The sequence below is a fragment of the Photobacterium aquae genome, from assembly GCF_001029445.1.
Lineage (GTDB): Bacteria > Pseudomonadota > Gammaproteobacteria > Enterobacterales > Vibrionaceae > Photobacterium > Photobacterium aquae.
In genome coordinates this window covers 57,672-113,578 of sequence record NZ_LDOT01000034.1, presented here as the reverse complement: position 1 = coordinate 113,578, position 55,907 = coordinate 57,672, and the positions used below count along the sequence as shown (strand labels likewise).

Sequence of the window (55,907 nt, the reverse complement as noted above, 5' to 3'; positions counted from 1 at the left end):
GTTCTCTTTTATATCATTGATGATTTTATGGTTGGGCGCTGCTTCCATCGAGAGTGTCAGGCCGGGAGCGTGCCGTTGTCGCTCGAGAAAATGCGGGTAGAGGTACATGGCCATTGAGCCCGAACAGGCAAAGCGGCATTCCCCTTGGTGGGCATCATCTTCTTGCAGTGACGAGAGTACGGAATTCTCTTCTTCTAGGCGTTTTAGCCCATATCGGTACAAGGTCTCGCCAGCAGCCGTGAGCTCGAAACGCTTGCCGATTCGGATCAGCAACGGTGTACCGACCTGCGCTTCTAGTTTTTTAATATGTTGGCTCACGCCCGGCTGTGTCATGTACAGCTTTTCGGCGGTTTGAGTAAAATGCCCAATATCGACAAGAGTCAGGAATGTATTGAGCCACTGGCTGTTTAGCATCATTGTGATTATCGAGGGAAGAAGTAACGGATGGTGTGAGTTTATACCTAAGCAGCTTCAATATGCAGGCTTTGGGGTGATTTAATGTCGGTATTATTTTGCTAGAGACTGATTGGCGAAAGTTGGCACAGCCAGCAAGAGAGTGCTGGCTGTGCTTTAACAAGACAGAGAAGCGATCAACTATCAGATACGCTGTTGTCCCATTTGGAAAACGCCACAAATAGCGGTGTTTTGATCCAAGATGGTGATATTGGCTTTGTATCCCGGGGCCAGTTTGCCGTATTGGTCGTCAATACCGATCGCTTTGGCCGGGTACAGGCTTGCCATGCGCAGGGCTTCTTCAAGGCTGATCCCGACATGGTTAACCAGATTACGAACGCCTTCTATCATGGTGATGGCAGCCCCGGCAATGGTGCCGTCTTCGTAATGGCATTTGCCGTTGGTTACATAGGCCTTGGTGCCTGCCATGTCGTATTCGGTCACATCAGTACCTGCCGGGGTAACGGCATCTGTCACCATGAACAGTTTGTCTTGCATGATCTGGTGGGCAATGCGTACTGAGGCGTAGTCGGAGTGAATACCATCGACAATAATGCCGGCGTAGGGCTTTTTATCGAAGATATAGCCGACAGTACCCGGCTCGCGCGAACCTAGCGGTGTCATGGCGTTGTATAGGTGGGTCGCCATTTTCAGGTTGTCTTTGGCGATCAAATCTTGGTAGTTGGCATTGGTATGGCCCAGAGAAACCGTGATGCCAGCATCGTTTAATATATTGATAACGTCCTGCGAGGTTTCTTCCGGGGCCAGTGTTACCACAGCAACGTGCTCTTTGTTATCGGCAATATAGTGAGCGGTTAGCTCATCGAGAATACGGATGTGGTTCTCGTTGTGAGCGCCTTTCTTGTGCTTGCTGATAAAGGGCCCTTCAAGGTGCAGGCCCAATATGCCTTCGGCCGTTTTGTTTTTGATGTTGGATACCACGTCAATGGCTTTGCTCATTGTATCGTGGTCGCTGGTAATAAAGGTTGGAAGATACTGGGTTGTACCATGAGCAAGATTGGTTTTGTTCATGGTGTCGAGAGCTTGGGCATTGGTGTCGATATTGAAAAGAACACCGCCACAGCCGTTAATCTGAAGATCGATAAATCCGGCCGTTGCGGTTTTGCCGTGATAGTCGAAAACAGTCTCTGGCAACTCAGCCTCTATCATCGGCACAATGGCCGTGATCGTATCGCCCTCAACGAAAATGGCCTGATTGAGGTGGGTAGTTGTACCGTCAAAAACATGGATATTGGTAATCGCGTACATAATGGTTCCTATTGTGCGTCGTTGAAGAGGCGCGAATCTGGAATCTGTCCCTGAATCTCATTACTGGCAACCAAAAAAAGTGGTTAATGAGGCATAACGCTGATCTTCAAATACTTATTTATCGTTAAGAATTAAGTTATGTGATCTTGCTTGGTTTGTCAAATTTGGATATGAGCAGTATGCGCATTGTTGGGTTTTTCAAGCAAGGGGCGGGCTTGTTATTGAAGTGCTCAAAAAAAGAAAATCCAGTCAATATAAAAGATTAGGGGCAGCTACTGAGGGAAATGTTTATCGATTTTGAATGATCCATTATTCTATACGGTCAAGCTGTTCGTTTTGCTGGCAATTCAGGGCGTTGAATTGCCAGCTGTTAGGAGTAACTATGTCCCCAAAGATTATTTTTTCCAGCGTCGCGCTGGTTATTGCGTTGGGCTCGCTGGAAAAAAGTATTGTGACAACCCCCTTGCCGATTATCGGTGCTGATCTGGGGGCGGGGCAGTCTCTTACCTGGGTGGTCACCGCCTACTTGCTGGCAGCCACCGCTGTGCTGCCGGTTTATGGCAAGCTGAGTGATATTTTCGGTCGTGTGAAAATGCTCAATACCAGCGTTGTATTGTTTATCCTCGGCTCGATCGCGTGTGCGATGTCACAAGATATTACGATGCTGATCGGTTCGCGTGTGTTGCAGGGTATCGGTGGCGGGGGACTGATTGCCCTCGCTTTCACCGTGATTGCCGATACTATCCCGGCGCGGGAGGTCGGCAAGTATCAGGGTTATATCTCCGCAGTTTATGCAGTATCGAGCATAGCGGGGCCATTGCTTGGTGGCTTTTTTGCCGAGCACTTGAGCTGGCGCTGGGTGTTTTGGATAAATCTCCCGCTTGGCGGGTTGGCGCTTTTGTTGATCAATACCCATCTCAAACATCTTAATCATGGCCGTAATAGTCGCTTCGATTGGTTTGGCGCTTTATTGTTGATGATCTCGACGACTTTGCTGTTGTTGTTGCTATCACCGGAAACCGCGCTGGATTCCTTGCTTGTTGCTGCGGCGCTTGTGGTTTCACTGATCCTTTTCACCCTGGTGGAGCGCAACGTTCGCGATCCTATTCTGCCGGGGCGTATTTTCGTGTTGCCGGGCTATATGGTGAGTGTCGGGTTGATTCTGTGCTCACAGCTATTGATGTTTGCGGTTCTGGTTTACTTGCCGCTTCAATTGCAGTGGCAGTACGGGATGACGGCATCGGCGGCAGGGGTGATCATGGTGGTATTCATGATGAGCATTACCACTGGTGCTTATTTTGGAGGTAAGCGTATAGCCCGCACCGGCTTGTATAAATCCTTGGTGGTGATTGGTTTTGCGATGGCGGCTGTGGCGCTGGCCATGCTCTATGCCGGGGTGATGACCAAGGTAGCACTAGCTGTCGCAGGGCTGGGTTTGGGGCTGACCCTGCCGTCACTCAACGTGGTGGTGCAGAATGTGTTGCCGCCGACAGATCGGGGTATCGGTCTTTCGATGTTTGGCTATGGCCGTGAGCTGGGCGGCGCTGTCGGCGTAGCCGTGTGCTCTGCACTGTTTCATATCAAAGTGCCGGTACTTGTTGGCGAGGGGGGCAGTGATGGCTTGTCTGCCTATCATCCCTTGCAGCTCGGTGAGGGATTCACCCTGACCTACGCCGGTATGGGTATCATTGCTGTCTTTGCGTTTGTCTGTGCGGTTATTCTGCTGAAAGTACAAGATTTATCCGGCGCTGTCGGTACGCAAAAACCCTAATTGCTTTTCGGGCAAGGTAGGGCACAATACGCCTCCTTGCAGAATAATGCGGCATTGAGCCGTAATAGAGGTAGAGATCATGGCTTGGTATGAATGGCCGTTAATTCTTTCTAGTGTATTTTCCCAGCTTGCCATTGGCGCATTTCTTGTTTTGGCCGGGGTGATTTTCAGCGGTAAGCTGTGTTTTGGCCAGTCAGACCGACTTCATCGAACAATGCCTGCATTGTGGTTGATGCTGTTTTCGGCTCTATTCCTGCGTGAAGTGACTCTGATCCTTGCCGCCGTAGGATACAAGCCAAGCACTGAGGCCTTGATGGTCATTGGCTTTTTTGCCTTGGCGCTAGTGTATTGGTTTGCAGAAAAATCACTCGTTGGCAGCGATAAGTTTCGTAAGTTGCTGCTAGCGGCGGCGTTCGTAGCCGGAGTGGCGTATCTTGTTCATGGCCTATTGCTGCGTAATGCCGACTGGCTGGTGGCTTCACACTTTATTGCCACGACACTGTGTGGCGGCACGTTGTTGGCTCATGCCTCGTTGGTAAGGGCCGAGCATAAGGTTGAAGAGGCGAATAAGTATTTGCCATTGTTGGGCTGCTTCATTGGTATCGTATGTTTGATTACCGGAGTACCACAGCTGGGTGATCTTGCCGCGCGTTATGAAAGTGCCGGGGAGCTGGGGCCGTTTGTTTCACAGGTGGTCAGCCTTGGGTTGATGATTGCCGCTATCGGGGTATGGTGGATGCCTGCACTGACCAAGAGCAAGCCGGCACTCAATGTGATGACTTTTGCCTTGGTGCTGATGTTCGCATCCTCTTATTTTGCGGCGGTGGGTTACTAATACCAACCAGCATTAGCTGTAACAAGTGAACCAATAGAGAAAGCCGCGATTCATTCGCGGCTTTTTTGTGCGCAGGCGAGGGGGAGCTAAGGTGGAATGCCTACAATGGGAGTATCATTTGTACGGTGACGAAAAGAGTCAATTGGAATTGCCCCAAAGTGAGTTTGCTGATAGTTAAATCTCAGTTTCCCCAGTTAACGTTTTGCTACTTTCAAAAATCATAAAAAGCATAGTGATATGCTAGATACCTTAGTCTATTCAGCATTAGTGAGTGCAAAGCACCAAGATGAAGGACAGTATAAACCGCAGTATATCTTTTCTAGGTTTGTTGCAGATTGTGCAAAATATGCTGGTTTCGATGCCATTAAGTACCCATCGACTAGAACTGTACAGGGTTGTTTTAACATCGTGTTTCTTAAATCAGAATTTAGGCTAGGTAGCGGTTTCGAGCTTGTAAATGTGCATAGATATCCGTCTGAAGAATTAACCTAATACATATAAACTCTTCTTACAGTCAATAAGCATTAGCACTCTAATACCCTAAAACAACAAAATCGTCTACTTCAGGTTACCCAAACTTTTCTAACCTGTCAGGAACGGTTTAGTGCCATTTTGTCTTTTTTTGGAGGGGGTTAGATGTGATGAGTCTAACCTAATCTAACCATTTCTATCAATTTGCATTTAAAGTACTGATCAATTAGTTCAAAATTAGATTGAATATAATTGATTCATCACTTGATGACATCTGAATACGAAAGGGTTTTCATGAAACAGTTACTAAAAAATGCATTCATCTTATCCGGTATCATCCTCTTGTCAGGTTGCTCTATAAAGCCATACCATGAAACAGTTGCAAACGATGCGGTTCAGTTCAGTGATCAACAACTTGATCAGGATGAAGGTTATAGCCAATCGCTTCAACGGATGTACCTACTAAGTCAGGCCAACCCAGTTAAAGACAACAACCTTGATTCTTTTTATCTCGGTGTGAACTATAACACTGCTAATAACGCATCATTGGCAACAGCGAGTGCATTCGCAGTTATGGGCAAAATCAATGTATTTCAGCTAGCGACTCACTCTTTACTCAACTTGACCTATAGATCTAGCTTGCACCCATTTTATGAGGACAATATTCTTGTTGTTATTGAGCCAGTAATCGGTGGTAACGTCAAAGACGCTCTATATCAAGCAAAAAAACGCAGCCTAAAGATCGTGAGCGATGCTTATAAGAAAGATGGATATAATACAAAAGTGTTTTCAAGTGGCGAAGTTGGCTTCGTTAGAAACTATGATACTAACTTTGTTGTACCCTTTGACGATAATAACGATGTTCCTTATTGTATCGTTCCAGGCGGTTACAAATAATTGAAAAAACAGCCAAACTTAAAGGCACAAATGTAGGCTGTTTTGGTATGGTTATTGGACTTGGACAGTTATACCTAAACAACACTAATGACAGTAAATTTCCATTAGGAGACTTTATCGCTGTTCACTCTGCATTACCGTCCATTTTTCCTATTGAGAATCTGGCATCAACCTCAAAATACGACTGGATTTACCAACCTAGTTACACCTTTTTCAGTGGGGAACGTAGGAAGAATTTAGGTATACTCAACGAAGAAACATTTGAAGATGCCTATGGAAAGGGACGTTTCGATCTGAATCCCAAGGTCACGTTGCTAAAATCTGGCGAGACACAGTATTTCAATCCTAAGATCAGATAAATTGGCATTTAAGGCAGTGTCATTTTCATTATTTTTAATAGTGGCTCTGTTCTTACTTATCAATACTAGTTCTAAGGCGAAAATTTATGATTAAAAGAAGTCCAGCATTCGGCTGGACTTCTTTGTTTATAGCTAAACCCAAAGGACGTATATTTTACTGGGTGCTAAACAAACCAGTAGAGCCATACATCTAAATCGTTTTTGTCCACCTTTGAGTCAGCCTATTGTCGGCGGGCATCTGCTGCTTATTTCTATACGTATAATATTTAGTAGTCACACAATTGCTCATGGATACTGACTTAAATGTTCTGGATAATCATATTACTCATAATCGCGGTATGCGTCTTCCTGCCGGGCCTGTGGGTCAAGCATGTGATGGAAAAGTACAGACAGCCGGCTGATCGCTACCGTAAGCAGGGAAGTGGTGGGGAACTTGCCCGCCACCTGCTGGACAGCTTCGGCTTGGGTAACGTTGAGGTAGAGGAGACCTCTGCCGGTGATCACTATGATCCGGTCGCTAAGGCTGTGCGTCTGACGCCGGACAACTATTCAGGATATTCGCTGACGGCAGTGACTGTGGCTGCCCATGAAGTGGGGCATGCAATTCAGGATTCACGTGGCGAGTTCCTGTTTTTGGCGCGGCAGAAACTCGTAAAGACTGCCATGGTCGGCGAGCGTATTGCAGGAATGATGCTAGTGGCTGCTCCGCTTGTCCTAATGTTAACTCGCCTGCCGCAAGCGGGAGTGATAACAATCATGATTGGCATTGTTTCAATGGCACTAAGTACCATGGTGCACCTGCTGACACTTCCGGTTGAGTTCGATGCAAGTTATGGCAAAGCTCTGCCGATTCTGCAGAAAGGCGGCTATCTGCATGATGGTGATCTGGAGCATGCGGAGAAAATTCTCAAGGCGGCGGCGCTGACCTATGTCGCTGCCTCGCTGACCAGCTTGCTAAATTTGGGGCGATGGATAGCGGTGCTCCGTCGGTAATGGCGGTTACACGGATGATTGATGATTGACGTAATCGACAGTTTAATATCTGTTGGTTTATGCGCTTACTCAAAGTAATGCAATGTTCATGAAACCGTGAATGTTGTAAGTCGTGGCGTATTATGATGAGCGTGATACTAAAGAAATAATTTCTACGTTAGTTACCTTATCAGTATCACATGTTCAATTTGCTATAGGTAGGTTGATGGAGACTATACTTGTTCCATTAAACGTACATGTGGAGGTCTTTATGAGAATCGTATCTTTTACTGAAGCTAGAAATAGTCTCAAAGCTGTTCTAGACGGTGTAGTTAATGATGCTGATACAACAGTTATTACACGCCGTGATTCTGAAGATGCCGTGGTTATGTCTCTAGACTACTACAATAGCCTTATGGAGACAGTTCACTTACTACGCTCTCCTAAAAACGCTGAACATCTAAACCGTTCGATAGCACAGTACCGTGCTGGTAAAACAACAGCACGAGAGTTAATTGATGAGTAGTAGTCAACGTTTACTGTCGTGGACTGATGACGCTTGCGATGACTACCTGTATTGGCAAACTCAGGACAAGAAAACACTCAAGCGCATCAACAAACTCATCAATGATGTTAAGCGCTCCCCATTTGAAGGCATAGGTAAACCAGAGTCGTTAAAAGAGAACTTATCTGTTTTTTGGTCTCGTCGTATTGATGATACTAACAGGTTTGTTTACGCAGTCGATGATCAAGCGATAACGATAATTTCGTGTCGTTACCACTACTAAATCAGGTTTAGATCTCATTAAGCCGTTCTTTTTCATGGCCCCGCAGTAACTCGTAATCCCGCACCCGTCTTAATTCCTTGGGTAAAACATGCCATTCTTTATTCAGGCAGGTTGTTTTCAACCAGCCATCTTTAAGATCCAATATGCTGTTTTTAAAGCAATGCTACGCTCGGTTAATCTGCGTGACATTGTCACTTAATGATTTTGAGTAACTCTTTGAAGCGCTCGCCTTCGGCGATGTGTTGAAGCTCGAACAGCACCATTTCTGTTCCTGTAATATGCGCCCCAGCTTGCTGCATTTTGGCAATGGCGAGGGCTTTATTATCCGCAGAACGTGATGAAATGGCATCAGTAACCACTTCGACGTGGTAACCGGCATTAAGTAGTTGCTTCACCGTTTGGTATACACATATGTGCGCTTCTATCCCCATGACCAGCAGGTTCTTGCAGGGGATGGCGTTTAGGGTCTCGACAAAATCGGCGTTTTCGTAGCAGCTAAATGTGCTTTTGGCGATGGGCTCTTGTCCAACAAGGTGTTGGCTTATCTCAGGGATAGTTGCGCCCAGTTTGTCTGGCAGTTGTTCAACCCAGATGATGGGCAAGCCGAGTAGTTTAGCGCCTTTGACCATCGCTTCGAGATGATAGAAAAGCGTTTCTCGCTCATCCATGATTTGAGCCAGCTTGCCCTGAACATCAACAATGACGAGTGCAGTATCGTTAACGGTTAGCATATTCTTTTCCTTGTTAAGGCACTTGGTAACGGCGCTATTTTTGTAGTTGCTGTGATGGGTATAACAGAGCCTAAGGGCTTTTCAATCAATGAGATCAAATGCGTATTGTGATCGGGAATACGCATTTATTGTTTCTGTACCGTAATGTGTAACCGTCCTTGTCTCTTGAGTAGGTTATTCGCGCTGTTTGAAGCCCGAGAATTCAATGCCGGCAAGGCGAGCCATGTCATGGTGCCAGGTGGCTAGGTTGTCTTTGCTGAATTGGTTTAGGTGGCGGTGCCCACAGGCTCGGGCCATGACTTGCATGAGCGCGGTGGATGCTTGGAGGAAATTTGCCAGTTGGCGGGCGCTCTTTTCGGGGTTGAGCTTTTGCCGGAGATCTTTGTTCTGGGTGGCAATACCTGCAGGGCAGAGGTTGGTATTGCATATTCGGGCGGCCACACAGCCTATGGCCTGCATCGCACTGTTGGCAAGGGCTATCCCATCGGCTCCTAGCGCCAGTGCTTTGATGAAATCGACCGGGGTACGTAAGCCCCCTGTAATGATCAAGGTTACGTCATTGCTTACACCTTGCCTGTCGAGGAAATAGCGAGCGCGGGCGAGGGCAGGAATAGTCGGCACGCTGATATGGTCACGGAACATCTGCGGGGCTGCCCCTGTGCCCCCGCCACGGCCATCAAGAATGATGTAGTCGGCACCCGCCTCAAGGGCAAACCCTATGTCTCTTTCTATATGGTTGGCGCTCAGTTTGAAGCCGATGGGAATACCGCCGGTAATGGCCCTGACATTTTCGGCAAATGCGGCAAAGTCACTGACGGTTCGAAGATCAGTAAAGGTTGGTGGTGAAATGGCCTCTGTTCCTTCTTCAAGGCAGCGGGTCTTGGCGATTTTTTCTATATTCTTGGCTGCGGGCAGGTGGCCTCCGGTGCCGGTTTTCGCCCCTTGGCCGCCCTTGAAGTGAAATGCCTGAATTTTGTTGAGCAGCCCCTCGTGGTAACCGAATTTGGCACTGGCGAGCTCATACAGGTAACGGGAGTTGGCTTGCTGTTCTTCGGCCAGCATGCCGCCTTCGCCGGAGCAAATGCCCGTACCGGCCAGTTCGGCCCCCATCGCCAGTGCAATTTTGGCCTCTTCAGAGAGAGCCCCAAAGCTCATATCGGAAATAAACAGCGGGGTATCTAAGACCAATGGTTTTTTAGCCCGCGGCCCGATGACTAGCTCCGTGCCAACGTTGGCATCATCCTGCAACGGCTTGGTTGCCATCTGGGCGACCATAATCTGGATATCGTCCCAGTCGGGTAGTTGGTAGCGGGGGACGCCCATTGCCGTCATCGGGCCATGGTGGCCGAGTTGGCTCAGTCCTTCTCTGGCCAACTGGTGAATAAACTCAACGGTGGGCTCTTCGCGGGTTGCCTTGGCCGAGAGCATATCTTCAGCGGGAGAGGGCGTGACGCCGGGGCCTTCTTTGCCGACCATGCCGGAGTCGAACTGTTGATGAGAGCCATCGCAGAACGGGGAATTGGCCGTATGTTTACAGCCGCAGAGAAATGCTTCTTGGGGTTTGTCTACGCGAAAGGCCTTGGGGGTGAAGCCTGTGCCCTGGTGGGAGCCATCACAGAAAGGTTGCTTGCTGGAGCGGCCGCAGGTACAAAAATAGTAATCTTTGTCTTTTTCCAATTGAACTTTGAGTGGCTGGATTTTTGCGATTACCGGGTTGGACATGCAACCTCCTTCTCTACAACCAATGTGGGCAAGTTTGTGAAAAGTATGGATGAGAGGGCAATTTTTTCCACTATAGTAAAGGAGAGAAAGGGGATGCAAAAAGCTGCTGGGTCGAACCTATCCCTCCTTTTTAACCTTTTGTAACCGTCCACCTCTTTACAGCAGCGGCAAATCACGAAACAATGCGGACGTTTGCAGTTGGATAAATTTGTAAAAGATTATGACAGAAAAGAAACAAAGCCCGCTTAATGATTTGATTTTTAATGTGGTCGTGCCTTCAGTCATCCTGATGAAACTCAGTGGTGATGAGTATCTTGGCTCAGTCGGGGCCTTACTGGCTGCATTGGCCTTTCCTGTGGGGTTTGGTGGTTATGAGCTAATCAAGTACAAAAAGTTTAACTTTATCTCTTTGCTCGGCTTTGTCAGCGTATTGCTAACCGGCGGTATTGGTTTGTTGCAGCTGGATGCAAAATGGCTGGCTGTTAAGGAAGCCTTGATCCCGGGATTGATTGGTATTGGTGTGTTTGCCTCGACGTTCACCAAGTATCCTGTTGTCAGCAAGATGCTGTTCAATGATACCGTGCTGAACCTGCCGCTGATCAATGAAAAGCTGAATGAGTTTGGCAAGAAACCGGCTTTCGACCGTCAATTGCTTGTGTCGAATTATTTGTTTGCTGCTACTTTCGCTTTCTCTTCGGTGATGAATTACGTGCTGGCGAAGATGATTGTCACCAGTCCATCAGGCACTCAGGCATTCAACGAGGAATTAGGTCGTCTAACGCTAGTTAGCTACCCAGCCATTGCGATCCCTTCGATGATCATGATGATGGGTATCTTCTTTTATATGTGGCGTCAAATCCGTCGGATGACTCAGCTTGAAACAGCGCAGATCCTGAAAACAGAGTAAGGTTCGGCAGGATAGACAGAAAAGACCGCCTACATAGGCGGTTTTTTATTGCCTCGCAAGCATCTTGTCATCGCTGGGCGATAGTGTGTTTGGTGTGATTTTCAGCGGTAGCCTGTTGAACAATCTACACTTGAGGTCACTTGGCTATCGTGTAAAATGCGCGGCATTGATAGTGAAAGAGACAACAATTATGGCCAGTAAAGCGCATGCATTGCATATCCTTGTGAAGCACAAGGAGCAAGCCGATGATATTCTTAAACAGTTGAAGCAGGGTGCCAAATTCCAAACACTGGCCACCAAGTATTCAACGTGCCCATCAGGCAAAAAAGGTGGGGATCTGGGCGAGTTCCGCAAAGGCGCGATGGTACCGCAATTCGACAAGGCTGTTTTTTCAGGCAAAGCGATCAGCACCAGTGAAGCGCTGAAGATGAAAAACAATCACATGCGCGGTTTGATCCCAGAGCCAGTTAAGACCAAATTCGGCTGGCATATTATCAAGGTTTTGTACGTGGTATAAGCTGCAGTCATAACGCCTTGCTGAATCAGGCAAAGCGGATGAATGTCTATTGAAAAAGCACCCTTGGGTGCTTTTTTCGTTTTTACCTTCTGTGGTGGGGATGCAACGTGACGACACAAGACGGCTGGTGGCGTTGGTCACACCAGCTTAGCAGCACTGGATAAACGAACCGGATGGCAGCAAGCCAAAAGGCACCGCATAGGCTTCCCACGCCAACATAGCTGGCAGCATTGTAGTAGGCATCAAACCAAAGTACGCCAGCAATGCCCATTCCAATGACCGAGAGCCCAAGCAATGGTTTGTAGGTAAGGTTAAAAAAATACCGATAGTGAAAGAGTAGGGTAAACATCCCTTGTTTGATCTGTGCAGCTATCGCCATACCGCCTCCCTTTATTCGATGTTTACATTATTGTAACACCTCAATGCGTGGGGGAGACGGTCGTGTTGAGATAGCCTTACGGCCTGAGTTCGGTACTTGTTATTGTCTGCGAGGATTTTGGATTCGCTGTGTCTTTGGGTTTTTGTGGGCTAGATAAAGGGTTGGGGCATTTATCATCGGTCATTTTCATGACGGTATCTTGAGCGGCAATGCTTTGCCCTATTTCGGGATAGCGCTCACGAATATCTTCCATACACAGTCGTGCAGTGTTGAGCACCACCATCATTTCATCTTGTGAGTTGACCAGGGCTGACAGGTTACCGCTTTTTTGGGCGGCTGCGAGCATTTCCATTGCTTTGTCAGCTTCTTGGTAAGGGGCCTTTAGGCAGTCGCAAATTTTATCGCTGATCGTATCGTAATCCTGCGCGGCGAAGGCGGTGGTGCTTGTCAGGAGCACGATGAGTGGCAGTACTTTCATGAAGGCCTTGTTTCTATATTACGGACGGCGTACTCGAAAATAGCGAGGCGTGATGCTGATGCGCTCATTGCCATTGTTTTTGTTTCGTTTGTCACCGTCGAGATGTGAACAATGATATTTGGACAAAGCATCTTACGTTAAGTTCCCAACGACTGATTATTCCAGTTGTGCTTGTGTTCATGAGGGAAGTATCGGGTTGTTATGATTTTTATGAACGTTTCATTATTGCGACAAAATGGGGAATACCGCCTTTCTATACTTATCAAGAATAACTATTAGTGTGATGCAGTTCTCTTTATGTATGGATAAACAGCCCGAATTTTTGACGCTAATACTCAAGGATCTTCTGTTCGGTTGAACATGAAAGAAAGCTGCTGATAGCACAGTAATGACGTTTTTTGGGGGCGTTATGTTGTTGTCTAAGCAAGCTACCAGTCGGTGCCTGCCTGTCACTCTGCTTGTGGTAATTTGGGGAGCAGATGCCAAGCAAGAAAGCGAGAGCTCCACGTTGGGGGAGTACATTCCAGATGATATGTATGCTGCTGTTTCGAGTATGATATCAATGGCAGACAGTGTACGAGGGGATAGGGTCGACAAAAAAGTAAGAACAAACTTGAGACGTTCTTCGCCGGGATTGCGTACTGCTGGTATGGCAGAGAGAGCAAGCTCAACAAGGAATGCCACACATTTTGGTAATTCAAATCTTGGCTCTATGATGTCACCATCAGGTTCATCACCTACTATTCCTTCGATTCACGATCTCCCTAGCCAAAAAAGTGCTCAGTTTGGTGGATATGTACGGTTGGAAAACCGTTTATTAGGCGGTGATCCTAATCGGCCGAATCAAACCAATGAACAAGAGTATTCCGGCTATTCGTTGACCTTGGGTGGTGATTACTTGTTCCGTGAGCATTACCTTTTCGGTATGACACTCGGTCTACCGTTCTACAAGCCCATGAGCGAAACCAACGATACGGAAGTAGATGGCCTTATTGCATCGGGTTACTTCAGTTACCTGCAAGATTCATGGTATTTGGATTTTAATGCCAGTTATGCGGTTATGGATACCGACATAGAGCGACAGGTGACCTTGTATACCGACACCGTGGTGAATAATACCAATGAGGCTGACTCTGATATTTGGCTATTTTCGGTTGGCGGTGGGTACATATTTGAGTACAACTACCTGAATATCGCGTTGGAAAGTAGCCTGCAATATACCCTATCAGATTCAGACCGCTATCAAGAGCGTTCGGCTTTAACTAGCAGTAACTACTTGTTTTCCCAAATTGATGATGTGGATGCCTTGCAATCAACCATGTTGATTTCTGGTATAAGTTTGTCGCATCCGTTCCGCACCTCGGTAGGTATCTTCCAGCCTTATGCCAAGGGATATGTACACTACGACATTGCCCCGGGTAAGCAAAGTATCATCTCGCAGCTGAAGTCTAACCATTCTGGGAGTATTTTGCCGATTGTGGTTGAAACGGATGATCAGCTATATGGAAGGATGCACTTGGGGATATCGGGTGCATTTAATGAAGATTGGTTCGGGTATATAGAGGCCAGCAGCTTGCTTTGGCATGATGACATATCAGCGCACACGGTGTCATTTGGTGTCAGCATGTCACTCGATTAATGCTCGCGATACGTTCTGTTTGCTTTGAATGAGGCAAACTCGAATACAAACCGGCAGATTGCCGGTTTTTTTGTGGGCGTTGCAACGTGTTAGATGTGATTTACGGGCAAAAAAAGCCTGCACAAAGGGTGATTTAGAACTGGTATTTGTAATTATCTGAAACAAAAAAGAAATATGCTGATTCTTGTCACAGAATGTGAGGAAGGCTCTCAATAGACTCACCCGAAAATATAAAAAACAATCCCACTTCCCCCCCATAGCTTCAAATATATTAATACAGGGACTTTTCGTGAAATTTACATTATCTGCGGTTGCAAAGGCCGTGATTCCTCTGTGCTCGGCAATGCTTGTTGTCGGTTGTAACAACAGTGCTGAAAATAATGATAACTCGGGGACAGGAAGTAAATTTGTAACCTTGGCGGACAACCAAGCCGCGATCTATTTTCAGGCTCAAGACGGTGTGAAATCAACGGCTAATAACTACGACGGTTATAGCTTGTTTGTATGGAACAATGAGCAGTGTGCCAGTTACGCAGGGGAATTACCTAGTTGGGATAAAGGCCTGCCAGTGACAGGCGTAGACGAAGAGCTAGGGGCGTACTGGGTGGTCGAGCTGAATGCCGACCAAAGTCAGTGTGTTAATTTCATTCCAAGGGATTCAAGCAATAACAAGCCGCTAGGGGAGTTTGACGCGAAGTTGGATCTCAAGCAGGTTCATGCCCAGGGTAAATATGTATTTACCAAAGAAGGGATCGCCGCTGTGTTCCCAGAGCATATTCCGGCCTTGCCTGAAAATACGGCGCGGATCTACCTCAATATGGAAGATAAGGATATCGATGATCTGACACTGCACGTATGGAATGACGCGCAATGTGACAGTTTCGCTGGGGCTGATACCGCATGGGATGCAGGTTTGCCACTAACGGGTAATAGCGAGACTTACGGCGCGTATTGGGATGTAGCCGTAAAAGCGGGTAGCAAACCGTGTATTAATATCATTCCCCACCGTGGTGATGAGAAACCGTTAATCGAAAACGCCCAGTTTGATCTTTCTGCGGCGCAGCCTATCGGTATGGTTGCTTTCTCGTTTGAGGGCAGCTCGACGGTTCACTATACCCCGATGGCAGCGATGCCTAATGCGGTAATGAAAGGCGCTACTGCCCACTGGCTAGATCGTAATTTACTGGCAATGCCTGCTGGTGCCAGTTCGGTAGAGCTGCTGTATTCACAGAAAGCCGCAATCGCATTTGATGACCGTACAAATACTTTTACCGGTGTTGATAAAACAGTATCGGCAAAACCTTCCCAAGAGCAGGGCTGGAAAAGCCGTTTCCCTCAGCTGAGCCAGTTAGAAAGCTGGGCTCTGGATTTTGATACTGCGAAGGTTGATCCTAAATTATTGCTGAAAGGCCAGTTGATTGCTGTTGCCTATGATGCGGCAGGCAAGCCGATTGAAATTACCCAAGTTCAACCAGCGGAAGTACTTGATGCCATTTATACCGGCCAGCAAGGCGGGGCATTGTCACAGTCTTATGGTGCGATTCTATCGGGTGAGCAGGTTAACTTTGCCTTATGGGCACCAACAGCCCAAGCCGTTGAGTTGGTGAAGTACGACGCCAGCAAGCAGGAAACGGCCCGTTACCCTATGGTTGCTGATCAGGTCAGCGGCGCATGGTCACTGAGCTCGTCTGATTTTGCGTTTGGTGATTACTATCGTTACCGTGTCACGGTGTACCATCCAGTCAGCCAAAAAATTGAGACCTATGAAGTCACTGACCCGTATTCATTAAGCCTGTCGATGAATTCCGAGTTCAGTCAGGTCGTTGATTTGAACAACGAGGCGCTAAAGCCCGCTGACTGGGACGCGGTCACTCGGCCCGTTGCTCAGGCTAACCCGGCTAAATTCGTTATTTATGAGGCGCATGTCCGTGACTTTTCTGCCGTGGATGTATCGACCTTGCCTGAGAACCGCGGAAAGTTCACGGCCTTTACCCAAGCTGAGAGTGTGCCGGTTAACCATTTGAAAGAGCTGGGTGATAGCGGTGTCACGCACTTGCACCTGTTGCCAATTTTCGACATCGCCACAATTAATGAAGATCCGGCCAAAGTGGCCAATATTGATGAGCCGTTCAGTAAGCTGTGCAAGGTGAATCCTGCAGTACAGGAGTCATCGTTCAGCGGCTACTGCAACAGCGGCAAAACAATCAGTGATGTTTTTGCCGAGCTGAAGAAGGATGAATCCTCGGTGAAACCTATGGTTCAGGAATTGAACCAATTGGTCGCCCAGACTGATAGCTTCAACTGGGGCTACGATCCGTTCCATTACACGGTGCCGGAAGGCTCTTATGCCAGCAATGCCGAGGGTTACCAGCGAATTATCGAGTTGCGTCAGGCTATTATGGCTATCAAGAACAATATCGGTATGAATGTTGTTATGGATGTGGTGTACAACCATACTAACTCGGCAGGCCCAGTCGCTCGGACATCGGTGCTGGATAAGATAGTCCCTTGGTACTACCAGCGTCTGAATCCGATCACTGGCGGTGTCGAGAACTCAACATGTTGTTCTAATACTGCGCCGGAAAGGGCGATGTTCGAAAAGTTGATTTCCGACTCTTTGGTTGTTTGGTCACGTGATTACAAGATTGATGCATTCCGGTTTGACTTGATGGGGCATCACCCGTTGGATCAGATGCAGCGTTCGCTGGACGCGGTAAAAGCTGTTGATCCGGGGACCTACTTCTACGGTGAAGGGTGGAATTTTGGCGAAGTGGCCAATGACGCGATGTTCGTACAGGCAACCCAACCGCATTTGGGCGGCACCGGAATCGGTAGTTTTTCCGATCGCCTCCGTGATGCCGTACGTGGCGGTGGCCCGTTCGACGGCGGTGACGGTTTGCGCCGCACCCAAGGTTTCGGTAACGGGGCCTATGTACAGCCAAACGAGATGGATGGTGTTACCAAGGAAACCGCGCTGCATTTGGCGGATCTTACCCGTCTTGGTATGGCCGGCAACCTGAAAGACTACACCTTCGTTGATGCCAAAGGCCGTACTATCACCGGTGCTGAGTTGGACTACAATGGTGCCCCGGCGGGCTATGCCGTTGATCCGACTGAAATTCAGAACTACGTTTCCAAGCACGACAACCAAACGCTATGGGACAATAACCAGTATAAGATTGATTACAGTGTGACATCTGCCGACCGAGTCAGAATGCAGGCTGTATCATTGGCAACGGCCATGCTGGGGCAGGGCGTACCGTTTACCCATATGGGGTCTGAGTTGCTGCGTTCCAAATCAATGCAGCGTGATTCCTATGACTCTGGGGATTGGTACAACGTCGTTGATTTTTCGATGGCAGATAACAATTGGAACAAGGGACTGCCAAGAAAGGACAAGGATGGGGATAACTATGCCATTATCGAAAAGGTTATCGCTTCCGCTGGGAGTTTTGCGCAGCCATCTTCGAAAGATATCGCTACGATGGCTGAGTATTACAAAGAGTTGGCGGCGTTGCGTCAGCACTATCCGTTGATAACTTTGGGATCAGGCAAGGAAGTCAACAAGCGAGTTGCGTTCCATAACACGGGTAAAGATCAGATCCCGGGTTTGATCGTGATGTCCATCGATAACGGTACGGCAACTGGTCTGGATGTTGATCCGGCCGTTGACGGTATCGTTGTTGTGATTAACGCCTCGCCTACGGCACAGTCTGTCTCATGGCCGACACCTGTAATACGAAGTGCCCGCCATGTTACGGATCTTGCCGAGAGTGCCGTCTATGCCGATGGTAAGATCACTGTGCCAGCATGGACACCGGTTGTTTTTGAATTGCCTCGGGGGGATCAGCGAGGCGCAGGAATACGCGCCGCGCAATAAGTGCTTTAACTCTTTATTATTGATATAAGCCCTCGCAAGAGGGCTTTTTCATTGTAAGATAGCAGCTGTACGATGATAAACGGCTCGTTCATGTTTCATTCATTTTGGTTGCGATAAACTGCAGCCATACAGTAAGAGAGAAATAGTTGAGAGAAGGTTGGTTATGAAAAACTTTATTACTAGTGTTGCTGCGCTTGTCATCGGTTTTTTCACTGTTACGTTCGCAGCGGTAATGGGTCTGTTCATTGGCATTGCGGCACTGATTGCCAAGCCTTTCATTAAGCGCAAAGTAGAGAAAGCCTACGAAGAGGCACTGCAGCAGCAAGGCTATGCTAGCCACAGTCATTCGAGCCAGACGGGCTCGACCATCGATGGTGAGTTTGAAGATATTACTCACAAACCGGCCCCACAAGCTTCATAACAAAAACGCCAGCAATATTATTGCTGGCGTTTTTGTCTGTATCTATTCGGATTCCCATCCTTTCATTTACATGCCATTGATACACTCATTGAGAATGTTGTTCTGAGAGGCCATCGCCATATTTTTTTGGGGGGTTACTCGGAAAAATGCTGTCTAACGCAGTGAATGAAGTCTTCGATAGCTTGTTGGCTAATATTAAAACGGTATTTTTGGTTATTTTCTAATAATTCGAAATGCCCTTTGTCTTGGTAAATGCGGCTTAGAAAAACATCAAAAGCTTGTTGGCTACTGTTTCCTCCTAACATGACAACCCGCCCTACGGTATGCCTGTTGCCATTATGCCGCCAGTTGATGCTGAATACGTCGACAGGGGAGCCATATTGCATATAAGTGATATTGGTATAGCCTGCGGGGTGGGAGATATCTGCTTTCAGAGCAATATAACGGTTATCGGATTGATTATCTGAAATGAAGGCGATTTGTAAATTTTGCTGGAACTCATGCTTGTCATTTTTGATTAGGTGAAACAGATCCAACCGGCACCGATCTGAGCTCAAATCTGTTTCGCTAGTGGGTTTTATGGCTGCTTGGGATGACCACCCTACCAGTGCCGCATACAGCGTAATAGCACAAAGAACCGATATGTGACCCAACTGCATAGTACAACCTACTCTATGAGTATACGTAGGGAAAAGTATAGTGAGGGGGGGAGTATACAGAGTGTCTTAGAACAGACACCGGAAATGATTAAGCGCTCATTTTGAGCGCTTATTCCACCAGTTGGTTATTTTAATACTTGCATAGCAAATAATCCCAGAAGCTATGATAAGCCAAACAGCTTGTTCGGTGACGTCCATTTCAGCCATATTGAAATACTTATATTACCAGTCGGTAAAAGTATTATAGCGCAGTGTTTAGAAGCACAAATGTTAACTAAAGCACGTAAATTGATAATTTTATTTATGACCCTGTTTGCATACTGTTTATTTTAGGCATTATAGATTTTGGCCTTAACGACTCTGCGGTATTGGGTAGGTGTCATTTGGAAATGTTGCTGGAAGCGCGTTGAAAAATGGTGTGGGTCTTGATAGCCGACTTGTTCCGCGACATCTTGAATTGACATGCCGACGTCGCGCAGTAGTTGCTGTGCAGTTTCCATTCGTAACCTCTGTAGGTATTTATGCGGGGTTTCTCCGACCTGATCTTTGAATTTACGGTTGAAGGTACGCAAAGGGAGTTGGCAGTGTTCTGCTGTGCTTTGTGCCGTAATGTTCTGTGAAAGATTGCGTTTCATCCAGTCTTGGGCGAGGGCGATGGATTCGTCGAATTGAATTTGCCCGCCGATTTGATAAAACGGCTGGTGGTTTGTCTTTGAAATTTCATGGCCGAAATGGGTCTCTATCGTCACTGCGATTTTCTGACCGTAGGCTTGGGCGATAAAGTAGAGGATCAGCTCTGACTGTGAGTTGATACTGGTTGTGCAATATAAGCCATTGGCTTCTGTAATAGAGGCTTTGCGGTTGAGGATAACTTTGGGGTAACGCTGGCTGAAGTTGTCGTAATAATACCAGTGCGTTGTTGCAACGAGATGATTTAACAGCCCTGTTTCAGCCAGCCAGACAACCCCGGTCCCCGTTGCCACTAGATTTGCCCCTTTTTGATATTGCTGCTGTAGCCAGCGGATGATTTCTGGGTGTCGCCGAACCGACTGGAGTGGATTTCCCCACATTGGTGGCAATATCACCGTGTCGAACGATTGTTCATTATCATAGGTCGTGTCGGGTTGGAGTCGAAGTCCCGCGCTTGCTGCCATTGGCTCAAGGCTGGGGCCGACAACGGTGATATTCAGTGGTTTTTGCTTTTGTTGGGAGCGTGTACGAAGCCTTGAAGCACTACTGAGCATTTCCGCAGCAAGGGATACTCCGGTAATCAAGGCTCGGTCGTAGAGAAGGAAAGCGACATTTTTCATTTGCTAACTCGTCTTAATGGCATGCTTGGCATTTATGTCAGTGATAATGGCATAAATGCCAGATGAATGAACAGTGTAAATTGGTAATCTAATTGCAATTGAAATTGATGCAGTAGGTTTGGGATGTCTAAATTACCTTTGATTGTTGGCTTTGGTGGGATGAATGCTGCAGGGCGTAGCTCTGGATTCCATAGTTATAAGCGGATGGTTGCCGAGGTTTTGCCAGAAGATGAAATGGCAGCAACTTGGCAGGATCTCGCACTGCGGATGGGGTTGATAACTGATACCTCTCAGCAGGTTGATGCTGAGATCATAGAGGCAATAAAGGCGGGGACTCTGATTCGTCGAATTGATTCTTTCGATCCTGATAACTTGCTGTATCAATACAAAACGACATTGAGCAGCCAAAGTGACGAGCTGACCTTTAGTTTGCGTAAGTCCAAACTGCCGACTCGTATTCCCGATAATTGGGTTGTCGAAGAGCAGGGCAGCAAAGTCATGATCACGGTAAAAGGTGAATTGGACGCATTGCTAGAGGATCGCGTGAGTTATCCTGTAACGAGTGGCGGTAATATCCCAGCCGGATTTGATCCGGGCAAACTCTATAATTCACGTTTTCATCCACGGGGTTTGAAATTGGCCCTGTATGGGGCCTCAGATGCGTTGAACTCGCTCGGAATGGACTGGGAAACGGTTCTGTCGCATATCGATCCTGATCAAGTGTCGGTATATGCAGGAAGTGCTTTAGGGCAAATGGATGACGCATCATTGTCAGGGATGCTGGCCGCACCGCTGACTGGGGGCCGTGTCAGCTCAAAAATGATGGCTCTTTCTTTGGCTGAGATGCCCGCTGATTTTATCAATGGTTACGTTATCAACAGTATTGGTAGCACTGGCACCAATATGGGAGCCTGTGCGACGTTCTTGTACAACCTGCGTCAGGGAATGAATGATATCCAGCGTGGTACGGCAAGGGTGGCGATTGTTGGTAACGCAGAGGCACCAGTCGTTGCTGAGCTGATGGAAGGCTTTCGGGTCATGGGGGCTTTGGCGGAAGACGCACAGTTAATGGCATTGGATGGTACTGAAGACGTTGATAACCGCCGTGCTTGTCGACCATTTTCGGCCAATGCCGGTTTCACAATGGCTGAAGCCGCTCAGTTTGTCGTGTTGATGGACGATGAGCTGGCGCTTGAGCTAGGTGCCAATATTTATGGTTCGGTGGCTGATGTGTTCGTCAATGCTGATGCGAACAAGAAATCCATTTCGGCACCGGGCGTAGGTAACTATGTGACTATGGCCAAGGCCGCCGCGCTTGCCAAGGCGATTTTGGGTCAAGAAGGCCTGCAACAGACTTATGTACAGGCTCACGGCACGGGAACGCCGCAAAACCGTGTGACAGAGAGTCATATCCTCAATGAGGTTGCCAAGACATTTAATATCGACAATTGGCCGGTAACGGCAGTGAAATCCTATGTCGGCCACTCGATGGGGGCGGCTCCAGGCGACCAGTTGATTGCGTCATTGGGCGTATGGCAGTACGGCTGGGTTCCTGGTATCAAAACCATTGATCATATCGCCGATGATGTTCATCGTTCGCATCTCAATATTCTGACCGACCATGCGTTTTTCGGTGATAAGGGTGAGAAGATTAAAGCGGTAATTCTCAATGCCAAGGGCTTTGGTGGCAATAATGCATCGGGCTTGGTGCTTTCTCCAGCCCAGACGCTCCAGATGCTGGGCAAGAAACATGGTGACAGTGTGATGGCGAGCTATTATGGCAAAAACCAACCTGTCCGTGAATTGGCCCAAGGTAATGATCAGGCGGCGAGCCGTGGTATGGAAAATATTCGTTATCATTTTGGCGAGAGTGTGATGGACGAAACTTCCGTTACCCTGACTCAGGAAAGTGTACAGTTGGATTCTTTTGCCAAGGGCATTCCTCTTGCAACAGAAAACCCTTATGCTGATTACAGTTAATATTCAGTAACGGTAGCATAGATGGCAAATGTCATGTTGGTTGCAAACCTCAATTGTGACCGGGTATTACAGTTGGAAGAGCCGCTGTTGAGCGGTGGTCGGCACCATTATCAGGATGAAGGCCGTCGTTTAGGCGGCGGTGGGGCCAATACCGGGTTAGGGTTGGTCTGGGCTGGCCATAACGTGTCGTTGGTCAGTCAGGTTGGCCGGGATGAAACCGCAGACTGGCTGCTGGCTGAAGCTAGCCTTGTTGGGCTTAATTGCGCATTATTACAGCGTAACGACATTGTGACCCCAGAATTGTTATTGTTGATGACTCCTGATGGTGAAAGAACCATTATTCGGCCGGGCAGGCCTGAATTTGTATTGCCGGCTCCGCCTTCGTTTAAACGTTGGGATGCTCTGTATGTAAATTCTTCTGCCATCGGTATTGAGGCATGGGCCGAGATGGCGTTGGCCGATACGGATACTTTGGTTGTCGCACAGCTACCAAAAAGTGATGAAAGCCGCCCTTGCCATGTACTGATTACATCACGCTCTGACTTATTGGCTCATACCGGATTTGATGGCGATGTGTGGGGTTATGGCTGGCGTATTGCCGGAGAACATCTGCGGTATGTGGTTGTTACGGATGGCGGCAATGGCGCGACAGCATATAGTCAGGATGGCAAGGTTAGCGTACCGGCCCTGCCTGTGGATGTCGTTGATACGACGGGGGCGGGGGATAATTTTGCTGGCGGTATGATCCACGGTTTGCTGTCTGGGCATGATATTGCCACCTCAATGACAGAAGGTGCACAATGGGCTGCCTTTGCCGTTCAAACGGTCAGCTCGGTACCCGGGGACAATCTTCGCGAGTATTTATCGGAGTAAGCATAAGCTCTGTCAGAGATAATGAGGCTGGACAAAATAAAAAGGGGTAGCTATAGCTACCCCTTTTTTTGGTCAATTTGGCTTGCAATCGGCCAATAACTTACTTTTTAAGTGTTGTTACTTTAGAGCGGTTTAATACAGTACGGCGCAGGCGAGCACGGCGCTCGGCATCAGACTGCTCGCTAGGGTTGTTGGTGCGGCCTTTACGATCCTTGAATGCTGCCTTGGTGTGCATTTTTTCCAATAGGGCATCACGGCTCTTTGGCTCGTAACCGTCTAGCTGAACGCGGCGAATACGCTGTTTGATCAGATTCTCAACCTGAACCAGAGTCAGCTCTTCTTCGCGGCTAACAAAAGAAACAGCATGGCCTTCCAAACCAGCACGGCCAGTACGGCCGATGCGGTGTACGTAGTCCTCGGCAAGGAAAGGCATGTCGAAGTTAACAACATGAGGCAGACCTTGGATATCCAGACCACGGGCTGCGACTTCGGTTGCAACCATTACACGGGCTTTACCTTCTTTGAATTCGTCCAATGCGCGACGGCGTGCGCTTTGTGCTTTGTCGCCGTGGCAAATAACGGCCTTGATACCATCCAGTTTCAGTTCTTTAACCAGCTCATTGGCTGTTTCTTTGTAGTTCACAAAGACCAGAACCTGTTTCCAGTTCTTCTTGCCAATCAGCTCAGAAAGCAGCTCGCGCTTGCGTTCTTGATCAACTGGGTACACAACGTGGGCAACGGTATCTGCTGTTGCGTTTTCCGGGCTTACAGAAATACGCTTAGGTTTACGCAGAATTTCTGAAGCCAGTTTGTTCATCTGTGCTGAGAAAGTGGCAGAGAACAGCATGGTTTGCGGAGTAGAGCGAACACCTGACATGATTTGGCGGATATCAGCAACGAAGCCCATATCCAACATACGGTCAGCTTCATCGAACACCAAAAATTCCAAGTTAGCCAGTGATACATTGTTCAGATCCAAGTGCTCAAGCAGGCGACCCGGTGTGGCAACAAGGATATCCAGCCCTTGCTCTAGCTTTTTCTCTTGAGATGACATTTTTGTGCCACCGTAAATAGCGGCTGTTTTGATCTCTGTGTACTTGGTGTAGTTTTCAATGTTCTGCGCAATCTGGGCAACAAGCTCACGAGTCGGGGCAAGGATCAGTGCTCGAACATTGAAACGGCCGCGCTGCTTAGGTTTATCAAAGATCTGCTGGATGATAGGCAGTGAGAACGCAGCAGTTTTACCTGTACCTGTTTGTGCATTGGCAAGAATATCGTGTCCGCGACGAGCGTGAGGGATCGCTTGTTTTTGGACTGGGGTTAATTTCTCGTATCCGCACTCAGTGAGGGCGCGTACAATTTCCTGAGAAAAGTTTTGTGATGCAAATGACATTCTTTTTTCCTAAAGCAGACGGTTGGGCCTGAAAAAATATGGTCGGTGATTATACCCCAGTCACTGGAAGATGCTAGTTTAATACCAAATTGAATCATTTGCCCCAGCCGTCAGAATTTCTCGATGTTATTGTTTTGCCATGAACAGAGGGGGATTGTCAGTAATGATATTGTCTACCCCCATACCATACATGCGTTCGGCCTGTGATGGGTCATTAAGAGTCCACACCTTGAGTATTAGGCCCTGCTGCTTGATGGTTTCAGCAATCTCTGGGGTCAGGATCCGGTGGTCGATATGGATGCTAAACAGGTCGAGGTTCGCTAATTTGGCAAGGCGCTTGTTGTTCCACGTATCGCAAATATAGCCACGCCGTACTTCGGGTAGATGTGTCTGGCATAGCTGAAGGGTTGCGATGTCGAAGCTAGAGAGTAGTAGTTTCTCAGCAGGGTAGTTGTGCTGTTTGATGACATCAGCGATGGCGTCAATGAGAGGTTCGGCTTCTCGCGGGTGGTAAATTTTAATTTCTAGGTTGAGAGATAGACCGCGGTTGGTACAGAGCTCGAGGGTTTGTGACAGGGTCGGAATGGTCTCTGTTGCAAAGTGCGGGTCGAACCAACTTCCTGCATCAAGGGATTGCAGTTGTTCGAGGGTAAGGCTTGCGACCTTGCCTCTGCCATTGGTGCAACGGTTGACGGTTTTGTCATGGATAATAACAGGAATTCCGTCTTTGCTAAGCTGGGTGTCTATTTCAATCCACTCTACCCCGCAGTCGGCTGCAAGGTTCATCCCTGCCAGTGTATTTTCAGGTGCCAGAGCTCTGGCACCTCGGTGGCCGCTGATCATTATTTCCATCCAACGTGATTCATAAAAGAAACTACTGTACCGAGCTTTTGGGGGCTTGGGTAGTTATATTGATGATGGATGGATATTGTAGCGTCAATTGATATTTATGGTTGTTCGCCGATACCGATAAAGTAAGTCTTATTGCATTCTACACATCGATATTTTAATTGGAATCGATGGGTGATTTTCCGCTCGATGATTGTCCGCTTGACTCGGACACTATTATGATTCGATTGACAATTTTTGCACATACACCCTCCGTGGTGCTGGTGTTGGATTTATGGCGAGTATACGTCATATTACTGACGTTGCGTGTGATCCCTTTAACATATATAAGCAACTAGTGGCATTGTTTTTTGCTTGGCACTATTTTAACGACAATTTCTGTGACCTTGCGTTCTTTAAGTTGCTAGAGGCGAAATTGGGAAAGATGCTTTTATAGGAGTATCCCAAATGCGAGCTAAATCAGATATAATCGCCGATTCAAACTTTTCCGGCGAGTGATATAGGTTGTTCACGATAGTCAAGCCTGTGGTTACAGGTCGTGACCGACATACCGTGTTCATTTTTTGGTATTGCCGTGTGTTGCCCCGAGAAAAGTGCTCTATTACGGTGACTCGTGATCACAAGTTGCCGTCGATCAACTAAAGGAAAATTGCATGAAGCTGTCTGTATTAGATCAAGCGTTGTTTGACCACCTGTACCGCGATATCCGCGAATTCCGCAGTACATTTGATTTGGATATTGAGTCGCCATCAACCTTGAACGAGCAGTCAGATGCGTTGCACACATCATTGGCCGTCGAAGAGCTAACCGAACTGGCTGAAGCTGATTCTTTGGTTGAGCGAGCGGATGCTATTGTTGATTCGGTATATGTACTGATGGGCCGCCTTGTTCATTTGGGCGATGATAAGGTTGAGTCGAACATGGGTATTAGCTACCTGATCGATCTGTTGCTGCAAATTGCCCAGCGTTTGGGTTTTGATTTTGTGGCTTGTTGGGACGAAGTTCACTCAAGCAACATGAGCAAGGTATGCCGCAACGAGTCTGAATTTGAAGAGACTCAAGCTCATTACGTTAAGCAAGGTGTTGAAATTGTCGGTAGCGTAAAAGGCGAATACATCATTGCAAAATGTGGTAAAGACGTTGATCTAGGCGATAAGCTGATCCGCCAAGGTAAAGTATTGAAGTCAATTTATTACCGCCCTGCGGATTTGGTGAAATTAGTTACAGCGTAACAAAGCGTAATTCTTAGCACTTAGAATAGAAGCCCTGATAGTCGTACTGTCGGGGCTTTTGTTTTTGGTCGCAATCGAGTTAGATATATTGTAATTCCGTCTGATGGCGTCTTCTGGGTATAAACTTTAATGCAACGTGTCGGTTCGTCTCGGCCTGACCGTTTGTTTAGGCGGTGAGTGCAGGCTAAAGGATATAAAAAAATAAATGATGAGAGAAAAGATAGGCGAACAATGTACCGACAGCGCATTGGGTCACCAGTTATTTAAGATGACATGGCCAATGATGTTTGGTGTGTTGTCGTTGATGAGTTTTCAGTTGGTTGATAGTGCGTTTATTGGTCAGTTAGGGATATTACCGCTGGCTGCACAGGGGTTTACCCTGCCAATGCAGATGGTGATTATCGGCTTGCAAGTGGGATTAGGTATTGCCACCACATCCCTGATATCTCGGGTACTGGGACAGGGTGATAATGAACGGGCTAAGCAGCTCGGTGGTTTGGTGGTAGTTACCGGGGCGATCAGCGTATTTGCTATTTGTTTGTTAATCTGGTTTGTTCGAGCGCCTATTTTACAGCTCTTGAGTGCTCCACCTGAGGTCTACCCCGTGGTGGATGAATACTGGCCGGTATGGTTGTTGAGTTCATGGACAGGGGCGATGCTTTACTTTGCTTACAGTCTGTGTCGGGCAAACGGAAATACTATGCTCCCAGGTAGTTTGATGGTTGTGACCAGCGTATTGAATATGGGCCTTGACCCATTGTTCATCTTTACGTTGGATATGGGGCTGGTGGGGGCGGCATGGGCGACGGTAGCTGCTTTCGGTATCGGTATTGTTATTGTTTATCCCAAGGTGCTGGGAAAACACTGGATGAGCATGAACTGGCATGACCTTGATGTGCCAGCATCGATGAAAGAATTGGCGAATATTATGGCACCAGCAATGCTGAGCCAATTACTGCCACCATTGTCGTCTATGCTGGCAACCAAGTTGGTTGCTGGTTTTGGTGCGGCGACAGTTGCTGCATGGGCATTAGGCTCCCGCATGGAATTCTTTGCTATCGTGACGGTATTGGCTTTGACGATGTCAATGCCGCCAATGGTCGGGCGGATGCTGGGCAATGGGGATATGCCGCGTATTCAGGCCTTGATAAAGATAGCGGTGAAGTTTGTGTTGTTATGGCAACTTGCCATTGCCGTTTTGTTGTATATCTCTTCTCCTTGGTTGAGCCAGATGCTTGCGAGCGAGAAGGCAGTTTCCGATGTTTTGTCAGTCCACTTGGTATGGGTGCCTATCAGCCTGGGGCCGCTTGGCGTTTGCATGTTGATGGTGTCAATTTGTAATGCGTTGGCGATGCCGATGAGGGCGCTTGTCATTTCTTCGTTGCGTTTGTTTGTCTGTTTCTTGCCAATCCTATGGCTGGGAGCGCAATTACTGGGACTTAAGGGGATTTTCATTGGGGCGATGGTGGGCAACGTTTTCGCCGGAGTGCTAGCGTGGGTGTTATATCAGCAAGGCGTGAAGCGTGTAGCGGCGAAGTTCTGTCCAGATGCCTCGATCTAGAGGTGTCTTTGCCTCGGCAATATCGACAATGTACTTGATGAACCGTACAGTAAGTATGAATAAGCAGTTGAAGGAAAAGAGTAATGGCGACATTTACGGTTAATGCAAGCACGATGCATTATCTGGATCAAGGAACCGGTCCTGTGCTGGTATTTGGCCATAGTTATATGTGGGACAGTCGGATGTGGGCTCCCCAAATCGAGGCTCTGAGCCAGTCATACCGCTGTATCGTGCCTGACTTTTGGGGGCATGGTCAGTCTCAGCCTGCGCCGGTTCAGACTCGGACTCTGGCTGATTATGCCGATGATGTGCTGGCATTGCTCGATGAGTTGGAGATTGACGAATTCAGCTTGGTGGGTTTGTCGTCAGGCGGTATGTGGGCAACTGAAATGGTGATTAAGGTACCGTCTCGGGTTAGGGCGCTGGTTTTGATGGATACTTTCGTAGGGCTAGAGCCGGAAGTTGTTCATACCCAGTACTTCGATTTGATCAAGCAAATGGAAGCACAAAAGTCGATTTTGCCAGATACTGCCGATTTCTTTACCGTTAGACAGTTCGGGACGAGTCCGGTATCTGCTCTTGTAGAGCAATTCCGCCAACCGTTGCTGGCAGCCAATGGAGAACAGGCATTGGCTTTGGCAAAAGCGGGCAGGATGATTTTTGGTCGTCGAGATATGTTCGAAGATGCTGAAATGTTTGCACTGCCAACGTGTATTATGGTTGGAGCGCAAGACCGAATGCGCCCGGTATTGGAGTCACAGCTAATGCATGATGGTATAACGGGCAGTGAGTTTGTCTTGATTCCTAATGCAGGTCATATTAGTAATCTGGAGCAGCCAGAAATAGTGACCAAGCATTTAGAGGCTTTTTTGGCAAAGCATCTGTAGGCCTTACAAAAAAGTATGTAACGATGAATAAAAAGCAGCGAAAACGCTGCTTTTTGTTTTTTAGCTGGATGGTTAGTGGTCAGGCTGCAATTTGTTGTTTGTTATTAATGTTTTGTTGAATAAACGCAATCGTGTGGGCGTTGAATTCTTCAGGCTTTTCGACGTTGCAGACATGGCCACAGTTTTCAAATTCGGTCAATTTGCTGAATGGGTGACATGTCACCATTTCTTTGACGGGTTTAATAAACATGTAGTCTTTGTCACCCATCAGATAGAGGGTAGGGATCGACAAATCTTTTTCTTTGAAATAACGCATTAGCGGGTTTACGTCTGCCGCTAATTTAAACCAGCGTTTGAATTCCTTTTGGCATAGTTTCTTGGCTTCATTAACAAACAGAAGCCGTGATTCGCGCTGATTTTTCTGCGGCATCACGACATAGGCAAACAAGCGGTAGAGCCACATATAAGGGATGATATGCTTGCAAAGGTTGCCTGCTTTAACCAGAGCCTGAGAGCGGGTATTCAAACGAGTGACGGCTCCGCCCAGTACCATGGATGTGACTCGCTCAGGGGCGAGCTCAGCCAAATTCCGGATGATGATAGTGCCAAGGGAGATCCCGACAAAGTGGGCTGATTGAATTTTGAGATGGTTGAGAACCTGAACAATGTCAGTTGTAACGGTCTTGAAGGTATAGGGGTTCTTAACCATGTCTCTGAACATGTTGTTTGAGCGACCATGCCCGCGGAGATCCAGCAGCAGCAGGTTAAAGTGGGGCTTAAATGCTTTGAGTTGCTTGAACCAAATCGACGAGCTTCCCCCGGCCCCATGGACGAAGACTACCCAATCTTTGCTAGTAGGGTGCAGATAGGTTTTATGGAATAGCAATGAATCTGACATTGTTGGCCTTTCGTTGAGGGTGGTTGCTCAAACTGGTGATGATTTTAGCACCAGCGCTTATTTATTCAGACTCTGAATTGTTTGCAAATATTGCAGATTGGCGGTGTGAAAGGTATCAAAAAATGAACAGAAGATTGATGAAAAAAGCCCCGCAATTTGGCGGGGCAAGGCAAAAGACTCAGTGGCTTGGAATCTATTTTACGCAACAGGCGTAACGAAATAATGCAGTGGAAACGTTCGTCGTAGTTACAGAACTTGAAGCTGATCTACTTCAATCTCTGGTGTGTTGCCGCCTTCAAATTCACCAAATAGACGGACTTTAGTGTTGGCGTCGATAGCATGTGGAACAATGATGTCGTCATCTAGCTCGATTTGGATTGTGTCTTTGCCATCGCTGAAGATAAAAGTATCGGCGCTGATCTGCTTGATAAGCGTTCCTTCAACAACGGCTTTGGTTTCGGCAAACATGCTGTTGTTTTCCATTAGCGAAGCAACAGTGACGGTTTCTACAGGGCCGTTATAGCTGACAATGCGATCTTCTTTTTGGTTATGCTCACCAGCAAAAACGGCGGTAGGTAGGATGATGGCTGCGGTAGCGATAGTGATAATTGTTTTCTTAATCATAATTTGGTCTTCCTATGTGGGGTGTTGAAGTCATGTTGTCTTGATGGTTCTATTAAACACCCAACAGACTGAACTATTGATGAGTTGGATATTCAGATTCCGTTCATTTTCAACTTTTTGCGATCGTTAGGTGGATCGCGGGCTCGTTGGTTCTATCTCTCACATTTGTAGTTGGCTTTCACGAAAGTACTCGTTGATGGGGAAGCCATTCGCTAAAATGCCGCAATAGTTAAATGGCGGTAAAAAGAAGGGTTAGAAGTGGTAACGACAGAGTTGGTATTAGGCGGTGCCCGTTCAGGCAAAAGCCGGCTGGCCGAACAGTTGGCAATGGCGTCAGGGTTGAAGGTTGTGTATGTGGCAACAGCCACAGCCGACGATGACGAAATGGCCGAACGTATTCAGCGCCACCAGCAGGATCGCCCGGCAGAGTGGCTATTGGTTGAAGAGCCCGTTGATCTGGCGAGGGTGATCCGGACGTACAACAAGCCCGAGTATTGCGTGTTGATTGACTGCCTGACACTGTGGTTGACCAATTGTCTGTTTAATGATGATTTTCCTCAGCCTTGGGCCGAGTATAAATCAGAGCTGCTTGTAGCCCTAGCCGGTGCGCAATGCCGCGTTATTATGGTCAGCAACGAGGTCGGTCAGGGGATTGTGCCGCTTGGTCAGGTATCCCGCCAGTTTGTTGACCAGAGCGGTTGGCTGCATCAAGCCATCGCCCAGCAAGTCGATCGCGTTACGTTTGTGACGGCAGGGCTATCGCAGGTACTAAAAGGCCCAGCATTCGCATAGTCACCTCATCAAAGGGAGAGCATACATATGGCCAACCCAGAGCAAAACCAAGACGGGCAGGACAAAGCCGCTTTGCCGCATGGTGTTTATACGAGAGTAGACTTTTTAAGGCACGGCCTACCGGATGGACATGGCTGTTTGCGGGGTCATACAGATTTTGTGATAACCGAGACAGGAATGATGCAAATGGAGCAGGCGGTGCTTGGTTTGGATGACATCGAAACGGTGATCAGCTCTCCCCTTCAGCGTTGCAGCCATTTTGCGCAGTCTTTTGCTGAAAAGTGCCGACAACCCTTGAGCCTCAATCCCCAATGGATGGAAATGAATTTTGGTGACTGGGATGGCCAGAGCCATCAGTCGCTGTGGGATAAGCATGGCTCTACGCTGGCAAAATACTGGGAAAACCCATGGCTAGGTAACCCCCATGGTGGAGAGTCATTAGAGGCTTTTGATACGCGTATCGCTAAAGCATGGCAGTGCTTGCTTAGTGAGCAGTTGGGCAAGCGTCTGCTGGTGGTTACCCATGCAGGGGTGATGAAGCAACTCCTGCGGCTCCTGCTTGAACTGCCACAAAATGCCAATTATTTGCACCGCATTGAATTACCTTATGCGGCTCGTTACCGCGTCACGGTATTTACCGATCAACAAGGACAGCATTGGCCGCAAATTCAGTGGCCAATTCAGCAACAATTTTAAGTGAGACACTCATGCAATCTACCACTCAAGCCCTGATGGTTCAGGGGACTACGTCCGATGCTGGAAAAAGTGTATTGGCCGCAGGTCTATGCCGGGTATTGGCACGCAAAAATATCCATGTTGCCCCGTTTAAATCGCAGAATATGGCATTGAACAGCGCTGTAACGCTGGATGGTGGTGAAATAGGCCGCGCACAGGCCGTACAGGCGCAAGCATGTGGCATTGAGCCTACCGTACATATGAATCCGGTATTGCTAAAGCCAAATACCGATACCGGCGCACAAGTAATTGTACAGGGTAAGGCGCTGGCAGATATGGATGCAGTGGGTTACCACAACTACAAGAAAGTGGTTATGGGGCCTATCATGGAGTCCTTTGCTTTGTTGCAGCAGGAATACCAGACTGTGATTATCGAAGGTGCGGGAAGCCCGGCTGAGATCAACTTGCGAGAAAATGATGTGGCCAATATGGGCTTTGCCGAAAAGGCTGATGTGCCGGTGATTATCGTGGCTGATATTGATCGTGGCGGCGTCTTTGCCCATTTGTACGGTACACTGGCGTTGTTGTCTGAATCAGAGCAGGCGCGGGTGAAAGGGTTTGTTATCAACCGTTTCCGTGGCGATATCAAGTTGCTGGAAAATGGTCTGGAATGGCTGGAAGAGAAGACAGGTAAACCGGTTTTGGGTGTACTGCCATACTTGCACGGTTTGATGCTGGAAGCGGAAGATGCCATTAATGCCCAGCAGGTCGATAGCGATGAAAACCCACTGCGTGTTTCTGTTCCTGTGCTTACGCGGGTCAGCAATCACACCGATTTCGATCCATTGCGGATGCACCCGCAGGTTAACCTGCAATTTGTCGGTAAAGGGCAGCAAATCCCGCCTTCGGATCTGATTATTATTCCGGGAACGAAAAGTGTTCGCAGTGATTTGGCGTATTTGAAAGAGCAGGGGTGGGATAAGCAGATTGCGCGTCATTTGCGGTTGGGTGGCAAGGTGATGGGAATTTGTGGCGGCTACCAGATGCTGGGTGAGTCGATTGCAGATCCTGATGGCATCGAGGGTGAACCGGGCAGCAGCGAAGGGCTTGGATATCTGCAGACATCGACGGTGCTTGAACCCCATAAGCAACTCAAGCGCGTGACAGGTAAGTTGGTGATGCCAGAGCAGGCAGCGGTTGACGTTCGAGGGTATGAGATCCATGCTGGGGTGACGCAAGGCGTTAAGGCTGATGCGCCGATTATGTTGACTGATGGCCCCGATGGACAGATTGGTATTGATGGCCAAGTTTTCGGCACGTATTTGCATGGTATTTTCGAGCAGCCTGAAGCCTGTGATGCGATTTTGGCATGGGCTGGGTTGGAAGCGACTAAAACACCGGATTTTGACCTGCTTCGTGAACAACATATTGATCGATTGGCCGACACGCTTGAAGCACATATGGATCTTGGCAAGCTGTGGCCGGAATGGGCTGATATGTTTGCTACAATTAAATAACATATGCCCAAACAACCTTAAGAGACCTGTTTTAACGAGAATGTATTGATTTCTCAGCAAGGCATAGCGGTTGTGAATATGCAGGATGAAGAAAGACAAGAACCCTGAGAATGGATCTCTGAATCCTGCATATTGAGTGAGGCTGTTTGGGTAATTTGAAATTTGCAATAGTTTGCCAGTAGACAAACGTTGCTAAGAGGGTATGCGCAACAGGTTTGAACGCCAACAACAGGTCAGGGATGAATGAAGGCTCTGGCCCGTTTAAAAGAGGGATAAAGATGATTTTAGATGTCGCACCAAGTATCAAAACCCAACGTCTTTATATCCGCCCCTGGCATGAAGGTGATCTGTATAGCCTTCATCGCATTATGTCGAACCAGTCTGTGCATACCTATACCGAGGAAGAACCCTGGACCGAGGCGAAGGCCCGTGATGTGCTTGAATGGTTCAAGGCTAATCGACATGGCTGGCAGTGGCGCGGACACTATTTCAATTGCCCGTTGATATTGTCAGATTGTAATACCCTGATTGGCCGTGTTGGCTTGAACCCTTACGGTGACAGCGAGCATGACGCCGAAATCGAGTGGACAATTTGTGAAGACCATTGGCATCAGGGTTATGCAACCGAGATAGGTCGTGCAATTGTCGAGTATGGTCTGCGCGAGGGGGGATTCCGCCGTATTATCGGATTTACTTCTAACCGAAATATGTCCGCCCGGCAGGTAATGAAAAAGATCGGCATGGAGCATATTGGCGATAAGGAAAGGCACAACCATAAGCTGTGCGTTTTTGAAATCACCCGTTAGTGAAACGGGTGATTCTTCATTTACCGTCTGCGATGTCGCTGACTGTGTGTTTCCAGTTTGCCGAACAGCACAGAGAGTCCTAGGCATAGGAACAAATACCCTACGCCAACAAGTAGCCAGATCTCAAAAATCATCCCCGACGAGTTAGCTATTTCGCTGCCAACGAAGGTTAACTCCTGAATTGAGATCAGCGAGATGATTGAAGAATCTTTGACCAATGAGATGAACTGTCCCGCCAGGGGCGGTACGATCCCAGTCAGTGCCTGCGGGAAAATGACGTAGCGAAACCGATCCCAGCGAGATAGGCCCAAGGAGTCTGCGGCTTCCCACTGTCCTTTGGCTATATTGTCGATCCCGGAGCGTACGATTTCAGCAATGTAGGCCGCGGCAATCAGGCCTACACACAGAATCCCCGAAAACAAGTTTTCCCATAATTTTGCGGGTCCAAAAAGAATATTTTGGACGATATTGGTGTGCTCCGGGATATCGCGTAGAACGGATGTCAAACCAAGGGCTGGGACCAACTGACTGGAAATAAAAAAATAAAAAATAAAAACAAAGACCAGTGGGGGAATATTGCGTACCAACTGGATGTATGCCTGGGCAGGGAAGCGGATGATCGCGAGTGAAGATCGCCGAGCCAGCCCCAGAATGACACCTAGTATGCCGGCAAACAGCATTCCCCATAGGCTCAGGCGTATTGTTGCGATTACACCTTGAAAGAAATAAGGAAGCTCTCCGTCTTGGCCTTGGGTGAAGATCAGGTCAAATGCCTGGCTCCAGCGCCAGTGGTATTGGATCCCAATCGCTGAGCGGTAGTAGAGCCAACCACAAAAGAGACTGACAACGGTCAGTAAGATCCAGTCGAGCGCGTTGAGTGACAATAGGGCCGGGCGCTTTTGGCCCGGCATCTTGGTATGGTTGCTTAGTGACAAGGCTTACTGTCCTTTTGCAATTTGGTCTTGCCAATCAAGAGTGGTGAACCAATAGTCATGGCGCTCTTTGAGCCAACCATCTTCGGTACGAAGCAAAATCCAGTTGTTGAAGAAATTAAGCAAATCAAATTCACCTTGGCGAATAGCAAAGGCCTCAGAGCCGCGACTTAAACGTTCTTTAAATGGTAGGAATAGCTTGTCGCTGTACTGGATTGCCATTTGCTCAGGTTTCGGTGATGAAGCAAGAGATGCATGGGCGTTGCCGTTAAGTACTTCTTGGAATGCCTGCGCTTCATCGTCAAATTGGCGAAGTTTGGCTTTGGGGAAATATTTTTTTGCTGTTTGGACGGTAAAGGCACCACGGCGAACAGCAAGAGTGACGCTGCGTTTGTTGTAGTCGGCAATCGTTACCTTGCCATCTGCTTTGTCTTTGCTTGCCGCAAGTTGAACGCCTGAATGAGCATAAGGCGCTGTGAACAGAACGCTCATGTTTCTTGCCGGAGTAATGGACATACCGCCAATAATGACGTCGAATTTGCCAGCAAGCAGCGCGGGGATGATACCGTCCCATGCGGTTGGGATAAATTCGATCTTAAGTCCGGCATCGCTGGCAAGACGACGAGCGACATCAACTTCGAACCCGACCAGTTCGCCTTGCTTGTCACGCATGGCCCAAGGTACAAATGTGGACATACCGACTCGGAGCGTTCCGCGTTCTTTGATCTCTGTTAGTGCGCTTTTGTCAGATGCGATAGCGAGCGACGATGTCACTAGCGTAGTGATCGCCAGAAAAATGGATAATAGGCGCTTCATACTTCCTTTCTCCTTGTTTAGATAGTGGTATTTAGTTGTTATTGTTGCTGTAAATTATTTTGATACGTTGAGCTTGTGTTCGAGCCATGCTGCCAGTCCAGAGAGCAATAAAGTCACGCACAGATAGATGGCGGCGACAGTAAACCAGACCTCAAACGGCATAGCGGTATCTGCCACAATGTTTCGCCCTTCAGTTGTTAGGTCGAAGATAGCCATGACGCTAACAATGGAGGAATTCTTTACCAAAGAGACGGCCTCGTTGGTCAGTGGTGGTAATATCCTGCGGAAAACCTGCGGCAAAATGACATAGCGGTAGCTATCGATTTTGCTTAGCCCCAAGCTGTCAGCAGCCTCAAATTGCCCCCGGCTAATACTGAGTAATCCCGCTCGGAAAATCTCGGCAGTGTATGCTCCTTGGAACAACGACAGTGCCAGTACGGCGGTGGTGAATCGTTCTAGTCCTAATACTGGGCCGAAGACAAAATAGAGTAGGTAAATTTGCACCAGTAAGGGGGTGTTACGTATTAACTCAACATAACCGCGAGCCAGACCTCGCCCAACGATCGAATCTGACAGTCGAAGCAAGGCGGCGGTAAGGCCGATCAACAAGGTGGCAATCAGGCTGACCGCGCTGATGTGGAGGGTGACCATTAACCCTTCAAGTAACTCGGCTGGGAACCACTCACCGTCTTCGACAAACCATAAGTATTGGGGAATGCGATACCACTGCCAGCGGTAGTCCATTGCCTCGGCACCGCTTTGCAACAGCCAGAAAATAGCCGCGGCCACGAGCCCAATTTGTAACAATCCCGACAAAAACGGCTTTAGTATCTTTCGTATTAGTGGTGCTGTAGCCGAGCCAGAGTGGTGAGGTAGGCACGATTGTGACATAAGCGGCCTCAGTAGCTCAGGATCTGTTCAAGGAATTGCTGGGTACGTGGATGCTGCGGCGAATCGAATAGCTGGCTAGGAGGAGCCGTCTCAACGATTTCACCCTCATCCATAAACACGACGCGATCCGCAACTTGGCGGGCAAATCCCATTTCATGGGTAACGCAGACCATGGTCATGCCTTCGTTAGCCAGTTCTTTCATCACATCCAGTACTTCGCGGATCATTTCAGGGTCTAATGCCGATGTTGGTTCATCAAAAAGCAATATGTCCGGTTTCATGCATAAAGAGCGGGCAATAGCGACGCGCTGTTGTTGGCCGCCGGATAGTTGGGAAGGGAACTTGTCGGCCTGATGGGCGATTTGTACCCGTGCCAGATATTCCATCGCCAGTGCTTGGGCGTCCTGCTGCGTCATTTTCAGTGTCCGTTGCGGGGCAAGGGTCAGGTTTTCAAGTACTGTCATATGAGGGAAAAGATTGAAATGTTGGAAGACCATTCCAACTTTGCCCCTTATGGCTCGGAGATGACGCTTGTCGAGCGGCTGGCCTTCAACGGTGATTTCACCGCTATTGAATTGTTCAAGTCCGTTAATACAGCGGATCAATGTTGATTTGCCCGATCCGGATGGGCCGCAGATAACAAGGCGCTCACCGCGTTCTATAGTGAGGTTGATATTTTTCAAGGCATGAAACTGGCCATACCATTTATCGACATTATGAAATGCGATCACGGGTTCAGAAACCATCAGCCAACCTTTGTATAAGATAAGTTATTGAACTTATGTTATTGCCCTGAAAAGAGAATTACAAAAGTTTGTTTGAATAACCGCGATGATGAACGGTTTTCTCACCAAATGGCTAAGGAACTGATTAATTATCCACCGCAAAGAAAATATCAGTATTAGGTGAATTAGGGTTTGCACTTCACCTAGAATATGGATAAGTTAAAGTCAATTGGATGTTGAAATTACTGTCAACTAAAGTTGTAAATTATTATGTACAGTTGACGGGCCGTGAATTCAGGAAGTAGCAATGTATAAGACCGATGATGTACGTATCCGTGAAATAAAACAACTTTTACCTCCCGTTGCTGTACTGGAGCGTTTTCCAGCGACTGACAATGCATCAGAGACGGTGTATCAGGCGCGTACGGCGATTCACAATATGCTGAATGACGAAGATGATCGTTTGTTGGTGATAATTGGGCCTTGCTCTATCCATGATCCCAATGCGGCATTGGATTATGGTCGAAAATTGAAGCAGCTGCGTGATGAATTGAGTGGCGAACTTGAAGTTGTGATGCGTGTTTATTTTGAAAAACCGCGTACAACGGTTGGCTGGAAAGGCTTGATCAACGATCCGTATATGGATAATAGCTTCAAGCTCAACGATGGCCTGCGCATTGGTCGCAAGTTGCTGCTTGAATTGACAGATATGGGAATGCCGACAGCGGGCGAGTTTCTGGATATGATCACCCCGCAGTATATGGGGGATTTGATCAGCTGGGGGGCAATAGGGGCTCGTACCACTGAATCTCAGGTCCATCGTGAGCTGGCATCTGGGTTGTCGTGTCCGGTTGGCTTCAAAAATGGCACGGACGGCAACATCAAAATTGCCACTGATGCTATCGGTTCCTCTAGTGCCCCCCATCATTTTCTATCCGTTACCAAATATGGTCATTCGGCAATTGTATCGACCGCGGGTAATGATGATTGCCATATCATTTTGCGTGGGGGAAAAGAGCCTAATTACAGTGTTGAGCACGTTGCGGCCATTACTGAGCAACTGGAAAAAGCAGCGCTGAGACAGAAGGTAATGATTGATTTTAGTCATGCCAATAGCCTAAAACAGTTTAAGCGACAGATGGTCGTTGCTGATGATGTTGGCCAGCAGATTGCACAAGGGAACAAGGCTATCTTTGGTGTCATGATTGAAAGTAACCTGGTTGAAGGTCGACAGGATATTGTTGATGGTACAGTTCCGACATATGGGCAAAGTATTACCGATGCGTGTATCGGCTGGGAGGATACCGAACTTGTACTGCGCAAACTGGCTCAAGATGTTAAAGCAAGACGAAGCCTGTAATAACGACATATAGTTGATGAATAAATTAGCCCCGGCATCCTATTGCTGGGGTTTTTTATATGTAGCTCATGAAAAACCCGCATGAATTTTTATTCTGGAAATGTTCACTGTCCACGAAATGTATATCTTGAGTCGTCATGGTGAAGGGTAACTATTTGACTTTAAATGAAATAAATAAGAAGATTATAATCTTTCGAATAGTTTATTAGACAGCTTGTAATGATAGTGCTCATCATGATGCGATATTTAAGAAGTGTGAATATGAATTTAATCATTTTCCACTTTTCATTTTGGCGTCATTGATTGTGTATCGATTACACTGTTGGGATAAATTGGCTTTAGTTTTACGTGTTATATAAGGAAAATCATGAGTAATAACATTATGTATCCATTTATCTGTTCAGAAGAGAATGAGGTATACAGCCTATTGCTTTCTAGTGATATGAAGTGGGAAATTTTCGATAAAAAAGGTTTTTTAGGAAATGGACACGATTGGAATAGACTGATTAGGGCGCTTCTCGAAGAGCAGTCACCGGATACACTAGGCAGCATTCAGTTCGATTCGGAAGCTGACATGTTCTGTGTTCGCAGTGAAAGCAAAGAGGCTTTGCAATTCATCGCTGAACGAGTATCACAGTTTTATGATAATGATAGATTAATGGAAGACGCCGTATCTAGGTATGCTCAGTACCGTTAGTTCTTGATGATATCGGCAATGTCAGGGATTTTGTATCTGAGCCTCACCTAGATGAGGGATAAGTTGTCGGTATTTGAATTCACGATTGGAAGTATAGACAGCCTGGTGTTCTATGAAAATAAGGAGATTTTAATGTCTATTTCAAATGGTCAGTTACAAGGTTATGGTTTTCTTACGGGTATGTACAGTGATGGCTACTTTCCTGATTTTCTCGTAGATAAACTCAAAATTATACTGATTGAGCTTTGTGAGAGTATTGAAGCTAACAACCCAAACAGTGAAGAGAGCCTGTTATTACTTACTCATGCTGCAACAGAACGAATTAATGAACTCGGTGAGGAATTTGAGGATAACGGCAGTGAACTGGAGACGGAAGCAAGAGAAGTGATCGCCGGAGATTTTGATTTTATTGTTCGTTCTTATGGATTTGCTGATGTCGATATTGAGGATGTTATTGCGCCAAGAGAATGGTAATGCAAAAAAAATCATATTTTATGTGTTTTGAGATTAAGTGATGAAATTCGATTTAAGTGAATATTTATACTTAATAATAAGGTGAATTAAAGTGCTGGAGTTTGAAATATCAAACGGTAAAGTTATTGTCGATGATCGTTTTGATGAGTGTGTTACCGAACCGATCGAAGTCGCATTTCTTGATAATACTGTATGTGAGTTAATGCTTGAAGAGTACCAGTTCGATTTTAACAAAGAAGATTTCCATTCTGCTATCGATAATTTCATTAACCTTGATAAAAGGGTTCTTCATAATGTAAGTGAATTTGTCTATAACTATTACCAAGATATCTTGAAATACTTGACGCCAGACGATGATTGGTATGTGGAAATTAATACGCCGAATGATGTTTGGAAGTTTGTACAGTTTGGTTGTGAGCCTACGGTCTCTCGGCGGGAGTCCGATAACTTGATATACATTTCATTAGGATGTCATTGTCAATGGGAACAAGAGCATGGACTGCAACTCGTATTCAAAAACGGCTCTTTTATTAATAAATTGGGCTCTTATGATGGACACCTTACAAACTCGGATGCTTATGGAAATCAGGAATTAGAAGACGTTATTTATAAACATAGAGGATGATTGATATCTATATCACAACGGTGGATATTGCTTAAACATTTCATTAATTTGTGTGTTGATAAAGTCAATGCGTGCAGAAGGCGAAAGGGTTTCAGACAGTTTTCGCTTCGACACGGCACGCCACACCACTTGATTGTTGCTGTTATCAATCATTTCGACGACGAGTTTACCGTAGCGATACTCACGATAATCTGTCGGTGGGCTATAGCCAAAAGCGAAATTACGATAGCCGTAACCAAAACCAATGCTGGTTCCATATGAGCGATAGTCTGATTGCTCGATAATAGAATGCGTAACAGTGACATCGGCATTGTTGGCGGCTGGTTCCATGCCTTTTTGATAGAGCGCCACAGCAATGGCATCTTCCATCCGTTTTCCATCAAGGGTCGTTGTTGCATGGTTGACGCCGGCAGAAAACTGGTACGTTTTGAATTGGCTGTAGTTAACGGCAGTGTTGTAGTCTGTGGAAACATCGGAGCTACATGCCCCTAGAAGTAGCATCATAGTAGTTGTTAGAAAAAGAGAACGAATCATGATGCTTACCTCCTATAAACCATTATTTTTGTTGGTCTGAGATGATGTTTCCATCGTTGAATTCAACAGAGAGAGGTGCAGATTGTTTCACTCGTTCGGATAGTGAATCAGGGAGAGGGAATTGACAGTAAATTTGATGATCCATATGCAGTCCGTTATCGATAAAGGCTTCAAGGATGTCTGTGTTTTCTGCAATCAGTAGCCTTGGTTGCGAATCAACGTAATACATAATTATCTCCGGTTAGTACCTCTTATTATCCTAGGCCATAGAAAACGATATACCCAAGATTCCTCTGTACGCTCGTTTTAGCAGACAGGGTATATGCTTATAACATGAGTTCATGCCGTATAACCTTTCACTGGTGATCTGTATGAAATGGCACCCTTGGGCAACGATTGTTATCGCTTTATTGTTAAGCGCTTGTATTAGTGATTTGTATAGGAAGCCTTCGCCTGTTTTAGGGGAAGATATTGCCAATTTGTCTGAAGCGTATGTTAAGGCAACCCGAGGGGGGATCCTAGATTTCACCGCAGTGATTCCCGGCAAGGTCTATCACCCCAAAGATGGATATATTCATTATGAGCGTTTGTGGTGTCTTGATGAGACGAAAGGCTCTCTTGATGAATATCAACAGATAGTTGATCAGTTATGCCATTTGAAAGGGGGAGCGATGGTTGGTACTTGGTGCGCCGCTACGTCTAATGCACTCCCGCTTTTTAGTGCGTCCATCGAACAGAATGGGACAGTGTGTACAGGGGGCGATCCTACAACGATTGTTATTACCTATGAGCCTATCTCATCGGCTACCTCAACAGAATGGCGACTTGCCGCAGAAGCTTTAGGGTATCGTAAAGCCCCAAAATAGCCAAAGCCGTGTGAGTTGGCGTCATTATGTGCATTGTGAGCATTTGCGCACAGGTGTCCTGTTAATTTTGTGTTAACATGAAATTAACTGGACAGACCAGAGGGGAGTAGCAATGGAATGGCATCGGATTAACGTCGAAGATAATAACGGGATTGTAACGGTTTCATTGAATCGGCCGGATAAAATGAATGCCTTGGATATGAAAATGTTTCAGGAACTTGATGCGATAAGCAAACGGTTGAGGAAGCAAAAACATATACGAGCCGTGATTTTGCGTGGTGAAGGTGGTAATTTCAGCAGTGGACTTGATATAAAAAGTGTAGCCACATCAAAATCTAAGGCGATATCGTTATTGGCGAAGTGGTTACCGGGCAATGCGAATTTGGCCCAACGAGTGTCTCGAAATTGGCGTAAGTTACCCTTTCCTGTGATAGGGGTCATCGAAGGACGCTGTTACGGTGGGGGGATGCAAATTGTTCTTGGTGCCGATTTTCGCATTGCAGAGCCAGATGCCGAGCTGTCAATTATGGAAGTTCGTTGGGGGTTAGTTCCTGATATGGCTGGCTTGATGTCGCTGCGTGAAGTGGTTGCTAAGGATATAGCCATGAGACTGACGATGACCGGCGAGATTGTCACAGCATCACAAGCGTTGTCATGCGGTCTGGTTACTGAGCTTTCACATCAGCCGATGGAGCGAGCAAAGGAGCTTGTTGGTCAGTTGGCACAAGCATCCCCCGATGCATTGGCTGCAATAAAGTTAACAACAAATCGTTGTTGGCACGGTTCCGAGCGTTTTTTGCTGGCGCATGAAACATTCAGCCAGTTGCGGTTGTTGCTTGGCCGAAATTTTACCATTGCAGGACGGCGGCAGCGTAAACAGGAAGATCTGCCTTACCGTTCGCGGCAGTCTTTTTGGTAACCGTTGCTACGGTCATCTTAGATGCCGCTGAAGTGTAACAATCTGAGAGGACAGATGAAGCAAACAGATAAAGATGCCTTGATGTTTATTTTTGCTGTGGTGGCGGTATGTGTTGTTGTACATATCGTCAATGTTGTATCAGCCGGTTATCTCGCTGACTTTGGCTTGCTGCCACGGCATTATACGCATTTTACAGGTATGGCTGCCTACCCATTTATCCATGGCTCGTGGGGGCACCTGTTGAGCAATATGTTTTCGTTTACAGTATTGGCACTGCTGCTGTCTCGTTTCGGTCTGGCAAGGTTGATATCAGTGTTTATGATTTGCTGGTTTGGCAGCGGGATCGGCGTCTGGATATTTGGTCGCATGAACTACCATATCGGACTGAGTGGCATTATCTACGGGCTGTGGGCTTATCTGCTGGTATATGGCTTGTTTTACCGCAGTTTGAAGTCGATCGTAATTGCATTTTTGGTAATTGTTATTTACGGGTCGATGATCTGGGGATTTGTCCCGGTACATGAATGGATCAGTTACGAAAGCCACTTTTTTGGTGCGTTGGCTGGGGCATTGGCGGGATATGGTTATGCCCGTAGGGATAGCAATATTGATCGAAGCAAATCTCAAATAATGTAATCTTAGTGTGCCTGTTAGCGTCTTTACTGATAGTTGTGAAATGCTCATAGTGGTTTGTATTATCAATTTGGGTATTTGAAATTCAATAAGTTGTGAGGAAAACATGTTAGTTGTCTTTAAATGTAAAGCCTCAGGCCAGATTATGATGTTCGGTGATGTTGCAAAGCAAATGCTGAAAATCATGGGCAAATGCGACCAGATTCCCGGCGCACTGGAGAAGGATGAAATCGACGCAGCGCTTGAAAACTTGCAGGCGGAAACCGTAGCAATGAAGAAGATCGAGCAAGAAGCGGATAATACAGACTTGCGCGATGATGAAGATGAGCCTTACAGCGAGCCCGTTGTTAGTCTACATACTCGAGCCTTACCCTTGATTGATATGTTGAAAGCGGCGAAGGCTGCTGAGACGTACGTGATGTGGGAAGAAGCGAAGTAAGCAAAAATTTAGGCTATTGATGCTTAGATAATACGAAGAGGCAGGTAATGCTGCCTCTTGCTATAACGGTTGGTGGGCTATAAGCCTTGATAGTCGTTTAGCCGCTCATTGTACGACGTGGAGTGGTGCAAATGGGTCATCGTTGGGATCGTTGATCCAAATGTGTTCGAGTTGAATAGCGGTTTTACGTGCAATATCTTCTCCCTTCAATGCGGCAAGTAACGCCAGCATCATATCTAATCCCGCAATTCCCCCCGATGATGTGAATATATTTTGATCTCGCACCCATCGAGCAACAGGATACCAGTCGACCCCGATTCCGAATTGGCTTGCCAGTCGATAGTGCTTTTTGCTGGTGGTGGCGGATTTTCCCAGCAGTAATCCGGCCTCAGCCAGTAGTACAGCCGCGAGTGAAAATGCACAAATATAACGGGTGTCGGCATGCTGCTTTAGCCAATTACTAACAGAGGGTTTGAGGGCAAAAGTAGCGGCTCCTTCACCACCAGGGATAATGACAATATCAATGGCAGGAAGATGCTGCCAGTGGGTTATGTGGCTAAGGGTAACACCTTGTTGGCTGGTGATTTGCTGTTCTGCCGGGAGATGCGTCTCGTCAGTATTATCGTGATTGGTTGTGAGAATAAGGTTGAAGGCATCAGGATATAAGCCTAAAACATTGGTGACGCTGGCAAGGTCAAGTAGATCGAAACCGGGGTAGAGCAAAACAGCGACGGTATGGCTGCGCTCAGAGTCTGTTTGCTGGGGCATCGGTATGGCTCGGGGTTGTGTGTATCTTACTTAGCATAGTGGATTTGCCAGCATGCAATCTGCCAATTCTAAACGAGAATGTGAAATTGAACAGATTGCATAAATACGTCAGTGTCTCATTTTGTAGTGGGGTTAAAGCCAATACAAGAATGTCACAAATTATCGAACCTTAATGCCACGCTACAATGTTATCCAATGCGTAGTTATCCAATACGTATCCAATGTGCATTGGAGAAAGGTAAGCCGTATTACGAAACTTCTTTCATCGCAGAAATGACAGATGGATCATTGATCAGATTAAACAGCATACTTTTCGCCGTTGCGCGCTGCGAGTCAGATAATACTTTCTTAGGGTTCTCACGGGACTGGGTAAGTATATTGGTGACGAATTTGCTGTTAGTGCCAGATAGCTCATAAACAAATCGGAGAGTATTGAGTAGTTCGTCTTGCGGCAGACTGTAAACGGCCATCTCGCAGCTCAGGCTATCCATAGCAAGCAAGTTGTTGACGACGATAATACGCTCAGCTTTGAACTTCTCTTTGGCTTCGTACGCATCAATAAGCGCTTGCACTCTATCGGCAATTGCTAGTGGCACTTCCATTGTTTTTGTTTCATTGCTCATTACTGATTCTCCTGCTCTAACTAGGACTCAATTTATCAATATACCTCAATGACCTCAAGCTACTCGTTTCAGAGAAAATACATTGATCTCCCATTAAAGGTATAAAATTATAGTTTTGGTTATAAAAAAGGGATCGTAATGATCCCTTCTTATTTCATAAGCACATATTATGCTTTGTTAGTTAATCGCCTCGGCAATGATGATGTTGCGCTTAATAGCGATCGCATCGGCTGGCGTAGCGCTGGCAAGCTTGGCCTTTTGCGCTTTGACGTAGGTGAGTGCATCAGCCTTTGATTTAAACATCAGATCTTTGACATTGATAGAGGCAACGTTGGTGTAACGGCCATCCTCGCTAGCTGGTACATCGATTTTACCGTCGTTGATTAGCTTGGTGACAATGGCTCGTTCTTTGTCGTAGCCATCTAGCCCTTCAAGGTGCCAACGGTGCATCGGCTTACCTTCATACTTGCCGTTTTTCACTTCGGTCAGGTAGCGGATGGTTAGGTTGCGAATTGTACCCGCATCTTCACCGTACTCGGCTTCTGTGTCAAACAACACAGGGAACTCACGACCTTCCAGTACACCACCAGCTTTGGTTAGGTGTCCCATACGGTAGCTATTCATGCCAAGTCGGATAGGGGTGTTGTCTGTAATGGCCTTGCCGTCGGCAAATTTCAGATCAGCGATACGTTTGCCAGCAGGCTGAGTTAAATCGATAGTGTAAGTCACACCAGCGAAGAAATCGTTGGTTGAATATTTTGATGAACGGCGTTCTGGATTGAAGCTGTAAGTAACATCGCCAGGTTTTACGCTGTTGAAGTAGCCCGCAGACCATTCCATGTATTTCTTCAGCTCTTTGCCTGTCATCTCATAAACGGTGATTTCACCGCCTGCGTATTGATAGTTGTAGGCAATGTCTTTGGCTTTGATTGGGCCAACATCAAGCTCGGCATTGTCGTTGTCAATTTGTAGGGCGATGATATTGGCTTGCGGTGCGTAGTGGAAGCTCGCTTCCTGATATAGGGCACTGATACCTGTGTCTTGTACATGTACTTGTGGGATACCGCGAATGGCATTTTCTGGTACCAGATCAACACCGGTCAGTTCTGCAACAGAACGGTTTGCATTTTCACGTAGGCGTTTGTGATAAGGAGCGTACAGCGACTCCATCACGGAATCTGATTCAACACCATTGATTTTGTAGGTGAAGCTGTCTTTATTGACCAACGTATATTTGCCGTCATTTTCTTCAAATTGCAGATCAATACGTGAGAGTGCACGGCCGTATTTGTCTGGTTCTGTAATGATCACACCATTGACAACGGCCTTGTCGATGCGGGTGTGCATGTGGCCAGCGACGATAGCGTCAAGTTCCGGGTTGGCATTAGCAATGTCAGTGACACCGGTATGGTCGATGTTGTTTTCGTTGTCCAAGCCCATGTGGGCAACAAGTACGATCGCATCGACCTTGTCATCGATTTGTTTGATGACTTTCTTGACCTCTAATGTTGGGTTGGTGAAAGTTACGCCACCTAAGCGGTTTGTTCCTTCGGCAAAAACCTGAGTCATTGGAGTGTCCATACCGATCACGCCAATTTTGATGCCTTGCTTTTCAATGATGGTATAGGCAGGTAGGAACGGGTTGCCGTCAGGGCGCTTAATATTGCCACCTAGTGAATGGCCTTTGAACTGGGTTAATGAGCGATCCAGAACTTTCAGGCCGAAGTCAAACTCGTGATTACCTAACACCCAGACATCGTATTTCATTTCGTTGAAACCCAACATCATTGGGTCTACGGGCTCGTCTTTGAACGTTTCGACGAAGTTGCCTTGAATAGTATCACCGGCATCGACAAGGATAACGTTGCCATTTTTGTCACGAATATTTTTTACCTTAGTCGCGATCTGACTCAGGCTGCCACGCATATTGAGTTTGTCTGCTGCGTAATCCCAAGGCATAAAGTGGCCATGCAGATCAGAGGTACCTAGGATGGTTACGTCAACTAAATCACCGTCGGCAGCAAAGAGTGGGTTGCTAAGGGTAAGCAGAATGGTCGAGGCAAGTAAGGTTCTTTTCATTTTTAGTATTTAATTTGTTAAATAATGGAGGGGGAATGATAGGACCTTACGCAATAAAAATGTGCGATGTTGATCTTGTTTTTATGTAAGGTGTTGAGTTTGTATATTTAAATTTGAGAATTGGGGCGTTTTAAAACACAAGGCAATAAAATCTTGGGTTGAATCGGTAACAAAAGCGATGGCGATGCATCGATGTACAGATGACGCCAAGTGCAGTGTTGTCGCTTGGCGTCATAGAGGGAGTATTACGCGTTCAGTGCCTGCTCGAGATCAGCAATGATGTCATCGATATGCTCTATGCCAACAGACAGACGGATCATCTCAGGGCTGACACCGGCTTGCTTTTGCTCTTCGGCATTGAGCTGTCGATGTGTGGTAGAGGCCGGATGGCAAGCCAAAGATTTGGCATCACCGATATTCACCAAGCGTTTGAAAATTTTCAAACTGTCGTAGAAGCGAACCCCTGCATCATAACCATCTTTAAGACCGAACGAGAGGATAGCCGATGGCTTGCCTGCCATGTATTTTTCAGCCAGTGGATAGAAGGGAGAGTCAGGCAATCCGGCATAACTTACCCAACTGACTTTATCGTGTTGCTGGAGGTATTGGGCAACTTTCAGGGCATTTTCTGTGTGGCGTTCCATTCGTAGCGCAAGGGTCTCTAGCCCTTGTAGCAGCATGAATGAATTCATCGGAGACAGTGCTGACCCGGTGTTGCGCAGCGGTACTGTTCGAGCTCGGCCAATGAACGCCGCATCGCCGAAGGCTTCGGTATAAACCACACCGTGATAGGAAGGCTCTGGTTCGTTCATCACAGGGAAACGTTGTTTGAATTTGGCCCAAGGGAATTTGCCTGAATCGATAATGGCACCACCTAGTGTAGTTCCGTGGCCGCCAACGTATTTGGTCAGGGAGTGAACCACGATATCAGCGCCGAACTCAATCGGTTTGCATAAAATGGGAGTTGCTACGGTATTGTCGACGATTACAGGAACACCTTGCTGGTGGGCAAGTTCGGCAATTCGTTCTATATCGACAATATTGCCCGCCGGGTTGCCGATACTTTCACAGTAAACGGCTTTGGTGTTTTCATCGATAAGGGCAGCAAGGCTTTCTGGTTTGTCGTCCTTGGCAAAACGGACTTCAATGCCTTGCCTTGGCAGCATGTGGGCAAACAAGGTGTAGGTACCACCATACAACTGTGGGGTAGAGATAATATTATCACCGGCCTGAGCCAGCGTTAGGATGGCGTAGTTAATTGCTGCGCTACCCGCACTGACCACCAGCCCGGCTATCCCGCCTTCCAATGCCGCCATACGTTGCTCGAGAACGTCATTGGTGGGGTTCATGATTCGGGTATAGATGTTGCCGGGAACCTCGAGATTGAAGAGATCAGCACCGTGTTGTGCATTGTCAAACTCATAAGCTACGGTTTGGTAGATGGGGGTGGCGACCGATTTTGTCGTTGGATCGGTTTCATAGCCATAGTGGATGGAAAGGGTTTCGTCTTTCATCTGTCTTCCTTGATATGGTCGGAGTGGCTCCAAAGAGACCCTGTAATGCGTAGTTGTAGGCGTTGCCACAAGAGCATTTGGGTATTTCAAAACCAGTATGGCAGAGAACAGATGACAAGACGGAGTGTTTTTTCGGGGATTACATTTTCTTAGAAACAAAAACGCGGCACAGGGCCGCGTTTTTGTTGAAGATATAAAAAGATGCTACTTGCTTGTGTAAGGTTTGTAGAGACACAGCGACATGATGATGCCGAAGCAGACACCTTGGGTGATCATCGCCGTACCGCCGTAACTGAAGAAAGGTAACGGGCTGCCCATTACGGGAAGTACGCCGCTTACCATGCCGGTATTGATAAAGGCATAGAGGAAGAAGCTCAGCGCCAGTGCTCCGCTTACCAAGCGGTTGAATGGGTGCTCGCATTGGCAGGCAAGCCAGATAACCCGCAAGGTGATGAATAGGTACAAGCCCATGAGCAGTACACTGCCCATGTAGCCCCATTCTTCGGCGAAGGTCGAAAAAATAAAGTCGGTGTGGCTTTCAGGGATGAAGCCAAGGTGTCCTTGTGTTGCATGCATCCAGCCTTTGCCTCTGACCCCGCCTGAACCAATGGCAATGAGAGATTGGATGATCTGGTAGCCAGCGCCGAGTGGGTCTGATTCGGGATTGAGAAACTGAGTCACCCGTTTTTTCTGGTAGGCTTCCATGACGAAAAACCACAGCAAAGGAACAGCGGTGGCGATAGCGCCTAAAAAGCTACCAATGATTTTCCAACTCATACCAGCGAAATAGAGCACGAACAGTGCATAGATCACGGCAAATATCGCGCCATCCAAATCAGGCTGAATGAAAATCAACCCGGCCGGAACACCTGTTACCAGCAAGCACAGCCCAATTTTTTTCAGATCGGGTCGCCCTGCGTCAACCACAATAAGCCAAGCCACCATCATAGGTACGGCTACCTTGACCAGTTCCGATGGCTGGAAGCGAATAGGGCCAAGGGCAAGCCAGCGCTGCGAGCCATTGGTACTGTCGCCCATTACGATAACACCTAGCAGCAGTACGACAGCCAATCCATATAGAAAGGGCGTGATATGCTGATATTTAATCGGTGGTATGGCTGACATTACCATAATACACGTCAAGGAAATCAGGGCGCGTACAAGGTGGCGTTCCATCATAGGTTCGCTGAAGCCACTGGCACTCCAAACCGTCAAGCTGCCAAGGAGCATGACTAAAATAATGGCAAGAAGAAGTGGGTAGTCAATTCTGGGTCTGTAATTCAACATGTAATCAATAACTAAATTGGCGATCGTGGTATTTACGGAATGAGGTCGGAGACCTTCCGTCGTCGTTAGCAATAGGGTGATTTTGGTTATTGTTGAACCACAAACTTGTATTGGAGATTCGCACCGTTATTACCCGTCAGGCACCGTCTGCGCCGTTTGTGGCGATGATTGATGCTTAAAGGAATAGTCACCGCAAATAGCATGACGTTTAGCCACAGAGATGGACTCTCGCCGGTGAATGCCAAGATGTCCTGCTGGTTGTTCAGTGCGATCGGTTTTGTTGTATTCGGTGTCGATACAGATTGCACGCAAGGCAGGTTGGCAGAGATCCCTGGTTGGGAAAATAGCGAAATCAGCGGCTCTAGGTGTTCTTCATCCTGCCGTCGCGATTCGTAGATTTCCGTATGATAAGGAAGAGTCGGCGTACCGGTATTCACACTCGGCCAAAGCAGATGGCTGAGGTAAGAGGCACTCGTGATCAGAGTTAGACTGAACAGCAAGGCAACAAAATGCTTGGTAAAGGTGGGTCTGTTCATGTCGGTATCTGCTGGGCGTCTGCTTGCTCACGGAAACGTTAATTGTGGTGGTGCTATTATCGCCAGGATAAAGATCAGGATCAGTCGGGCGGCAAATTAAACTAAACGCTTGGTAAAAAAATGCAATAGTTTGCAACAATTATTCGGCACGAATCATATTAAGTGGATAAATTTCGTGCGAACTAGAGATATGATCAGATTGCTATACTGAAAAGACGTTGCTGGTTGCTGTCAGGCTGGCTGGCAGATGAATGTTACTGGGGGAAAGCCTATGAAGTATCAAATGTACTGGTTGCTGTGCCTATTTGCTGTATTGGGATTGGGGCTCACGGGGTGTACATCGCCAAATCCTTATGGAGACTCTTACGGAGTGGCTGATACCCGGTCAATTCAGCAGGTACGTTATGGCACTGTTGTAAAAACGGAACCTGTGACCATTGAAGGTGAGGGGCAGGCAATTGGGGCAATTGCCGGTGCCGCGGTTGGGGGGATCCTTGGGTCGAAGATTGGCGGCGGCTCAGGGTCTGACATTGCTGCCATTGGTGGTGGTTTGCTTGGGGGCTATGCGGGCAGCGAAGCTGCGCAGGGAATAACCAAACGCAATGGGGTGAATTTAACGATTAAGATGGATGATACCGGTGAGACGATCGCTGTGGTACAAGAAGCCAATCCTAATATGATTTTCCGAGTTGGCCAGCGGGTAAGGGTTAACGTGGAAGGGCGTACTGCACGCGTTGTGCCCGAGTAATGGATTTATCCTTTATGGTATGTAATAAGCATTCGACATTTTGGTGATGCAATTGGGGTGATGCAGAGAGAGTAAAGGCCGCATTTTGCGGTCTTATTTTTGCAATTCATGCTCATGCGAGGCATCTTTGAACGACAATAGGTGCAGAGCCTATAACGATATTCATTAAAAGTAGAAGGGATATGGACTATTTATCATCGGTGATTGTTGAACCTGAAGTACCTGTGAACGCTTCTGTTATTTGGTTGCATGGTTTGGGATCTAACGGACATGACTTCGAGGCGATATTGCCAGAGTTGGGTTTTCCGGCATCTGCGCCAGTACGTTTTATTTTCCCACATTCGCCGTCGATACCAGTGACGATCAATGGTGGGATGGTGATGCCTGCGTGGTATGACATATTGGCAATGGGGGCGGGGCGCCAGTTGAATGTTGATCAACTAAAAGCCTCGGCCGTGCAGGTTGCCAAATTGATCGATCATGAAATTGCCAGTGGTATTGCCAGTGAGCGTATTATTCTTGCTGGTTTTTCACAAGGTGGAGCTGTCGCCTATCATACGGCACTGACTTATCCTCAACCGTTAGCTGGGTTACTGGCGTTATCAACGTATTTCCCCACAGCACAATCGCTGACAGTAGAAAGCGCCAATCAGAATTTGCCAATTAGCATTATGCATGGTCAGTATGACCCGGTTGTTCTGCCTGACATGGGGCGAGATGCTTACCATGCCCTTGTCGAGAAAGGTTTCAGTCCGCAGTGGCATGATTACCCAATGGAGCACCAAGTGTGCTTCGAGCAAATTAAAGATATAGCCGCGTGGTTGCGAGCAAGGTTAGCACTATAAGTGACATTCCCCTTGCTGAGAGGCTTACCATGCTCAGCAAGGGATGTCCTAGCAGAGATTATTTCCCAGCCACTTTTTCTGCCAATAGCGATTGCATGGCATAGACGTTTGTTTTGCCGGAAAACTCTAGCTCCATCGGGTCGGATTGGCCGGAAACCCAGATCTTTAACTCGGCGTCGAGGTCGAAATGGCCTGTTGTCTCAACGGTAAACATGGTGACGGATTTATACGGGATAGATCGGTACTCGATTTTCTTGCCTGTCATACCTTGTTTGTCGATCAGAATCAGGCGCCGGTTGGTGAGTACGATCATGTCTCTGATGAGTTTATAGGCTAACTCAATTTGCTCGCCATTCCCCAGAATCGTTGAAAGCTCTTCATGGGCCTCGTCCCGGTCCATTTCTCCAGCATTGCCAAGTAGTGCGTCGAATAATCCCATACTTCCTCCAGTATTGAGTGTGATAGAACCAAATTAACTTAAGAATAGGGATTTGGCGAGTGGTGATTAAGATCAAATACCGGTCAATTTAAAGTGAAGGGCGGGAGTTATATCTTCAATGGTTGATTTCAATAGTGCGAATACTGATATCGTCTTCCTTTCGAAGATAAAGTACACAGTGTTCAAATTATTAATATCAGCACTTATTAGATGTTGGAACATTTGAACTCGACATGGTCTTTTTAAATAAAAAACATGAGGCGTGTTATTACTTGAGATAATCACCATAATTTATGGTGATTGCCTAGGTGCAAAAGCTGAAAGCACCTAGGCGATATTGTGTGGATCAGCTTAGGCTTTGAGTTTCTGTAGGTAACTCGGCACAGACGCCTTGGTGGTTTTGCTGATTTTTTGCATTACAGAGAAGGGGACTGACGAGAGTTGATACTGATCTTCGATAGTATCGAGCATATGGCACCACAGAGAAGCGGTCATTTTTGCATCGGCAAGAGCTCGGTGAAAGGTACCGTCGTTCTCAAGCGCCAGTTGATGAACCAATGTGCCTAACTTGTGATTGGTTGCGTGCGGGTACAGACGCCGAGCAACCAGCATTGAGCAACAAAACGAACCTGAGTAGCGACGGTTGATTCTGTCGAGTTCAGCATCAAGGAAACGTTGATCGAAAGAGGCATTATGGGCGATGAGGTTGTAGCCTTGGATAAAATCGGCAAATTCCGTCATCACGGTTTCGCAGTTTGGAGCTGTAGCGAGCATGTTGTTGGTAATGCCGGTATAGCTTTCGATAAAGCTACTGACTCTAAATCCTGGATTCATTAATCCTTGAAAGTGGTCGACGACTTGCCCCTGTTCAATTTTGACAGCACCAATTTCAATGGCGCGATCACCCATATTTGGCGAAAGCCCCGTAGTCTCGAAGTCAAGGATAATGGCGGTATGGGCGGCGTAGGATAGCGTCAAGTAAAAGACCTTAATATCACGTTAACTGAAGGCGCCATTATATACCGCCGTATAATGGTGTGTAACCTTCTTCAGTTAGTCGCCATCTCCATCGTCATGGTGACCGGGGCTACCTTGAGCATATTTTTTTCCGGCATCTGGTTCAGAGTCGGCAACGGGGGATTCATTTTGTTTTTCTACGAGATCGTCTGGATGATCATTGCCTAGATGAAAGATATTCTTCAGCCATTCAAACATAAGCTAACCTTAGTGGCATAACCACAATAATAGGTGGGTACAACAAGTATAGGTTAGGTGGTACACATGAAAACTGAAATGATCCCAGAAAAACGTCTGGCTTACATTCGTGTTGTTGGTCCTTATGGTGAAAATTATGAATCTGCACTTGAGCGTTTGTACCATTGGGCAAGTGACAATCGACTCCAAGGGGGGCAATGCCTGTTCATCTACTGGGATGATCCTGCGATAGTAGACGCTGATAAATGTCGGACAGACTTATGCTTGACGGTGCCGTTAGGCACAGAAGGTACCAAGGATATTGCCATACAGACCTTACCTGAAGGGCGCTATTGCACCAAGCGTGCAATTATCAAAGATAAATCAGAGTATGCACAATGGTGGCAACAATTGTCAGCGGATGCGCACAATGCGGGACTGATGGTAGATCAGCGACCGTGTTTCGAGCTTTACCATAGCTATGACACCGAGACTCATATTGCCGACGTGGGTTTTTATTTGGCCGTAAAAAATATCATTATTTAATCGTGTCTAATTGAATGGATATACATCGGTTAGACAGATAGATATTGCCGTTATATCCGAGGTTAAGTTAGACTAATAGCAGTTGGTCGTTTGTTTGCGTATTGTTAATTGTTTTAATAGTTCATTTACTCTTGTTTCTGTGTGTAATTTAATGAAATCTCTGCTAAATATTTTCTGCAATATAAAACAGAATAATGTTAAAGCTTACACCATCATACAAGTAACGATAATTGATAAAACCCAGAAATAAATATTTGTAATATAGTCAGCATCATCAAAATAAATACGTTATATATAATGAAAGTTTTGTTATGGTGGCTATGTGAAGAAAGTTATTATTTATTCTACATTATTGTTGGTGGGGTTGTTTCTCTCTCAATTATTTCCATTGGTATTTAATGGCTATAGTACGATTCAGCCATATATAATGGTCATAACAATGGCCGCATTGTCTTATATTATGATCAATGTTGGTCGAGAATTTGAGTTAGATAAAAATAATTTAAAACAATATCGATGGGATTATGTCGTTGCTATGACGACGGCAACATTCCCTTGGATTGCTGTTGTCTTGTATTTCATTTTTGTTCTGATGCCCTCCGATATCTGGTTCAGTGCCGATGCATGGAAGGAGACTCTGGTAATAGGGCGGTTTGCTGCACCAACATCTGCCGGGGTGCTTTTTGCCATGCTGGCCGCTGCAGGCTTGGGGGCGACCTGGATGTTCAAAAAAGCCCGTGTATTGGCGATATTCGATGATCTCGATACGGTTCTGTTGATGATTCCACTTACCGTATTAGTTGTTGGCTGGCGTCCGGCTTTGGGTGTTACTTTACTTTTGATGCTGCTATTGCTGGTGGTTGGCTACAAGT

61 protein-coding genes (2 of these 61 cut by a window edge) are annotated in these 55,907 nt (G+C 47.0%); 34 read left to right on the top strand and 27 right to left on the bottom strand.

Going from position 1 to position 55,907, the window contains the following annotated elements:
- Positions 1-417 carry the 5' end (the start) of a LysR family transcriptional regulator gene (locus ABT56_RS19960; protein WP_240478363.1) on the bottom strand. It extends 477 nt beyond the left edge of the window, so only the first 417 of its 894 coding nucleotides appear in the window; the start codon lies at positions 415-417; its stop codon lies off the left edge, out of view.
- A gap of 180 nt (positions 418-597) precedes the next feature.
- Positions 598-1,722, bottom strand: a complete 1,125-nt coding sequence (gene nagA / locus ABT56_RS19955) for an N-acetylglucosamine-6-phosphate deacetylase (protein ID WP_047880671.1) — start codon at positions 1,720-1,722, stop codon at positions 598-600.
- A 382-nt stretch (positions 1,723-2,104) separates the two neighbouring features.
- On the opposite strand from nagA, the gene ABT56_RS19950 reads away from it, so the two are divergent.
- The 8 genes from ABT56_RS19950 (at position 2,105) to ABT56_RS19915 (ending at position 7,815) form a co-directional block, all read left to right on the top strand.
- Positions 2,105-3,493 carry an MFS transporter gene (locus ABT56_RS19950; RefSeq protein WP_047880670.1) on the top strand — a complete coding sequence of 463 codons (1,389 nt, stop codon included), beginning with the start codon at positions 2,105-2,107 and terminating at the stop codon, positions 3,491-3,493.
- Between the two features lie 79 nt (positions 3,494-3,572).
- A complete protein-coding gene (locus tag ABT56_RS19945) occupies positions 3,573-4,328 on the top strand; it encodes a DmsC/YnfH family molybdoenzyme membrane anchor subunit (protein ID WP_047880669.1) in 756 nt (251 codons plus the stop codon).
- A gap of 237 nt (positions 4,329-4,565) precedes the next feature.
- Positions 4,566-4,820, top strand: coding sequence for an RES family NAD+ phosphorylase (locus ABT56_RS24690; protein WP_047880668.1), 255 nt, complete (start codon positions 4,566-4,568; stop codon positions 4,818-4,820).
- 273 nt (positions 4,821-5,093) lie between these two features.
- On the top strand, positions 5,094-5,696 hold the full coding sequence (locus ABT56_RS19935) for a hypothetical protein (protein WP_047880667.1): 603 nt from the start codon (positions 5,094-5,096) through the stop codon (positions 5,694-5,696).
- A complete protein-coding gene (locus ABT56_RS19930; RefSeq protein ID WP_157037930.1) occupies positions 5,669-6,055 on the top strand; it encodes a hypothetical protein in 387 nt (128 codons plus the stop codon). The genes ABT56_RS19935 and ABT56_RS19930 overlap by 28 nt, the downstream gene beginning before the upstream one ends.
- Positions 6,056-6,358: 303 nt before the next feature.
- A complete protein-coding gene (locus tag ABT56_RS19925) occupies positions 6,359-7,048 on the top strand; it encodes a zinc metallopeptidase (RefSeq protein ID WP_047880665.1) in 690 nt (229 codons plus the stop codon).
- A gap of 250 nt (positions 7,049-7,298) precedes the next feature.
- Positions 7,299-7,553 (top strand): type II toxin-antitoxin system Phd/YefM family antitoxin, encoded by a 255-nt coding sequence (locus ABT56_RS19920; RefSeq protein ID WP_047880710.1) that lies wholly within the window; start codon positions 7,299-7,301, stop codon positions 7,551-7,553.
- Positions 7,546-7,815 (top strand): Txe/YoeB family addiction module toxin, encoded by a 270-nt coding sequence (locus ABT56_RS19915; RefSeq protein WP_047880664.1) that lies wholly within the window; start codon positions 7,546-7,548, stop codon positions 7,813-7,815. Before ABT56_RS19920 ends, ABT56_RS19915 begins: the two co-directional genes overlap by 8 nt.
- A gap of 191 nt (positions 7,816-8,006) precedes the next feature.
- Here the strand turns inward: ABT56_RS19915 and ABT56_RS19910 are convergent, their stop codons facing one another.
- Positions 8,007-8,546, bottom strand: coding sequence for a hydrolase (locus ABT56_RS19910; RefSeq protein WP_047880663.1), 540 nt, complete (start codon positions 8,544-8,546; stop codon positions 8,007-8,009).
- A gap of 174 nt (positions 8,547-8,720) precedes the next feature.
- On the bottom strand, positions 8,721-10,268 hold the full coding sequence (locus tag ABT56_RS19905; protein ID WP_047880662.1) for a glutamate synthase-related protein: 1,548 nt from the start codon (positions 10,266-10,268) through the stop codon (positions 8,721-8,723).
- A gap of 220 nt (positions 10,269-10,488) precedes the next feature.
- Between ABT56_RS19905 and ABT56_RS19900 the strand changes: the two genes are divergently transcribed.
- Both ABT56_RS19900 and ABT56_RS19895 read left to right on the top strand, forming a co-directional pair.
- A complete protein-coding gene (locus ABT56_RS19900; protein WP_047880661.1) occupies positions 10,489-11,175 on the top strand; it encodes a VC0807 family protein in 687 nt (228 codons plus the stop codon).
- Between the two features lie 190 nt (positions 11,176-11,365).
- Positions 11,366-11,692, top strand: coding sequence for a peptidylprolyl isomerase (locus tag ABT56_RS19895; protein ID WP_047880660.1), 327 nt, complete (start codon positions 11,366-11,368; stop codon positions 11,690-11,692).
- Positions 11,693-11,774: 82 nt separating this feature from the next.
- Here the strand turns inward: ABT56_RS19895 and ABT56_RS19890 are convergent, their stop codons facing one another.
- Together ABT56_RS19890 and ABT56_RS19885 are read right to left on the bottom strand one after the other, a co-directional pair.
- Positions 11,775-12,071 (bottom strand): hypothetical protein, encoded by a 297-nt coding sequence (locus ABT56_RS19890; RefSeq protein ID WP_047880659.1) that lies wholly within the window; start codon positions 12,069-12,071, stop codon positions 11,775-11,777.
- Positions 12,072-12,147: 76 nt separating this feature from the next.
- Positions 12,148-12,549 (bottom strand): hypothetical protein, encoded by a 402-nt coding sequence (locus ABT56_RS19885; protein ID WP_047880658.1) that lies wholly within the window; start codon positions 12,547-12,549, stop codon positions 12,148-12,150.
- A 409-nt stretch (positions 12,550-12,958) separates the two neighbouring features.
- Between ABT56_RS19885 and ABT56_RS19880 the strand changes: the two genes are divergently transcribed.
- The 3 genes from ABT56_RS19880 (at position 12,959) to ABT56_RS19870 (ending at position 18,489) form a co-directional block, all read left to right on the top strand.
- Entirely contained in the window at positions 12,959-14,188 is a 1,230-nt protein-coding gene (locus ABT56_RS19880; protein WP_047880709.1) for an autotransporter outer membrane beta-barrel domain-containing protein, read from the top strand.
- Between the two features lie 343 nt (positions 14,189-14,531).
- A complete protein-coding gene (gene pulA / locus ABT56_RS19875; RefSeq protein ID WP_084722430.1) occupies positions 14,532-18,068 on the top strand; it encodes a pullulanase-type alpha-1,6-glucosidase in 3,537 nt (1,178 codons plus the stop codon).
- Between the two features lie 163 nt (positions 18,069-18,231).
- Positions 18,232-18,489 carry a hypothetical protein gene (locus ABT56_RS19870; RefSeq protein WP_047880656.1) on the top strand — a complete coding sequence of 86 codons (258 nt, stop codon included), beginning with the start codon at positions 18,232-18,234 and terminating at the stop codon, positions 18,487-18,489.
- Positions 18,490-18,623: 134 nt separating this feature from the next.
- Here the strand turns inward: ABT56_RS19870 and ABT56_RS19865 are convergent, their stop codons facing one another.
- Together ABT56_RS19865 and ABT56_RS19860 are read right to left on the bottom strand one after the other, a co-directional pair.
- Entirely contained in the window at positions 18,624-19,025 is a 402-nt protein-coding gene (locus ABT56_RS19865) for a hypothetical protein (protein WP_169753953.1), read from the bottom strand.
- Positions 19,026-19,477: 452 nt separating this feature from the next.
- Positions 19,478-20,458: a GlxA family transcriptional regulator gene (locus ABT56_RS19860; protein WP_047880655.1), complete on the bottom strand. Its 981-nt coding sequence runs from the start codon at positions 20,456-20,458 to the stop codon at positions 19,478-19,480.
- Positions 20,459-20,581: 123 nt separating this feature from the next.
- On the opposite strand from ABT56_RS19860, the gene ABT56_RS19855 reads away from it, so the two are divergent.
- Complete coding sequence (locus ABT56_RS19855; protein ID WP_047880654.1) at positions 20,582-22,438, top strand: beta-ketoacyl synthase; 1,857 nt, start codon at positions 20,582-20,584, stop codon at positions 22,436-22,438.
- Positions 22,439-22,459: 21 nt separating this feature from the next.
- On the top strand, positions 22,460-23,311 hold the full coding sequence (locus tag ABT56_RS19850) for a PfkB family carbohydrate kinase (protein ID WP_047880653.1): 852 nt from the start codon (positions 22,460-22,462) through the stop codon (positions 23,309-23,311).
- A 100-nt stretch (positions 23,312-23,411) separates the two neighbouring features.
- Here the strand turns inward: ABT56_RS19850 and ABT56_RS19845 are convergent, their stop codons facing one another.
- Positions 23,412-24,704, bottom strand: a complete 1,293-nt coding sequence (locus ABT56_RS19845; protein WP_047880652.1) for a DEAD/DEAH box helicase — start codon at positions 24,702-24,704, stop codon at positions 23,412-23,414.
- A gap of 126 nt (positions 24,705-24,830) precedes the next feature.
- Positions 24,831-25,547, bottom strand: coding sequence for a glycerophosphoryl diester phosphodiesterase (locus tag ABT56_RS19840; RefSeq protein ID WP_047880651.1), 717 nt, complete (start codon positions 25,545-25,547; stop codon positions 24,831-24,833).
- Positions 25,548-26,206: 659 nt separating this feature from the next.
- Here ABT56_RS19840 and ABT56_RS19835 point away from each other — a divergent pair.
- The 3 genes from ABT56_RS19835 to ABT56_RS19825 all read left to right on the top strand — a co-directional run bounded on the left by ABT56_RS19835 (position 26,207) and on the right by ABT56_RS19825 (position 29,233).
- Positions 26,207-26,785, top strand: a complete 579-nt coding sequence (locus tag ABT56_RS19835; protein WP_047880650.1) for a nucleoside triphosphate pyrophosphohydrolase family protein — start codon at positions 26,207-26,209, stop codon at positions 26,783-26,785.
- Positions 26,786-26,993: 208 nt separating this feature from the next.
- Positions 26,994-28,346 (top strand): MATE family efflux transporter, encoded by a 1,353-nt coding sequence (locus ABT56_RS19830; protein ID WP_240478365.1) that lies wholly within the window; start codon positions 26,994-26,996, stop codon positions 28,344-28,346.
- Positions 28,347-28,429: 83 nt separating this feature from the next.
- Positions 28,430-29,233: an alpha/beta fold hydrolase gene (locus ABT56_RS19825; RefSeq protein ID WP_047880648.1), complete on the top strand. Its 804-nt coding sequence runs from the start codon at positions 28,430-28,432 to the stop codon at positions 29,231-29,233.
- Between the two features lie 79 nt (positions 29,234-29,312).
- Here the strand turns inward: ABT56_RS19825 and ABT56_RS19820 are convergent, their stop codons facing one another.
- Complete coding sequence (locus tag ABT56_RS19820) at positions 29,313-30,131, bottom strand: alpha/beta fold hydrolase (RefSeq protein ID WP_047880647.1); 819 nt, start codon at positions 30,129-30,131, stop codon at positions 29,313-29,315.
- Positions 30,132-30,377: 246 nt separating this feature from the next.
- Positions 30,378-30,752 (bottom strand): YgiW/YdeI family stress tolerance OB fold protein, encoded by a 375-nt coding sequence (locus tag ABT56_RS19815; protein WP_047880707.1) that lies wholly within the window; start codon positions 30,750-30,752, stop codon positions 30,378-30,380.
- Positions 30,753-31,013: 261 nt separating this feature from the next.
- Between ABT56_RS19815 and cobU the strand changes: the two genes are divergently transcribed.
- From cobU to ABT56_RS19795, 4 genes are all read left to right on the top strand, one after another.
- Entirely contained in the window at positions 31,014-31,547 is a 534-nt protein-coding gene (gene cobU / locus ABT56_RS19810; RefSeq protein ID WP_047880646.1) for a bifunctional adenosylcobinamide kinase/adenosylcobinamide-phosphate guanylyltransferase, read from the top strand.
- Positions 31,548-31,574: 27 nt separating this feature from the next.
- A complete protein-coding gene (locus ABT56_RS19805; RefSeq protein ID WP_084722428.1) occupies positions 31,575-32,243 on the top strand; it encodes a histidine phosphatase family protein in 669 nt (222 codons plus the stop codon).
- Between the two features lie 11 nt (positions 32,244-32,254).
- Positions 32,255-33,739: a cobyric acid synthase gene (locus ABT56_RS19800; protein WP_047880645.1), complete on the top strand. Its 1,485-nt coding sequence runs from the start codon at positions 32,255-32,257 to the stop codon at positions 33,737-33,739.
- Positions 33,740-34,017: 278 nt separating this feature from the next.
- Entirely contained in the window at positions 34,018-34,545 is a 528-nt protein-coding gene (locus ABT56_RS19795) for a GNAT family N-acetyltransferase (protein WP_047880644.1), read from the top strand.
- Positions 34,546-34,565: 20 nt separating this feature from the next.
- Here the strand turns inward: ABT56_RS19795 and ABT56_RS19790 are convergent, their stop codons facing one another.
- The 4 genes from ABT56_RS19790 to ABT56_RS19775 are packed head-to-tail and all read right to left on the bottom strand — an operon-like array spanning position 34,566 to position 37,930.
- The gene (locus ABT56_RS19790) at positions 34,566-35,456 is read right to left on the bottom strand and encodes an amino acid ABC transporter permease (RefSeq protein ID WP_047880643.1); all 891 of its coding nucleotides are present in this window, start codon (positions 35,454-35,456) and stop codon (positions 34,566-34,568) included.
- A gap of 27 nt (positions 35,457-35,483) precedes the next feature.
- A complete protein-coding gene (locus tag ABT56_RS19785) occupies positions 35,484-36,293 on the bottom strand; it encodes a transporter substrate-binding domain-containing protein (RefSeq protein WP_047880642.1) in 810 nt (269 codons plus the stop codon).
- A gap of 54 nt (positions 36,294-36,347) precedes the next feature.
- The gene (locus ABT56_RS19780) at positions 36,348-37,184 is read right to left on the bottom strand and encodes an amino acid ABC transporter permease (protein ID WP_047880641.1); all 837 of its coding nucleotides are present in this window, start codon (positions 37,182-37,184) and stop codon (positions 36,348-36,350) included.
- An 8-nt stretch (positions 37,185-37,192) separates the two neighbouring features.
- On the bottom strand, positions 37,193-37,930 hold the full coding sequence (locus tag ABT56_RS19775; protein ID WP_047880640.1) for an amino acid ABC transporter ATP-binding protein: 738 nt from the start codon (positions 37,928-37,930) through the stop codon (positions 37,193-37,195).
- A 286-nt stretch (positions 37,931-38,216) separates the two neighbouring features.
- On the opposite strand from ABT56_RS19775, the gene aroG reads away from it, so the two are divergent.
- The 4 genes from aroG to ABT56_RS19755 all read left to right on the top strand — a co-directional run bounded on the left by aroG (position 38,217) and on the right by ABT56_RS19755 (position 41,065).
- Positions 38,217-39,269 carry a 3-deoxy-7-phosphoheptulonate synthase AroG gene (aroG, locus tag ABT56_RS19770; RefSeq protein ID WP_047880639.1) on the top strand — a complete coding sequence of 351 codons (1,053 nt, stop codon included), beginning with the start codon at positions 38,217-38,219 and terminating at the stop codon, positions 39,267-39,269.
- A gap of 367 nt (positions 39,270-39,636) precedes the next feature.
- Positions 39,637-39,966, top strand: a complete 330-nt coding sequence (locus ABT56_RS19765; RefSeq protein WP_047880638.1) for an Imm51 family immunity protein — start codon at positions 39,637-39,639, stop codon at positions 39,964-39,966.
- A 132-nt stretch (positions 39,967-40,098) separates the two neighbouring features.
- The gene (locus ABT56_RS19760; RefSeq protein ID WP_047880637.1) at positions 40,099-40,440 is read left to right on the top strand and encodes a DUF5713 family protein; all 342 of its coding nucleotides are present in this window, start codon (positions 40,099-40,101) and stop codon (positions 40,438-40,440) included.
- A gap of 91 nt (positions 40,441-40,531) precedes the next feature.
- Positions 40,532-41,065, top strand: coding sequence for a DUF6985 domain-containing protein (locus tag ABT56_RS19755; RefSeq protein WP_053062582.1), 534 nt, complete (start codon positions 40,532-40,534; stop codon positions 41,063-41,065).
- A gap of 12 nt (positions 41,066-41,077) precedes the next feature.
- Here the strand turns inward: ABT56_RS19755 and ABT56_RS19750 are convergent, their stop codons facing one another.
- On the bottom strand, positions 41,078-41,599 hold the full coding sequence (locus ABT56_RS19750; RefSeq protein ID WP_047880636.1) for a DUF4136 domain-containing protein: 522 nt from the start codon (positions 41,597-41,599) through the stop codon (positions 41,078-41,080).
- 22 nt (positions 41,600-41,621) lie between these two features.
- On the bottom strand, positions 41,622-41,828 hold the full coding sequence (locus ABT56_RS19745) for a hypothetical protein (protein WP_047880635.1): 207 nt from the start codon (positions 41,826-41,828) through the stop codon (positions 41,622-41,624).
- 142 nt (positions 41,829-41,970) lie between these two features.
- Between ABT56_RS19745 and ABT56_RS19740 the strand changes: the two genes are divergently transcribed.
- The 4 genes from ABT56_RS19740 to ABT56_RS19725 all read left to right on the top strand — a co-directional run bounded on the left by ABT56_RS19740 (position 41,971) and on the right by ABT56_RS19725 (position 44,456).
- Complete coding sequence (locus tag ABT56_RS19740; protein WP_047880634.1) at positions 41,971-42,465, top strand: hypothetical protein; 495 nt, start codon at positions 41,971-41,973, stop codon at positions 42,463-42,465.
- Positions 42,466-42,577: 112 nt separating this feature from the next.
- The gene (locus ABT56_RS19735) at positions 42,578-43,384 is read left to right on the top strand and encodes a crotonase/enoyl-CoA hydratase family protein (RefSeq protein ID WP_047880633.1); all 807 of its coding nucleotides are present in this window, start codon (positions 42,578-42,580) and stop codon (positions 43,382-43,384) included.
- Positions 43,385-43,438: 54 nt separating this feature from the next.
- Complete coding sequence (locus ABT56_RS19730; protein WP_047880632.1) at positions 43,439-44,020, top strand: rhomboid family intramembrane serine protease; 582 nt, start codon at positions 43,439-43,441, stop codon at positions 44,018-44,020.
- 103 nt (positions 44,021-44,123) lie between these two features.
- On the top strand, positions 44,124-44,456 hold the full coding sequence (locus ABT56_RS19725) for a DUF1840 domain-containing protein (protein WP_047880631.1): 333 nt from the start codon (positions 44,124-44,126) through the stop codon (positions 44,454-44,456).
- 105 nt (positions 44,457-44,561) lie between these two features.
- On the opposite strand, the gene ABT56_RS19720 is transcribed toward ABT56_RS19725, so the two are convergent.
- From ABT56_RS19720 to ABT56_RS19695, 6 genes are all read right to left on the bottom strand, one after another.
- Positions 44,562-45,224 carry a DJ-1/PfpI family protein gene (locus ABT56_RS19720; protein WP_047880630.1) on the bottom strand — a complete coding sequence of 221 codons (663 nt, stop codon included), beginning with the start codon at positions 45,222-45,224 and terminating at the stop codon, positions 44,562-44,564.
- A 248-nt stretch (positions 45,225-45,472) separates the two neighbouring features.
- Positions 45,473-45,847, bottom strand: a complete 375-nt coding sequence (locus ABT56_RS19715; RefSeq protein ID WP_047880629.1) for a hypothetical protein — start codon at positions 45,845-45,847, stop codon at positions 45,473-45,475.
- A 177-nt stretch (positions 45,848-46,024) separates the two neighbouring features.
- Positions 46,025-47,926 carry a bifunctional metallophosphatase/5'-nucleotidase gene (locus tag ABT56_RS19710; protein ID WP_047880628.1) on the bottom strand — a complete coding sequence of 634 codons (1,902 nt, stop codon included), beginning with the start codon at positions 47,924-47,926 and terminating at the stop codon, positions 46,025-46,027.
- A 245-nt stretch (positions 47,927-48,171) separates the two neighbouring features.
- Complete coding sequence (locus tag ABT56_RS19705) at positions 48,172-49,440, bottom strand: O-acetylhomoserine aminocarboxypropyltransferase/cysteine synthase family protein (RefSeq protein ID WP_047880627.1); 1,269 nt, start codon at positions 49,438-49,440, stop codon at positions 48,172-48,174.
- A 204-nt stretch (positions 49,441-49,644) separates the two neighbouring features.
- Positions 49,645-50,727 carry a rod shape-determining protein RodA gene (gene rodA / locus ABT56_RS19700; RefSeq protein ID WP_047880626.1) on the bottom strand — a complete coding sequence of 361 codons (1,083 nt, stop codon included), beginning with the start codon at positions 50,725-50,727 and terminating at the stop codon, positions 49,645-49,647.
- An 86-nt stretch (positions 50,728-50,813) separates the two neighbouring features.
- Positions 50,814-51,263, bottom strand: coding sequence for a hypothetical protein (locus ABT56_RS19695; protein ID WP_047880625.1), 450 nt, complete (start codon positions 51,261-51,263; stop codon positions 50,814-50,816).
- A gap of 271 nt (positions 51,264-51,534) precedes the next feature.
- Between ABT56_RS19695 and ABT56_RS19690 the strand changes: the two genes are divergently transcribed.
- Both ABT56_RS19690 and ABT56_RS19685 read left to right on the top strand, forming a co-directional pair.
- Positions 51,535-52,011, top strand: coding sequence for an outer membrane lipoprotein (locus ABT56_RS19690; protein ID WP_047880624.1), 477 nt, complete (start codon positions 51,535-51,537; stop codon positions 52,009-52,011).
- Between the two features lie 182 nt (positions 52,012-52,193).
- Complete coding sequence (locus ABT56_RS19685) at positions 52,194-52,856, top strand: alpha/beta hydrolase (protein WP_047880623.1); 663 nt, start codon at positions 52,194-52,196, stop codon at positions 52,854-52,856.
- 58 nt (positions 52,857-52,914) lie between these two features.
- Here the strand turns inward: ABT56_RS19685 and ABT56_RS19680 are convergent, their stop codons facing one another.
- The 3 genes from ABT56_RS19680 to ABT56_RS24095 all read right to left on the bottom strand — a co-directional run bounded on the left by ABT56_RS19680 (position 52,915) and on the right by ABT56_RS24095 (position 54,510).
- On the bottom strand, positions 52,915-53,295 hold the full coding sequence (locus ABT56_RS19680; RefSeq protein WP_047880622.1) for a PH domain-containing protein: 381 nt from the start codon (positions 53,293-53,295) through the stop codon (positions 52,915-52,917).
- 351 nt (positions 53,296-53,646) lie between these two features.
- The gene (locus tag ABT56_RS19675) at positions 53,647-54,273 is read right to left on the bottom strand and encodes a 3'-5' exonuclease (protein WP_047880621.1); all 627 of its coding nucleotides are present in this window, start codon (positions 54,271-54,273) and stop codon (positions 53,647-53,649) included.
- Between the two features lie 75 nt (positions 54,274-54,348).
- Complete coding sequence (locus tag ABT56_RS24095) at positions 54,349-54,510, bottom strand: hypothetical protein (protein WP_157037928.1); 162 nt, start codon at positions 54,508-54,510, stop codon at positions 54,349-54,351.
- Positions 54,511-54,576: 66 nt separating this feature from the next.
- Between ABT56_RS24095 and ABT56_RS19670 the strand changes: the two genes are divergently transcribed.
- Together ABT56_RS19670 and ABT56_RS19665 are read left to right on the top strand one after the other, a co-directional pair.
- Positions 54,577-55,035, top strand: a complete 459-nt coding sequence (locus ABT56_RS19670; protein WP_047880620.1) for an AraC family transcriptional regulator — start codon at positions 54,577-54,579, stop codon at positions 55,033-55,035.
- 322 nt (positions 55,036-55,357) lie between these two features.
- Positions 55,358-55,907, top strand: partial view of a hypothetical protein gene (locus tag ABT56_RS19665; RefSeq protein WP_047880619.1) — the 5' portion only. Its footprint extends 617 nt past the window's final position; the window shows 550 of its 1,167 coding nt (coding positions 1-550); it begins with the start codon at positions 55,358-55,360; the stop codon falls past the right edge of the window.

Bases quoted from the DNA above. Each gene is read 5' to 3' on its own strand.
- ABT56_RS19885 (WP_047880658.1), bottom strand. From the start codon at position 12,549: ATGAAAGTACTGCCACTCATCGTGCTCCTGACAAGCACCACCGCCTTC.
- ABT56_RS19785 (WP_047880642.1), bottom strand. From the start codon at position 36,293: ATGAAGCGCCTATTATCCATTTTTCTGGCGATCACTACGCTAGTGACA.
- ABT56_RS19805 (WP_084722428.1), top strand. From the start codon at position 31,575: ATGGCCAACCCAGAGCAAAACCAAGACGGGCAGGACAAAGCCGCTTTG.
- ABT56_RS19825 (WP_047880648.1), top strand. From the start codon at position 28,430: ATGGCGACATTTACGGTTAATGCAAGCACGATGCATTATCTGGATCAA.
- ABT56_RS19680 (WP_047880622.1), bottom strand. From the start codon at position 53,295: ATGGGATTATTCGACGCACTACTTGGCAATGCTGGAGAAATGGACCGG.
- ABT56_RS19765 (WP_047880638.1), top strand. From the start codon at position 39,637: ATGAGTAATAACATTATGTATCCATTTATCTGTTCAGAAGAGAATGAG.
- ABT56_RS19685 (WP_047880623.1), top strand. From the start codon at position 52,194: ATGGACTATTTATCATCGGTGATTGTTGAACCTGAAGTACCTGTGAAC.
- ABT56_RS19915 (WP_047880664.1), top strand. From the start codon at position 7,546: ATGAGTAGTAGTCAACGTTTACTGTCGTGGACTGATGACGCTTGCGAT.
- ABT56_RS19670 (WP_047880620.1), top strand. From the start codon at position 54,577: ATGAAAACTGAAATGATCCCAGAAAAACGTCTGGCTTACATTCGTGTT.
- ABT56_RS19695 (WP_047880625.1), bottom strand. From the start codon at position 51,263: ATGAACAGACCCACCTTTACCAAGCATTTTGTTGCCTTGCTGTTCAGT.
- ABT56_RS19750 (WP_047880636.1), bottom strand. From the start codon at position 41,599: ATGATTCGTTCTCTTTTTCTAACAACTACTATGATGCTACTTCTAGGG.
- ABT56_RS19945 (WP_047880669.1), top strand. From the start codon at position 3,573: ATGGCTTGGTATGAATGGCCGTTAATTCTTTCTAGTGTATTTTCCCAG.
- ABT56_RS19795 (WP_047880644.1), top strand. From the start codon at position 34,018: ATGATTTTAGATGTCGCACCAAGTATCAAAACCCAACGTCTTTATATC.
- ABT56_RS19895 (WP_047880660.1), top strand. From the start codon at position 11,366: ATGGCCAGTAAAGCGCATGCATTGCATATCCTTGTGAAGCACAAGGAG.
- ABT56_RS24095 (WP_157037928.1), bottom strand. From the start codon at position 54,510: ATGTTTGAATGGCTGAAGAATATCTTTCATCTAGGCAATGATCATCCA.
- ABT56_RS19935 (WP_047880667.1), top strand. From the start codon at position 5,094: ATGAAACAGTTACTAAAAAATGCATTCATCTTATCCGGTATCATCCTC.
- ABT56_RS19715 (WP_047880629.1), bottom strand. From the start codon at position 45,847: ATGAGCAATGAAACAAAAACAATGGAAGTGCCACTAGCAATTGCCGAT.
- ABT56_RS19925 (WP_047880665.1), top strand. From the start codon at position 6,359: ATGTTCTGGATAATCATATTACTCATAATCGCGGTATGCGTCTTCCTG.
- ABT56_RS19760 (WP_047880637.1), top strand. From the start codon at position 40,099: ATGTCTATTTCAAATGGTCAGTTACAAGGTTATGGTTTTCTTACGGGT.
- ABT56_RS19845 (WP_047880652.1), bottom strand. From the start codon at position 24,704: ATGTCATTTGCATCACAAAACTTTTCTCAGGAAATTGTACGCGCCCTC.
- ABT56_RS19830 (WP_240478365.1), top strand. From the start codon at position 26,994: ATGAGAGAAAAGATAGGCGAACAATGTACCGACAGCGCATTGGGTCAC.
- ABT56_RS19890 (WP_047880659.1), bottom strand. From the start codon at position 12,071: ATGGCGATAGCTGCACAGATCAAACAAGGGATGTTTACCCTACTCTTT.
- ABT56_RS19900 (WP_047880661.1), top strand. From the start codon at position 10,489: ATGACAGAAAAGAAACAAAGCCCGCTTAATGATTTGATTTTTAATGTG.
- ABT56_RS19745 (WP_047880635.1), bottom strand. From the start codon at position 41,828: ATGTATTACGTTGATTCGCAACCAAGGCTACTGATTGCAGAAAACACA.
- ABT56_RS19920 (WP_047880710.1), top strand. From the start codon at position 7,299: ATGAGAATCGTATCTTTTACTGAAGCTAGAAATAGTCTCAAAGCTGTT.
- ABT56_RS19775 (WP_047880640.1), bottom strand. From the start codon at position 37,930: ATGGTTTCTGAACCCGTGATCGCATTTCATAATGTCGATAAATGGTAT.
- ABT56_RS19905 (WP_047880662.1), bottom strand. From the start codon at position 10,268: ATGTCCAACCCGGTAATCGCAAAAATCCAGCCACTCAAAGTTCAATTG.
- ABT56_RS19790 (WP_047880643.1), bottom strand. From the start codon at position 35,456: ATGCCGGGCCAAAAGCGCCCGGCCCTATTGTCACTCAACGCGCTCGAC.
- ABT56_RS19880 (WP_047880709.1), top strand. From the start codon at position 12,959: ATGTTGTTGTCTAAGCAAGCTACCAGTCGGTGCCTGCCTGTCACTCTG.
- ABT56_RS19850 (WP_047880653.1), top strand. From the start codon at position 22,460: ATGGCAAATGTCATGTTGGTTGCAAACCTCAATTGTGACCGGGTATTA.
- ABT56_RS19690 (WP_047880624.1), top strand. From the start codon at position 51,535: ATGAAGTATCAAATGTACTGGTTGCTGTGCCTATTTGCTGTATTGGGA.
- nagA (WP_047880671.1), bottom strand. From the start codon at position 1,722: ATGTACGCGATTACCAATATCCATGTTTTTGACGGTACAACTACCCAC.
- ABT56_RS19725 (WP_047880631.1), top strand. From the start codon at position 44,124: ATGTTAGTTGTCTTTAAATGTAAAGCCTCAGGCCAGATTATGATGTTC.
- ABT56_RS19855 (WP_047880654.1), top strand. From the start codon at position 20,582: ATGTCTAAATTACCTTTGATTGTTGGCTTTGGTGGGATGAATGCTGCA.
- ABT56_RS19800 (WP_047880645.1), top strand. From the start codon at position 32,255: ATGCAATCTACCACTCAAGCCCTGATGGTTCAGGGGACTACGTCCGAT.
- ABT56_RS19705 (WP_047880627.1), bottom strand. From the start codon at position 49,440: ATGAAAGACGAAACCCTTTCCATCCACTATGGCTATGAAACCGATCCA.
- ABT56_RS19780 (WP_047880641.1), bottom strand. From the start codon at position 37,184: ATGTCACAATCGTGCCTACCTCACCACTCTGGCTCGGCTACAGCACCA.
- pulA (WP_084722430.1), top strand. From the start codon at position 14,532: ATGCTTGTTGTCGGTTGTAACAACAGTGCTGAAAATAATGATAACTCG.
- ABT56_RS19820 (WP_047880647.1), bottom strand. From the start codon at position 30,131: ATGTCAGATTCATTGCTATTCCATAAAACCTATCTGCACCCTACTAGC.
- ABT56_RS19735 (WP_047880633.1), top strand. From the start codon at position 42,578: ATGGAATGGCATCGGATTAACGTCGAAGATAATAACGGGATTGTAACG.
- ABT56_RS19740 (WP_047880634.1), top strand. From the start codon at position 41,971: ATGAAATGGCACCCTTGGGCAACGATTGTTATCGCTTTATTGTTAAGC.
- rodA (WP_047880626.1), bottom strand. From the start codon at position 50,727: ATGTTGAATTACAGACCCAGAATTGACTACCCACTTCTTCTTGCCATT.
- ABT56_RS19840 (WP_047880651.1), bottom strand. From the start codon at position 25,547: ATGATCAGCGGCCACCGAGGTGCCAGAGCTCTGGCACCTGAAAATACA.
- ABT56_RS19730 (WP_047880632.1), top strand. From the start codon at position 43,439: ATGAAGCAAACAGATAAAGATGCCTTGATGTTTATTTTTGCTGTGGTG.
- aroG (WP_047880639.1), top strand. From the start codon at position 38,217: ATGTATAAGACCGATGATGTACGTATCCGTGAAATAAAACAACTTTTA.
- ABT56_RS19870 (WP_047880656.1), top strand. From the start codon at position 18,232: ATGAAAAACTTTATTACTAGTGTTGCTGCGCTTGTCATCGGTTTTTTC.
- ABT56_RS19950 (WP_047880670.1), top strand. From the start codon at position 2,105: ATGTCCCCAAAGATTATTTTTTCCAGCGTCGCGCTGGTTATTGCGTTG.
- ABT56_RS19835 (WP_047880650.1), top strand. From the start codon at position 26,207: ATGAAGCTGTCTGTATTAGATCAAGCGTTGTTTGACCACCTGTACCGC.
- ABT56_RS24690 (WP_047880668.1), top strand. From the start codon at position 4,566: ATGCTAGATACCTTAGTCTATTCAGCATTAGTGAGTGCAAAGCACCAA.
- ABT56_RS19720 (WP_047880630.1), bottom strand. From the start codon at position 45,224: ATGCCCCAGCAAACAGACTCTGAGCGCAGCCATACCGTCGCTGTTTTG.
- ABT56_RS19860 (WP_047880655.1), bottom strand. From the start codon at position 20,458: ATGAAAAATGTCGCTTTCCTTCTCTACGACCGAGCCTTGATTACCGGA.
- ABT56_RS19910 (WP_047880663.1), bottom strand. From the start codon at position 8,546: ATGCTAACCGTTAACGATACTGCACTCGTCATTGTTGATGTTCAGGGC.
- ABT56_RS19710 (WP_047880628.1), bottom strand. From the start codon at position 47,926: ATGAAAAGAACCTTACTTGCCTCGACCATTCTGCTTACCCTTAGCAAC.